Source organism: Clostridioides sp. ZZV14-6150 (genome assembly GCF_020657875.1).
Taxonomy (GTDB): Bacteria; Bacillota; Clostridia; order Peptostreptococcales; family Peptostreptococcaceae; genus Clostridioides.
On sequence record NZ_JAGWDA010000004.1, the window covers coordinates 1 to 55,513 of the forward strand.

Annotated in this window: 80 protein-coding genes and 2 CRISPR repeat arrays (1 of these 82 cut by a window edge); of the genes, 12 read left to right on the plus strand and 68 right to left on the minus strand. The window is 28.3% G+C overall.

All coding sequences use genetic code 11. The features are described 5' to 3' along the window. The 6 genes from KGF41_RS05985 to KGF41_RS06010 all read right to left on the minus strand — a co-directional run. Positions 1-1,436, minus strand: a 1,436-nt coding sequence (locus KGF41_RS05985; protein WP_227856457.1) for a glucosaminidase domain-containing protein, incomplete at its 3' end; no start/stop codon positions are given. Further along, positions 1,429-2,118, minus strand: a complete 690-nt coding sequence (locus KGF41_RS05990; protein WP_227856458.1) for a LysM peptidoglycan-binding domain-containing protein — start codon at positions 2,116-2,118, stop codon at positions 1,429-1,431. The genes KGF41_RS05985 and KGF41_RS05990, both read right to left, overlap by 8 nt. 16 nt (positions 2,119-2,134) lie before the next feature. After that, positions 2,135-4,423, minus strand: a complete 2,289-nt coding sequence (locus KGF41_RS05995; RefSeq protein WP_227856459.1) for a tape measure protein — start codon at positions 4,421-4,423, stop codon at positions 2,135-2,137. Between the two features lie 70 nt (positions 4,424-4,493). Further along, positions 4,494-5,267: an SHOCT domain-containing protein gene (locus tag KGF41_RS06000; protein WP_227856460.1), complete on the minus strand. Its 774-nt coding sequence runs from the start codon at positions 5,265-5,267 to the stop codon at positions 4,494-4,496. A 789-nt stretch (positions 5,268-6,056) separates the two neighbouring features. Next, positions 6,057-6,233: a hypothetical protein gene (locus tag KGF41_RS06005; RefSeq protein ID WP_227856461.1), complete on the minus strand. Its 177-nt coding sequence runs from the start codon at positions 6,231-6,233 to the stop codon at positions 6,057-6,059. 32 nt (positions 6,234-6,265) lie between these two features. After that, the gene (locus tag KGF41_RS06010) at positions 6,266-7,045 is read right to left on the minus strand and encodes an ORF6N domain-containing protein (RefSeq protein WP_227856462.1); all 780 of its coding nucleotides are present in this window, start codon (positions 7,043-7,045) and stop codon (positions 6,266-6,268) included. Positions 7,046-7,288: 243 nt separating this feature from the next. On the opposite strand from KGF41_RS06010, the gene KGF41_RS06015 reads away from it, so the two are divergent. Then, positions 7,289-7,492 (plus strand): helix-turn-helix domain-containing protein, encoded by a 204-nt coding sequence (locus tag KGF41_RS06015; protein WP_227856463.1) that lies wholly within the window; start codon positions 7,289-7,291, stop codon positions 7,490-7,492. Positions 7,493-7,600: 108 nt separating this feature from the next. Next, a CRISPR array of direct repeats spans positions 7,601-8,873; the repeat unit is 29 nt; unit sequence CTTTACATACCACATAGTTAATATAAAAC. A gap of 241 nt (positions 8,874-9,114) precedes the next feature. On the opposite strand, the gene KGF41_RS06020 is transcribed toward KGF41_RS06015, so the two are convergent. From KGF41_RS06020 to KGF41_RS06265, 51 genes are all read right to left on the minus strand, one after another. Further along, positions 9,115-9,291, minus strand: a complete 177-nt coding sequence (locus KGF41_RS06020) for a hypothetical protein (protein ID WP_227856464.1) — start codon at positions 9,289-9,291, stop codon at positions 9,115-9,117. A 59-nt stretch (positions 9,292-9,350) separates the two neighbouring features. Further along, positions 9,351-10,157 carry a BRO family protein gene (locus tag KGF41_RS06025; protein WP_227856465.1) on the minus strand — a complete coding sequence of 269 codons (807 nt, stop codon included), beginning with the start codon at positions 10,155-10,157 and terminating at the stop codon, positions 9,351-9,353. Positions 10,158-10,283: 126 nt separating this feature from the next. Then, positions 10,284-10,460, minus strand: coding sequence for a ribbon-helix-helix protein, CopG family (locus KGF41_RS06030; RefSeq protein WP_021360954.1), 177 nt, complete (start codon positions 10,458-10,460; stop codon positions 10,284-10,286). Between the two features lie 172 nt (positions 10,461-10,632). Further along, a complete protein-coding gene (locus tag KGF41_RS06035) occupies positions 10,633-11,157 on the minus strand; it encodes a hypothetical protein (protein ID WP_227856466.1) in 525 nt (174 codons plus the stop codon). A 131-nt stretch (positions 11,158-11,288) separates the two neighbouring features. Next, complete coding sequence (locus KGF41_RS06040; protein WP_413840599.1) at positions 11,289-12,137, minus strand: SHOCT domain-containing protein; 849 nt, start codon at positions 12,135-12,137, stop codon at positions 11,289-11,291. A gap of 173 nt (positions 12,138-12,310) precedes the next feature. Beyond that, positions 12,311-12,463 (minus strand): type I toxin-antitoxin system toxin, encoded by a 153-nt coding sequence (locus KGF41_RS06045; protein ID WP_227856468.1) that lies wholly within the window; start codon positions 12,461-12,463, stop codon positions 12,311-12,313. A gap of 265 nt (positions 12,464-12,728) precedes the next feature. Continuing rightward, positions 12,729-13,052 (minus strand): DUF6054 family protein, encoded by a 324-nt coding sequence (locus KGF41_RS06050; RefSeq protein WP_227856469.1) that lies wholly within the window; start codon positions 13,050-13,052, stop codon positions 12,729-12,731. A 35-nt stretch (positions 13,053-13,087) separates the two neighbouring features. Continuing rightward, the gene (locus KGF41_RS06055) at positions 13,088-13,342 is read right to left on the minus strand and encodes a hypothetical protein (RefSeq protein WP_227828542.1); all 255 of its coding nucleotides are present in this window, start codon (positions 13,340-13,342) and stop codon (positions 13,088-13,090) included. A 354-nt stretch (positions 13,343-13,696) separates the two neighbouring features. Further along, on the minus strand, positions 13,697-14,137 hold the full coding sequence (locus KGF41_RS06060; RefSeq protein WP_227856470.1) for a phage tail assembly chaperone: 441 nt from the start codon (positions 14,135-14,137) through the stop codon (positions 13,697-13,699). Between the two features lie 67 nt (positions 14,138-14,204). Beyond that, positions 14,205-14,663, minus strand: a complete 459-nt coding sequence (locus KGF41_RS06065) for a phage tail tube protein (protein ID WP_021418476.1) — start codon at positions 14,661-14,663, stop codon at positions 14,205-14,207. 31 nt (positions 14,664-14,694) lie between these two features. Beyond that, positions 14,695-16,005: a phage tail sheath family protein gene (locus tag KGF41_RS06070; protein WP_227856471.1), complete on the minus strand. Its 1,311-nt coding sequence runs from the start codon at positions 16,003-16,005 to the stop codon at positions 14,695-14,697. Between the two features lies 1 nt (position 16,006). Then, the gene (locus KGF41_RS06075; RefSeq protein ID WP_413840595.1) at positions 16,007-16,192 is read right to left on the minus strand and encodes a hypothetical protein; all 186 of its coding nucleotides are present in this window, start codon (positions 16,190-16,192) and stop codon (positions 16,007-16,009) included. Then, the gene (locus KGF41_RS06080) at positions 16,176-16,613 is read right to left on the minus strand and encodes a DUF6838 family protein (protein WP_227856473.1); all 438 of its coding nucleotides are present in this window, start codon (positions 16,611-16,613) and stop codon (positions 16,176-16,178) included. The genes KGF41_RS06075 and KGF41_RS06080 overlap by 17 nt, the downstream gene beginning before the upstream one ends. Then, positions 16,606-17,031, minus strand: a complete 426-nt coding sequence (locus tag KGF41_RS06085; protein ID WP_227856474.1) for an HK97 gp10 family phage protein — start codon at positions 17,029-17,031, stop codon at positions 16,606-16,608. Before KGF41_RS06085 ends, KGF41_RS06080 begins: the two co-directional genes overlap by 8 nt. Further along, a complete protein-coding gene (locus tag KGF41_RS06090) occupies positions 17,031-17,393 on the minus strand; it encodes a hypothetical protein (protein ID WP_227856475.1) in 363 nt (120 codons plus the stop codon). Before KGF41_RS06090 ends, KGF41_RS06085 begins: the two co-directional genes overlap by 1 nt. Then, the gene (locus KGF41_RS06095; protein WP_227856476.1) at positions 17,387-17,788 is read right to left on the minus strand and encodes a hypothetical protein; all 402 of its coding nucleotides are present in this window, start codon (positions 17,786-17,788) and stop codon (positions 17,387-17,389) included. The genes KGF41_RS06090 and KGF41_RS06095 overlap by 7 nt, the downstream gene beginning before the upstream one ends. A 9-nt stretch (positions 17,789-17,797) precedes the next feature. Then, complete coding sequence (locus tag KGF41_RS06100) at positions 17,798-18,031, minus strand: hypothetical protein (protein WP_227856477.1); 234 nt, start codon at positions 18,029-18,031, stop codon at positions 17,798-17,800. Further along, positions 18,031-18,468 carry a hypothetical protein gene (locus tag KGF41_RS06105; RefSeq protein WP_227856478.1) on the minus strand — a complete coding sequence of 146 codons (438 nt, stop codon included), beginning with the start codon at positions 18,466-18,468 and terminating at the stop codon, positions 18,031-18,033. Before KGF41_RS06105 ends, KGF41_RS06100 begins: the two co-directional genes overlap by 1 nt. 62 nt (positions 18,469-18,530) lie before the next feature. After that, positions 18,531-18,929 carry a hypothetical protein gene (locus tag KGF41_RS06110; RefSeq protein WP_227856479.1) on the minus strand — a complete coding sequence of 133 codons (399 nt, stop codon included), beginning with the start codon at positions 18,927-18,929 and terminating at the stop codon, positions 18,531-18,533. 11 nt (positions 18,930-18,940) lie between these two features. Continuing rightward, positions 18,941-19,504, minus strand: coding sequence for a phage scaffolding protein (locus KGF41_RS06115; RefSeq protein ID WP_227856480.1), 564 nt, complete (start codon positions 19,502-19,504; stop codon positions 18,941-18,943). A 44-nt stretch (positions 19,505-19,548) separates the two neighbouring features. Next, on the minus strand, positions 19,549-19,698 hold the full coding sequence (locus tag KGF41_RS06120; protein ID WP_227856481.1) for a hypothetical protein: 150 nt from the start codon (positions 19,696-19,698) through the stop codon (positions 19,549-19,551). Positions 19,699-19,823: 125 nt separating this feature from the next. After that, entirely contained in the window at positions 19,824-20,096 is a 273-nt protein-coding gene (locus tag KGF41_RS06125) for a hypothetical protein (RefSeq protein WP_227856482.1), read from the minus strand. An 18-nt stretch (positions 20,097-20,114) separates the two neighbouring features. Further along, entirely contained in the window at positions 20,115-20,666 is a 552-nt protein-coding gene (locus KGF41_RS06130) for a hypothetical protein (protein WP_227856483.1), read from the minus strand. Next, the gene (locus tag KGF41_RS06135; RefSeq protein WP_074092487.1) at positions 20,667-20,909 is read right to left on the minus strand and encodes a hypothetical protein; all 243 of its coding nucleotides are present in this window, start codon (positions 20,907-20,909) and stop codon (positions 20,667-20,669) included. It abuts the gene before it with no gap. Between the two features lie 51 nt (positions 20,910-20,960). After that, the gene (locus KGF41_RS06140; RefSeq protein ID WP_227856484.1) at positions 20,961-22,001 is read right to left on the minus strand and encodes a minor capsid protein; all 1,041 of its coding nucleotides are present in this window, start codon (positions 21,999-22,001) and stop codon (positions 20,961-20,963) included. Next, on the minus strand, positions 21,994-23,445 hold the full coding sequence (locus KGF41_RS06145) for a phage portal protein (protein ID WP_227856485.1): 1,452 nt from the start codon (positions 23,443-23,445) through the stop codon (positions 21,994-21,996). Before KGF41_RS06145 ends, KGF41_RS06140 begins: the two co-directional genes overlap by 8 nt. A gap of 4 nt (positions 23,446-23,449) precedes the next feature. Continuing rightward, positions 23,450-24,691 (minus strand): PBSX family phage terminase large subunit, encoded by a 1,242-nt coding sequence (locus KGF41_RS06150; RefSeq protein ID WP_227856486.1) that lies wholly within the window; start codon positions 24,689-24,691, stop codon positions 23,450-23,452. Next, a complete protein-coding gene (locus tag KGF41_RS06155; protein WP_077705799.1) occupies positions 24,681-25,106 on the minus strand; it encodes a transposase in 426 nt (141 codons plus the stop codon). The genes KGF41_RS06150 and KGF41_RS06155 overlap by 11 nt, the downstream gene beginning before the upstream one ends. A gap of 57 nt (positions 25,107-25,163) precedes the next feature. Then, positions 25,164-25,844, minus strand: coding sequence for a hypothetical protein (locus KGF41_RS06160; protein WP_227856487.1), 681 nt, complete (start codon positions 25,842-25,844; stop codon positions 25,164-25,166). A gap of 134 nt (positions 25,845-25,978) precedes the next feature. Then, on the minus strand, positions 25,979-26,521 hold the full coding sequence (locus tag KGF41_RS06165; RefSeq protein ID WP_227856488.1) for a hypothetical protein: 543 nt from the start codon (positions 26,519-26,521) through the stop codon (positions 25,979-25,981). A 75-nt stretch (positions 26,522-26,596) separates the two neighbouring features. Then, positions 26,597-26,794 (minus strand): hypothetical protein, encoded by a 198-nt coding sequence (locus KGF41_RS06170; RefSeq protein ID WP_227856489.1) that lies wholly within the window; start codon positions 26,792-26,794, stop codon positions 26,597-26,599. A gap of 557 nt (positions 26,795-27,351) precedes the next feature. After that, on the minus strand, positions 27,352-27,834 hold the full coding sequence (locus KGF41_RS06175; protein ID WP_227856490.1) for a hypothetical protein: 483 nt from the start codon (positions 27,832-27,834) through the stop codon (positions 27,352-27,354). A 103-nt stretch (positions 27,835-27,937) separates the two neighbouring features. Next, positions 27,938-28,663, minus strand: a complete 726-nt coding sequence (locus KGF41_RS06180; RefSeq protein WP_227850548.1) for an antA/AntB antirepressor family protein — start codon at positions 28,661-28,663, stop codon at positions 27,938-27,940. Between the two features lie 14 nt (positions 28,664-28,677). Further along, the gene (locus tag KGF41_RS06185) at positions 28,678-29,085 is read right to left on the minus strand and encodes a RusA family crossover junction endodeoxyribonuclease (RefSeq protein WP_227856491.1); all 408 of its coding nucleotides are present in this window, start codon (positions 29,083-29,085) and stop codon (positions 28,678-28,680) included. 15 nt (positions 29,086-29,100) lie between these two features. Further along, positions 29,101-29,466, minus strand: coding sequence for a hypothetical protein (locus tag KGF41_RS06190; RefSeq protein WP_227823369.1), 366 nt, complete (start codon positions 29,464-29,466; stop codon positions 29,101-29,103). A gap of 13 nt (positions 29,467-29,479) precedes the next feature. Beyond that, complete coding sequence (locus KGF41_RS06195) at positions 29,480-29,695, minus strand: DUF3850 domain-containing protein (RefSeq protein ID WP_227856492.1); 216 nt, start codon at positions 29,693-29,695, stop codon at positions 29,480-29,482. A 10-nt stretch (positions 29,696-29,705) separates the two neighbouring features. After that, complete coding sequence (locus KGF41_RS06200) at positions 29,706-29,882, minus strand: hypothetical protein (RefSeq protein WP_227856493.1); 177 nt, start codon at positions 29,880-29,882, stop codon at positions 29,706-29,708. Between the two features lie 50 nt (positions 29,883-29,932). Continuing rightward, on the minus strand, positions 29,933-30,652 hold the full coding sequence (locus tag KGF41_RS06205; RefSeq protein ID WP_227856494.1) for a phosphoadenosine phosphosulfate reductase family protein: 720 nt from the start codon (positions 30,650-30,652) through the stop codon (positions 29,933-29,935). Between the two features lie 4 nt (positions 30,653-30,656). After that, positions 30,657-30,896 (minus strand): hypothetical protein, encoded by a 240-nt coding sequence (locus tag KGF41_RS06210; RefSeq protein WP_077745243.1) that lies wholly within the window; start codon positions 30,894-30,896, stop codon positions 30,657-30,659. 109 nt (positions 30,897-31,005) lie between these two features. Next, on the minus strand, positions 31,006-31,344 hold the full coding sequence (locus tag KGF41_RS06215) for a hypothetical protein (protein ID WP_077745241.1): 339 nt from the start codon (positions 31,342-31,344) through the stop codon (positions 31,006-31,008). 63 nt (positions 31,345-31,407) lie between these two features. Then, positions 31,408-31,566, minus strand: coding sequence for a hypothetical protein (locus tag KGF41_RS06220; RefSeq protein ID WP_156075169.1), 159 nt, complete (start codon positions 31,564-31,566; stop codon positions 31,408-31,410). Positions 31,567-31,668: 102 nt separating this feature from the next. After that, positions 31,669-31,803: a hypothetical protein gene (locus KGF41_RS20860; RefSeq protein ID WP_021362347.1), complete on the minus strand. Its 135-nt coding sequence runs from the start codon at positions 31,801-31,803 to the stop codon at positions 31,669-31,671. Beyond that, a complete protein-coding gene (locus tag KGF41_RS06225) occupies positions 31,803-32,168 on the minus strand; it encodes a hypothetical protein (RefSeq protein ID WP_227856495.1) in 366 nt (121 codons plus the stop codon). Before KGF41_RS06225 ends, KGF41_RS20860 begins: the two co-directional genes overlap by 1 nt. Before the next feature lie 13 nt (positions 32,169-32,181). After that, positions 32,182-32,439 carry a hypothetical protein gene (locus KGF41_RS06230; RefSeq protein ID WP_227856496.1) on the minus strand — a complete coding sequence of 86 codons (258 nt, stop codon included), beginning with the start codon at positions 32,437-32,439 and terminating at the stop codon, positions 32,182-32,184. A gap of 75 nt (positions 32,440-32,514) precedes the next feature. Beyond that, a complete protein-coding gene (locus KGF41_RS06235; protein ID WP_227856497.1) occupies positions 32,515-33,399 on the minus strand; it encodes a hypothetical protein in 885 nt (294 codons plus the stop codon). 11 nt (positions 33,400-33,410) lie between these two features. Continuing rightward, positions 33,411-34,025: an ERF family protein gene (locus KGF41_RS06240; protein ID WP_227856498.1), complete on the minus strand. Its 615-nt coding sequence runs from the start codon at positions 34,023-34,025 to the stop codon at positions 33,411-33,413. Further along, a complete protein-coding gene (locus KGF41_RS06245; protein ID WP_227856499.1) occupies positions 34,012-34,293 on the minus strand; it encodes a hypothetical protein in 282 nt (93 codons plus the stop codon). Before KGF41_RS06245 ends, KGF41_RS06240 begins: the two co-directional genes overlap by 14 nt. Before the next feature lie 77 nt (positions 34,294-34,370). After that, positions 34,371-34,616 carry a hypothetical protein gene (locus KGF41_RS06250; protein WP_227856500.1) on the minus strand — a complete coding sequence of 82 codons (246 nt, stop codon included), beginning with the start codon at positions 34,614-34,616 and terminating at the stop codon, positions 34,371-34,373. Continuing rightward, positions 34,606-34,788 (minus strand): hypothetical protein, encoded by a 183-nt coding sequence (locus KGF41_RS06255; RefSeq protein WP_227856501.1) that lies wholly within the window; start codon positions 34,786-34,788, stop codon positions 34,606-34,608. The genes KGF41_RS06250 and KGF41_RS06255 overlap by 11 nt, the downstream gene beginning before the upstream one ends. A 132-nt stretch (positions 34,789-34,920) precedes the next feature. Continuing rightward, positions 34,921-35,250: a helix-turn-helix domain-containing protein gene (locus KGF41_RS06260; RefSeq protein ID WP_227856502.1), complete on the minus strand. Its 330-nt coding sequence runs from the start codon at positions 35,248-35,250 to the stop codon at positions 34,921-34,923. A gap of 16 nt (positions 35,251-35,266) precedes the next feature. After that, positions 35,267-35,464 (minus strand): helix-turn-helix domain-containing protein, encoded by a 198-nt coding sequence (locus KGF41_RS06265; protein ID WP_021418331.1) that lies wholly within the window; start codon positions 35,462-35,464, stop codon positions 35,267-35,269. Positions 35,465-35,540: 76 nt separating this feature from the next. Between KGF41_RS06265 and KGF41_RS06270 the strand changes: the two genes are divergently transcribed. Next, positions 35,541-35,780 carry a hypothetical protein gene (locus KGF41_RS06270; RefSeq protein WP_227856503.1) on the plus strand — a complete coding sequence of 80 codons (240 nt, stop codon included), beginning with the start codon at positions 35,541-35,543 and terminating at the stop codon, positions 35,778-35,780. Here the strand turns inward: KGF41_RS06270 and KGF41_RS06275 are convergent. The 4 genes from KGF41_RS06275 to KGF41_RS06290 are packed head-to-tail and all read right to left on the minus strand — an operon-like array spanning position 35,737 to position 37,523. Beyond that, entirely contained in the window at positions 35,737-35,994 is a 258-nt protein-coding gene (locus KGF41_RS06275; protein WP_227856504.1) for a hypothetical protein, read from the minus strand. The two genes, KGF41_RS06270 and KGF41_RS06275, sit on opposite strands and share 44 nt — an antisense overlap. A 57-nt stretch (positions 35,995-36,051) precedes the next feature. Then, on the minus strand, positions 36,052-36,804 hold the full coding sequence (locus KGF41_RS06280; protein WP_227856505.1) for a Rha family transcriptional regulator: 753 nt from the start codon (positions 36,802-36,804) through the stop codon (positions 36,052-36,054). A 3-nt stretch (positions 36,805-36,807) separates the two neighbouring features. Beyond that, on the minus strand, positions 36,808-37,266 hold the full coding sequence (locus KGF41_RS06285; protein ID WP_227856506.1) for a helix-turn-helix domain-containing protein: 459 nt from the start codon (positions 37,264-37,266) through the stop codon (positions 36,808-36,810). A 53-nt stretch (positions 37,267-37,319) separates the two neighbouring features. Then, on the minus strand, positions 37,320-37,523 hold the full coding sequence (locus tag KGF41_RS06290; protein WP_074134959.1) for a helix-turn-helix transcriptional regulator: 204 nt from the start codon (positions 37,521-37,523) through the stop codon (positions 37,320-37,322). Between the two features lie 142 nt (positions 37,524-37,665). Between KGF41_RS06290 and KGF41_RS06295 the strand changes: the two genes are divergently transcribed. Then, positions 37,666-37,995, plus strand: a complete 330-nt coding sequence (locus tag KGF41_RS06295; protein ID WP_227856507.1) for a helix-turn-helix domain-containing protein — start codon at positions 37,666-37,668, stop codon at positions 37,993-37,995. 138 nt (positions 37,996-38,133) lie between these two features. After that, positions 38,134-38,493, plus strand: a complete 360-nt coding sequence (locus tag KGF41_RS06300) for a hypothetical protein (protein ID WP_095902819.1) — start codon at positions 38,134-38,136, stop codon at positions 38,491-38,493. 40 nt (positions 38,494-38,533) lie between these two features. On the opposite strand, the gene KGF41_RS06305 is transcribed toward KGF41_RS06300, so the two are convergent. Beyond that, the gene (locus KGF41_RS06305; protein WP_158223367.1) at positions 38,534-38,674 is read right to left on the minus strand and encodes a hypothetical protein; all 141 of its coding nucleotides are present in this window, start codon (positions 38,672-38,674) and stop codon (positions 38,534-38,536) included. A gap of 451 nt (positions 38,675-39,125) precedes the next feature. After that, positions 39,126-39,884: direct repeats of the CRISPR family, unit length 29 nt; unit sequence CTTTACATACCACATAGTTAATATAAAAC. A 293-nt stretch (positions 39,885-40,177) separates the two neighbouring features. Between KGF41_RS06305 and KGF41_RS06310 the strand changes: the two genes are divergently transcribed. Next, a complete protein-coding gene (locus KGF41_RS06310; protein ID WP_227856508.1) occupies positions 40,178-40,387 on the plus strand; it encodes a hypothetical protein in 210 nt (69 codons plus the stop codon). Positions 40,388-41,072: 685 nt separating this feature from the next. Here the strand turns inward: KGF41_RS06310 and KGF41_RS06315 are convergent. Further along, positions 41,073-42,446: a cell wall-binding repeat-containing protein gene (locus KGF41_RS06315; protein ID WP_227856509.1), complete on the minus strand. Its 1,374-nt coding sequence runs from the start codon at positions 42,444-42,446 to the stop codon at positions 41,073-41,075. A 262-nt stretch (positions 42,447-42,708) separates the two neighbouring features. Here KGF41_RS06315 and KGF41_RS06320 point away from each other — a divergent pair, with 262 nt between their 5' ends. Next, positions 42,709-43,827, plus strand: coding sequence for a tyrosine-type recombinase/integrase (locus tag KGF41_RS06320; RefSeq protein ID WP_227856510.1), 1,119 nt, complete (start codon positions 42,709-42,711; stop codon positions 43,825-43,827). Between the two features lie 257 nt (positions 43,828-44,084). Further along, a complete protein-coding gene (locus KGF41_RS06325) occupies positions 44,085-45,440 on the plus strand; it encodes an MATE family efflux transporter (RefSeq protein WP_227856511.1) in 1,356 nt (451 codons plus the stop codon). A 111-nt stretch (positions 45,441-45,551) separates the two neighbouring features. Here the strand turns inward: KGF41_RS06325 and KGF41_RS06330 are convergent, their stop codons facing one another. Together KGF41_RS06330 and KGF41_RS06335 are read right to left on the minus strand one after the other, a co-directional pair. Continuing rightward, positions 45,552-46,202, minus strand: a complete 651-nt coding sequence (locus KGF41_RS06330) for a diphthine--ammonia ligase (protein ID WP_227827287.1) — start codon at positions 46,200-46,202, stop codon at positions 45,552-45,554. A 90-nt stretch (positions 46,203-46,292) separates the two neighbouring features. Next, on the minus strand, positions 46,293-46,721 hold the full coding sequence (locus KGF41_RS06335; protein WP_227827286.1) for a DMT family transporter: 429 nt from the start codon (positions 46,719-46,721) through the stop codon (positions 46,293-46,295). A 152-nt stretch (positions 46,722-46,873) separates the two neighbouring features. Between KGF41_RS06335 and KGF41_RS06340 the strand changes: the two genes are divergently transcribed. Together KGF41_RS06340 and KGF41_RS06345 are read left to right on the plus strand one after the other, a co-directional pair. Continuing rightward, on the plus strand, positions 46,874-47,422 hold the full coding sequence (locus KGF41_RS06340; protein ID WP_227856512.1) for a DUF308 domain-containing protein: 549 nt from the start codon (positions 46,874-46,876) through the stop codon (positions 47,420-47,422). 118 nt (positions 47,423-47,540) lie between these two features. Beyond that, complete coding sequence (locus KGF41_RS06345) at positions 47,541-48,482, plus strand: TIGR01212 family radical SAM protein (protein ID WP_227827284.1); 942 nt, start codon at positions 47,541-47,543, stop codon at positions 48,480-48,482. A 188-nt stretch (positions 48,483-48,670) separates the two neighbouring features. Here KGF41_RS06345 and KGF41_RS06350 read toward each other — a convergent pair whose 3' ends face one another. After that, the gene (locus KGF41_RS06350; RefSeq protein ID WP_227850174.1) at positions 48,671-49,615 is read right to left on the minus strand and encodes a DMT family transporter; all 945 of its coding nucleotides are present in this window, start codon (positions 49,613-49,615) and stop codon (positions 48,671-48,673) included. A gap of 325 nt (positions 49,616-49,940) precedes the next feature. Between KGF41_RS06350 and KGF41_RS06355 the strand changes: the two genes are divergently transcribed. Together KGF41_RS06355 and KGF41_RS06360 are read left to right on the plus strand one after the other, a co-directional pair. Beyond that, on the plus strand, positions 49,941-51,362 hold the full coding sequence (locus KGF41_RS06355; RefSeq protein WP_227850173.1) for a sigma-54 interaction domain-containing protein: 1,422 nt from the start codon (positions 49,941-49,943) through the stop codon (positions 51,360-51,362). 199 nt (positions 51,363-51,561) lie between these two features. Next, entirely contained in the window at positions 51,562-52,146 is a 585-nt protein-coding gene (locus KGF41_RS06360) for a zinc dependent phospholipase C family protein (protein ID WP_227827281.1), read from the plus strand. Positions 52,147-52,338: 192 nt separating this feature from the next. Here KGF41_RS06360 and KGF41_RS06365 read toward each other — a convergent pair whose 3' ends face one another. Both KGF41_RS06365 and KGF41_RS06370 read right to left on the minus strand, forming a co-directional pair. Further along, on the minus strand, positions 52,339-53,118 hold the full coding sequence (locus KGF41_RS06365) for an HAD family hydrolase (RefSeq protein ID WP_227827280.1): 780 nt from the start codon (positions 53,116-53,118) through the stop codon (positions 52,339-52,341). A gap of 69 nt (positions 53,119-53,187) precedes the next feature. Further along, entirely contained in the window at positions 53,188-54,444 is a 1,257-nt protein-coding gene (locus tag KGF41_RS06370) for a competence/damage-inducible protein A (RefSeq protein WP_227827279.1), read from the minus strand. Between the two features lie 259 nt (positions 54,445-54,703). Here KGF41_RS06370 and KGF41_RS06375 point away from each other — a divergent pair, with 259 nt between their 5' ends. Next, positions 54,704-55,513 carry the 5' portion of a D-alanine--D-alanine ligase gene (locus KGF41_RS06375; RefSeq protein ID WP_227827278.1) on the plus strand. The gene runs 90 nt beyond the window's last position, so only the first 810 of its 900 coding nucleotides appear in the window; its start codon is at positions 54,704-54,706; its stop codon lies off the right edge, out of view.

Here is a 55,513-nt window from a genome sequence, read left to right on the forward strand (position 1 = left end):
AACTTGCCTACTCCTGGTACCCAATCTTTATTAAGAGGACTATCATAAAGTGGAGCATACTTATCTCTAATACGCTCTAATGTTTTTCTTCCAATATGGATATAGTTTCTTGACAAATTACTTATACCTCTTTTTATCCCTTCATCTACAGAATTAAAAGACATCCCTTTCATACCAAAGAAATTATTTTTATTTTTGCAAAGTGAGGAACTACCATTACCAGTTTCATGTATAGAAATAGCAGCCATTAAAGCTGCATTTACTTTGTAAGCATTAGAATATTTAATAAATATACTTCCTGTATTTGATAATTTTCCTTTAAATACTTTATTCAATTTATTTATCATATCATGGTCTTCTTTGCTTGTAGTACTTTGTGCAGGACCATTTTTCTTTTCATCTTTATTATTTGTATTTCCACTTGAATAGGAACTTGAAGAATATGAAGCAAATTCGTCTCCATCCACCAAAGTTAGGTCCATAAAATGACTGTTATTTTCAAATGTATGTTTTACTTTCTCAACTAACATATAATTTTGAACCTCAATATCTCCTAAATCTAAAAAAACAGGTATTAAACAACCTGCTCTAACTCTAATGTCACCAAGCACATTTTTTAAACTTAATGACTTAGTTTTCTTATTATATAATTTTAGAAGTATATCACACTTTTGTTTTATCTCTGCTTCACTCATGTTTTTATCTACTGTATCAAACATTTGAAGTATTCCCCAACTTCTTATATGGGCTGAATCTTGAGCAATATAGACATCTCTTTTTCCTGACTCCTCGTTGTCTCTGACAAGTTTAATTTTTGTATAAGTATCACTATCAATAGAAGAATTATAGTCAAAATCTTCTATTACATCATTATTCATAACAGTATCTAATTTCATTGATGCAACATTCTTTAATGTTATTCTTCCAAAATCATCATACAAAGTATACATTTCCTTTTTCTCTCTTAGAGTATCATCTAGTGCTGTTAGTATCATGTCAAATAAAGTTTTATTTTCTTCAACTCTCGATATTTTATATTTTGTATCTTCTATAACATTGTATTTTAATTTAAAATCTTTAGCTAGCATCTTTACAAGTTCACTTGCAGTATGGTCCTCAAGAACATAAGTATCTTTATTTTTAAAAAATCTTAATTGGTCATATGCAACAATTTTAATGTGATTTTCTTTATCTCTCTTTTTCTGAAATATATATCCATAGAAGATACCTATTCCTTTATAATACAGCCTTACAGAATTTCCTTCGCAAAATTGCAGTATATCATCCATAACTATTGTAAATTCTAATTTACTTGGCGCTCCTCGTCTTTCTATCTCCCATGTAATTCCATCAATAACAGCAGGTTCGTAAAAATCTTCCCAATGTGCAATAACTAATCTTATATCCCTATCATTTGCTAATACTAAATCAGACAAGCCTCAACACCTGCCCTTTGTAAATAGTATACTTAGATAGATTTTTACCTTTATTAGCCTTATCCATCATAGTTTTATTTAACTCATACACTTTCTTATACAGTGAACCATTTCCTAACTGCTTCTGACAAATTGACCAAAGACTATCTCCTGCCTTGACTGTATATGTTTTAGCGTTTGGTGAATTGACTGAATCAACACGTTTTGGTTCTATTTTTACGCTTGATCTACCAGTCTCATTTTTGGGAGTTGCAGGAACTAATTTTTTAGTTGAGTAATCTCTATATTGCTTTAATTTTATTGCAACTTTTGTATCTGAGCCATTCTCTGCATCTTCTACTATGTTATATTCTTCTAATGATACTTTCATATTAGTGTTAAATAGTACTTTCCCACCCATTTCTCTTGAAACAATAAATTGGAATGGCTTACAATCTGTTTTTAGTAGTTCTAATTTACTTAAAAAGAATTGAACATCTTTAAAAGCTCCACGATAGAATGGTAATTTATTATGTGTAAATTCTGCTTCAAAACTTATTTCAGATAATCCTTCCTTTTTTAATATATTTACTTCTCCAGTATTTATTAAGTCTACAGTTTTATTTTTATTTGTAACTTTAATCTCTAACTTTGGTGGAGGTATTGGTAGTTGCACTCCATCTAAATAAAAGTCATAAGCCATTTTCTCATTCTCCTTTCTAAACTATTCCTTCTGCCGATACAACCATAGCGTCGTTTAATTTTTCTGTTAGTACATTAACTATACCATCCACATCTGCATCTTTACTTATGTTGTTTGTGTTGTTCATGTCTATTTTTATGTTGACTCCTGTAAAACGATTGATTGTTTCTTGCTCTGCAATGTCTCTAAGATATTTAAGGTCTTCTTGACTTTTATCCATTGTTTTTGCCATTTTCGCAGTATTTCCCGCAGTATCCTTTGCACCTTTTGCTGCATCTCCAAGCGGAGAATTAAGCCCTGCCGAACCGAATCCGTCACCAAGACCGTATTTTTTATCCCATAAGTCGTCAAGACCTAATTTTTTCTTTGCATCTTCTGCTATTTTACTAATATCGAATTTATCTTTTATATTAGTTTCTAGCTTATCGCCCCATTTATAGCCTGCATCCCAAGCTTTACCATAGTTAAATCGGTCAAAATGTAAAGATGAAGGGTCAATCCTTTCTACTTTTATTTTAGCTTCCCCTGCTATCTTATCTGTCCATCCTTGTAATTTGTCTTGCCATCCACTTACTGCGTTTGCTAAATTAGAACCGAAGATTGTATCTATTGCAGACGCTATGCTTCTTAAAATACCTAATACAACATCTGCCATCCCTGAAAATAATCTAATTATAGAGCCTATTGGGTCATTAAATACATTTGCTAGAAATTCTGCAAAAGTAGCAAATGTATTCCAAATTAAGGCTACAATATCTATAAGCATGTTACCTGTTGCAACAAAAATATTTCCTATGAAAGCTGCTGCAACTGATATTGCTCCTGCTACTGCTCCAACAGCACTTATACTAGTCCCTGCGAAATGATTAAAAACTGCTATTGACACAAATAAGGCTACAACTAAAGCGATTATACCTGCAACTATCCAAAAAATTGGGCATGCCAAAATAGCGGAATTTAGACCCCATTGAGCAACTGTAGCCATTTGGGTTTCTGTTAATTCTGCATGTACTGCTAAAGCATGTATCGCAGAAGCAATTGCTAAGGCATTTTTTGATACTTTGCATAAAGTTTCCCAAAGCCATATACTTCCTAATGCAATCAAATAAGTACCTAAAATCCCTACAACCCCTGCTATAATTGGTCCCATTATACTCCAGTTCTGTGCAAATACGTTAGCAACACCTAGTGCTTGTGTTATTATCCACCCTAGCCCTTGCGTAATTAAGCTAACTCCGACAATCATCATATTAAAAAATCCACTAAATGATGGACTACTTAATAAATCAATAAATCCATTAAAAACACTATATCCAACATTTCCAAGAACATATATAGCATCAGTTACATTTGCAATAAAGGTTCGGAATCCTCCACTTGATACTGTATCCTCAATCTTTTTTTGTATAGCTCCAAAAAACATTACTGCGTTATTCTTAATTGATGTAAAGATTTGACCTAGCGTAAAAGGCATTTTTTCAAACTGAGCATTTGTCTCAGCTGATGCAGCAAGCAATGAATTTTTTACAATGTCAGCTGTAAGCATTCCCTCACTTGCCATGCCTCTAATCTTTCCTATATCCACGTCTAAATAGTCAGCAATTGACTTAATTATATTAGGTGCTGACTCAAACACAGCATTTAATTCTTCCCCACGCAAAACTCCACTTCCTAATCCTTGAGTCAGCTGCAATAATGCTGAATTCATTTCTTGTGTGCTTGCACCTGCAATTACAAATTTTTTATTCAGTTGCTCTGCGAAACTTACGATTTCTCTAGTACTACTAAATGCACTCCCTGCATTCATACCAATTCGCGATACTATTTGTGCTGTGTCTAAGTAAGATGCACGAGACCTTTCAGCAGATTGGAAAATCATCTTATTTAATCCTCCATCAGATAATTGTCCATCATTTATCATCGCAAGACGTGCATTAGTACTTGTCATTTGGTCGCTTAAACTTCCTAATCCTCCTATCGTCTTTAAGCTCAAATAAGCTCCAGCAATCTTTTTAACATTTCCTAGCAATCTATCTGTATTACTTGCTCCCTTGTTAATATCTTCGTTAAATCTTCTTTGTTGCTCATCAGCTTTTCCTATATTTTGTTCTATTCTTGTTAAAATACTTTCAATATTATTTAAGCTCTGCTGAGATGTCTGTATCCCACCTGTGTTAAGCGGATTATGCAATCTTTGCTGTAGTCTATCGAAACTGTTAATCGTGGTGTTGATAGCATTAGTCATATTACGAAATGCAGGTGTCATCCCATCGAAAATTCTAATGGATGTTTGTATTGTAGCCATATTTTCACTCTCCTTTCATAAATTTCCATATAAAAAAACACTCACTAATTTTTAGTAAGTGCTTTCTATATTATAAATTTAGTAATTCTTTCTTCTTAGTATTAAATTCTTCATCTGTTATTGCTCCTAAATCTAATAATTGTTTGTATTTTAGTATTTCATCAGCTGTAGAACCACACATAGACTCTTTTTTATCTTCTGCATCCTCATAATTTGTTATTATAGATAAAGTTGATAAAATTTCTTGTGCATAATTATAAGATTCTTTATATAAACTTGAGTCTGTAGAGGTTTTAGAATTAATCAAGTATATATATTTTATAGAATTCTTTATATTATTAATTGTAATTTTTATTTTTAAACTATTTACATAAGTTTTTATTTTTTTCTTTCCTAATATACTTCCAGCTATAGCTCCTGTTTCGCCAAATAAAAGACCTCCTCCAATAGCACCACCTATTTCACTTTTAATTATAGATTCATCATCTTCTAAAAGTTCAAATGAAATAATATCCCTAAAGTCATATACTCTCTTATTCTTATTTAAATTGCTTATTTTATCAGACATAATTAATTGTTTTTTATTTTCATCTACTAATAAATAAATTCCTACTTTTTTACTTGCATTAAAAGATTCAAATTGTTTTTTATTTTCGAGTGTTAATCTTATTGATTTTTTTATTTCCTCAGAAGATATTTTTTTAATTACATCTGTTGGTTCAACTATAGAAAATGTATCTTTATATTTTTTTAAACATTCAGAACATATTACACCATCAGATATTTTTTGTTTACCTTTTTCTCCACATATACAGCAACTTTCATTTCCACTAAATAATCCCATAATATCCCCCTTTATTATAATGAATTTATAGCAATATTATACTATATAAGTAAAATTTTTACATTATAATCACATCCTTTCAATTAAAAAACACCTACTATTCAAGTAAGTGTTTTTTATTATTTTTAATTTTAAATCCACATAGTTAATATAAAATGGAAAGCATTCATAGATGGAGCAAACATAGCAATACGCTTTACATACCACATTGTTAATATAAAATTATTTGTGTAGTTGGAATAGCAAATGTTTTTAGAACCTTTACATACCACTTAGTTAATATAAAATTTTCTTTTCTTCTACTGTAGTCGCATTAATTCCAGCCTTTACATACCACATAGTTAATATAAAACCTGCAACTGGAGTAATTGTGGGAGCTTTCTATTTTCTATTTACATACCACATAGTTAATATAAAACCTATGATGTATTCGCAGCAGCTTGGAATATTGTAAATTTACATACCAGATAGTTAATATAAAACGTTCTGAAGCATCAGAATTGCTAGCAATATGTGTCAATTTACATACCACATAGTTAATATAAAACCCAAAATAAACTTAGCATTTTCAATACTTACACATATACAACTCTCTTAAATTTGCAGTGAGCGGCTAATAGTGCAATTGATAACACTTATCGTATACTCTCAATACCTTGTGTTCCAATTGTTAAACCATACTTAAACATAAAAATCAAACACTGCAAAACTTTTATCTCTATTATACCATTTTATACCAAATAAAGCACTTGAAACAGTGAAATATCCAAGTGCTTTATCTATATTATTTTACTTATTTTCTCTCTCTTCTTGCTCTCTAAGTATTTCTCTCAATATCTCTACATATTCTTGAAATTTTTCTTCACTATTCTGTTTTAGTTCATATAACGCATTAGCAAACTTCACAAAGTATTCTACATCTTCATCAGTTTTTAAATTATATTCATTAAGTAAACTTTCACGCATTGTATTAATCCCCCTCAAAACTAAACTAAAATCTAATTATTTTTATACAATATATAGTAGTTTTTCTTGTCTCCTTTGATTGAGATAGGATTATTATTTTCTTTCAACCACACTTTGACCTTTTCTGTAACCTTATTAGAATATTTGGTTACAGTACCAGTCCAAGAGCCATTAGTTTCTAGTACTGTTTTCATTTCATCTTCTTTAATATCAAGTTTTCTTATAATTTGTTTAACTGCCATAAAAGCAGGTTTATTAGACATTGTGTAAAGTCCTAATTTTTTTGCAATCTGCTTTGTATCATAAAAATGTTCCTTTTCTTCAATTTCAAGCGGAATATCAACTCCTGCTTTTTTAAAAAATGTCTTAGCAACAAGAAATTGCATACTTTTATCAATTTTCAAATCTTCAAAGATTGGAGTTATTAATTTAATTGACTCATTTACTGCTTCTAATGTTTTTATTTCTTCTTTAACTCTAAAATAACTATTTACTAATTGTCTTTGTACTTTCCATGCTAAGTCATCTGTAAAAGATTTTACTAACATCAAATAGCCTGTTTCAGTTATTAAAGTTAATCCACGATTAGGAATTTCTAAAGTACGATTTCCGTACTTTTCAAAATCACTTGCTTTTACAAAAAAGAAGTCTTCATTCTCTATAAAATGTTTTCTATTCTCTGAGAAATTTCTCTTTGCTGTACCTTCTGTTCTTTCATGTACTTTGTCAATTTCTTTAAATGTCACAACTCTTTGATTATTAAACTCCTTAACTTGCAACTCTTGATTGTTAATTAATACTAAATTGTTCATAAAAACACACTCCTTAATTGATTTTTTTTAAGGAATGGCATATACTATAATTAATGCATATGTAGTATATGTCAATAAGAGTTACTCAAACTTGGTAGGGGCGAGTGGCTCTTATTTTTTATTCCTTAAGTATATTATATCGTACACACTATATAATGTCAACATTATATAATTATATTATTTGCATATTATATATTGCAAACATTATATAATCAATGTATAATATATTTAAGAGGTGAAAAAATGTATTTTAATATTGATAAATTGCTTGAATCAAGAGGCAAAACTAGATATTGGTTAGCTAAAGAAGTAGGTATAGCTTATCCTAACATGATGAAATTAGCTAACAATGAAACAAGTTCTATAAAATTAGATTTATTCGAAAAGCTTTGTCTTGTTCTTGAATGTACACCTAACGAACTTGTTACTTTATCTAGCAAAGAATAACAAAAGCACCTACTATTTAAGTAAGTGCTTCTTTGTTTATTTAGTTTTTCTCCACATTGTTAATATAAAACAACAGACAATGACTTAGAACTAGCAAAGAATGTTTTAATTTACATACCACTTAGTTAATATAAAACATTCTTCATCCAATCTTATAGTTATTCTACTGCCTTTATTTACATTCCATATAGTTAATCTAAAACCTAACAATCTTGTAACTTTCTTTACAGACCAATCACAATTTACATTCCATATAGTTAATCTAAAACTTCACCTGTATTATGCAATTTTCTAAAGTCCTTCTCTCTTTACATACCACATAGTTAATATAAAATACGTTCCTTTGCATGTTATAATGGTGGATCTGGATACTTTACATACCACATAGTTAATATAAAACTGCATTAGGGAAAATAATGTCTTGGGGTATTAGTGTACTTTACATACCACATAGTTAATATAAAACATTATTTTTTTAAACTACTCTTAAAACTACTCTTATATTTACATACCACATAGTTAATATAAAACTAACATAGTAGTTGTTGTAATAGTAATTTTACTAATATTTACATACCACATAGTTAATATAAAACCAAATTCGTTTAAAAGAGGCAAGACAGCTTCACCAAATTTACATACCACATAGTTAATATAAAACACTTTTTAATAAGTTTTTTCGTAATGGATTTTTTTAATTTACATACCACTTAGTTAATATAAAACGACATCAAGATAATCCGCAATGCTTTTGATGATGTTCTTTACATACCACATAGTTAATATAAAACCATCTTACTTAGATACTGCACAAATAGTGAGTCGTATATTTACATACCACTTAGTTAATATAAAACTCGGTCACACATTAATAAGAGACTTAGACGTAGATACTTTACATACCACATAGTTAATATAAAACAACTCAAGAGATAGGTTTTGACAGATGGGGTTCTATCTTTACATACCACATAGTTAATATAAAACTCATTTTAGTTCCTCCTCTAAATGTTTCCCTTAAACTTTACATACCACATAGTTAATATAAAACTAGTCATGACTTCTTTATAATTTAATTATGTAAAAATTCTTTACATACCACATAGTTAATATAAAACAAGTATCTAAGTCTAAAGGTCTGTCGAATCTTTTATCCTTTACATACCACATAGTTAATATAAAACTGAGTTATATTTTTATGGAGATATTGTTTCTGAGTCTCTTTACATACCACATAGTTAATATAAAACCTGTTAAAGGGGGTCGTGAAACACGAGACTATTGATGTCTTTACATACCACATAGTTAATATAAAACAAAGTAGTATATGTAATTGTTTTAGATAGATTAGACTTTACATACCACATAGTTAATATAAAACCCTCAAAATAAATTGAGTATTTCCAACACTTACACATATATAACTTTCTTAAATTTGCAGTGAGCGACCAATAGTGCAATTGATAACACTTATCAAACCTTCTCAATGCCTTGTATTCCAATTGTTAAACTATACTTGAGTAGAAAAATCGAACACTGCAAAACTCTTACCTATATTATATCATTTTTTACTACATAAAGCACTTGAAACAGTGAAATATTCAAGTGCTTTATATGTCTATTTAATCATTATTTTTCTCTAATTTTTTCTCATAAAGTTTATTTATTATATTAGTTAATTCTTGAAACTTTTCTTTATTATTCTTTTGTAGTTCATATAGTAAATTAGCAAACTTTATAAACTTTTCTCTCTCTTTATCATCCTTTATATTATATTCATTAAGTAAATCTTCAATCATTGTATTAATCCCCCTCAAAACTAAAATAAACTAAACTAAATTATTTAATACAATAGAATTTACTCAATTTTATAAACTACATGATAATTCTTCTTTTCACCTTGTATCTTAGCAGGTCTATTATTTTCATCTATCCATTTACTAACCTTATCTATTACACTCTTTGTATATTTATTTACAGTACCAGTCCAAGAACCATTAGTTTCCCAAACTCCCTTAACTTCACCATCTTCTAAATCAATCTTTTTAATAATCTCACAAACAGCCATTTGAGCTGGTTTATTACTCTTAGAATATATTTTCAGTTTAGATGCTATTTGTTTTGTGTCAAAGAAATGTTCTTTTTCTTCAATCTCCAAAGGTAACTCTATTCCTGCTTTTTTATAGATGGTCTTTGCTGTAAGTAACTTTGCCTTTTCATCTATTCCAGCATTATCAAGAAAAGGTGTTAGTATTTCTATAGTCTTGTTAACTGTATCTAGACTTTCTATTTCATTTGCCTTGTCACGTAGTTCTTGAGGGTTGGCATTATTAGTTATGTATGCACCATGTTGTCGAATAGCTGGTAAAACTTCTTTTGTAACCCAATTCTTAAAATTTTTAGCTGTCTCTAACTTGCTCCCAAATATCAGAGAATAAAGTCCACTTTCATTGGTTATTTTCATATTTCTATTTTGGCTGCCGTCGTGAATCACGACCTCAGCTATATCATCATTATCAATGTGAGTTTTTAAAGCTTCTCTTGTATTAGAATATCCCAAAGCTTCTGCTATATCTTTACCAACAAACCAAATTTCATTATCAATATCAACTGTTCTTATCTCTCCAAAATCTTCACTTTTAAATATTTGTAAATCATTCATCATACATACTCCTCCTAAAATTAATTTGAAGGAAGTTTTTCTATATGATAGAATATTTCATATAGAAGTACTAACTTCTTTGTGGGAAATAGAGTGTTCAAACTTGGTCGGGCGAACACTCTATTTTTGTTATTTTTTTAGGTCATCATATATTTTGTCTATACCTTTTCTTATTATTTCAGAACGATTACTATCTAATAAATTCACACATTCATCTAACTTATCAATAGTATCTTTATCAGCTCTTACTCTAATCATAGTATCTTTTACACTTTCTGTTGGACGACCCATCTTTTTTTGTGGCATCTATTTCACCTCACTTTTGTTGCTACAATTATATTATAATTTATGTAGCAACAAAAGTCAATTACTTATCCCAATTTTTTCTAACTATTTTACCCAACCGACCAAATTTGAGCAAAACAAAAGCACCTACATGTTTGTAAGTGCCTTATGTATAGTTAATCTAATCCTAGAACTAACTTTTAGCTTCAAATTCTAAATCATCAATTAAATTTACATCATTTTTTATATTATTCCAATCATCTAAAAATACATTATAAGTGAGTGTTACATCGACAATAAAGCTTATTCTTACTGAATGGATATCATTCATATCTTTTATATTGTTTACAAATTCTTTAGTAAAGTTTCTACACTCATTTTCATCATTAAACCTAGAATTTTCCACTTGAATGCTAACTATATACCCCTCACCTTTTGTTGGGGTTAATATGTTAACATAATATGTTGTTTTATCTTTTAAGTCTTCTGGTATAATAGAGTCTACTTTTACCTGCATCTCTTGTTTATAAATATCTTCTTTTTCTTTTTCACTAATTATATTTTCTTTTGTAATATTTCCTTCATATACTTCATTTCTATTTTTTGAATCTCGTATAGCTTGATGAATCATCATTGATACGGTAAATACAATAAGGTATATTAAAAATATTACTAAAATTTTCTTGAACAAACTTAATTTTTTAAATTTTCCCCACATAATATACTCTCCCTTATTAAATTCTTTACTCAAATATAATTCTATCTAAAAATAAGAATTTCGTCTATTAATTTGAAATATTTTGAGCAAAACAAAAGCACCTACTTATTTGTAAGTGCTTACTATATTATCTATTCTAATAATTCCTTTTTCTTTTTATTATATTCTTCCTGTGTAATTGCTCCTAAGTCTAGCAACTCTTTTAATTTCTTTATTCTATCTAATGGGTCAATTCCACTATTTCCAATATAATTATTATCATTATTTTTTTCTTGTTCTACTTTCTCTTGTTCCCGCTTCTCTTCTTCTTCGGTTTTAAGTTCAGATTCCTTGAATTCTAAATTTTCAACATTATCTACATTATTTTGTATATATCTAAAATAATCAATATAAACATAATTATATATACCACCATCATCTTTTGAATGAAATTTAAAGTACGCCTTACTTATTTTAATTTTTTTAAGAGCATTAGCAATTTCTTTTACAAACTTTTTACATTCTTCAGAATTACTAAATTTTTCATTTTGCACAGTTAAATCAAAATACATACTATATCTTTTAAATTTTCCTACTTTTAATTCATATTTCTTCCCCTTGTATTCTTGAGGTACTAAAGCCTCTAGCTTAACTTTTAAGTCCTTTTCTGATATTTCCATTCCATGTTTTTCAATATATCTTTCTTTGTCTACTTCTTCTTGTATTCTTCTTCTTTCCATTTCTTTTTCTCTTTCTACAGCTTCTCTTTGTGCCTTAACAGTCTCAACTTTATTATCTGCTATCAAGGATTTATCTTCCCAAGTTGCACAAAGATAAATTGAATAAGTGAAAAAAAGAACTGACACAAAACCCATAACTATTTTCTTTTCTATAAAAGAATATATAATCAACAAAAAAGCTATCATAACTAAAATATATTGCATAGAAGAAATAGCTATTATAAGTAATGCTATTGTTATTATTGGTACTAATATCCACATTGTAAAATTCCCCCGCAAATTACTCATCTCACTCAATATTATAGCATAATTTGGTAAAACAAAAGCACCTACTTATTTGTAAGTACTTTGCATATTTTTTCTAATTTGTGGTATAATGAAAGCAAGAAGAACTACAATCTATTTGCGGTAGAGTGAAGTTCTATAACTGAAAGTTATTTTTTACGATGATATTTAAAATTTATATCAATCTTTAAGTCACTCTTTGCGGTAGAGTGGCTTTTTACTTTTTTGACTAACTTGCTAATCAAATAAACTATGTAACTAGCTGTTAAACTAGCTAACACATTAAATAAAAAATTATCCATGTATATTCACCTCCCTTCTTAGCGTTGGGAGGATAATTTTTTGATACATGAACTCCACTCTATAAATTGTAGATTACATCTTCTTGCTAAAATTATTATAACATATAATTCTTACATATTTTTCCTATATATTACTTTTTATTTTATATTTTTTCAATAAAAAGCACCTACTGTAAAAATAAGTGCTTTCTATGTTTATTTAGTTTTATTAATTAATAGGTTGATACAAATTCCATACCAACCTAAGAATATCTACATAAAACAATTAAATAATATAATCAATAAGTATTTTTTTTACTCTTTTAATCAAATTATTACCTGTTCCCCAATCAATCTGAAATATCCCAATTGCACTACCAGTTGAGGTGATTTTAACAAGTGTTTTTCCTGTAGTATTTTCACAAATCACTACCAAACCTGCATCACTATTACTTCTTGCATAATATTTTTCAAATATTGTAACTATTATAGACTTATCATTTTCCAAGTTATAAATATCAACAGAAACTAAATCTGCATCAAAATTTTCTTTTATAATCTTTTGAGCTTCTAGTGGTGTCATCTTTACACTAAATACATCTCTTGCCATATCATTCATCACATCCTAAATAAAAATGTACTCTTTTAGTATTTTCTAGCACTTTTATCAAACAGTATTCCTATTCCTCCTAATAAAGCCAATATAGAACCAAAATTTCTATATTGTGAAATAGATTGTTCTAAATATATATTATATTGGTTGGTATCCATCGTTCCACCATTTTGTTGCATAATACGTTCTACACTAAATTGCCCAAGACCTATACAGCAAAATAACACTATTATTCCAATTACAAAAGCAAATATACATATTGTAAGTTTAAGATTCTTATTTTCCATAAATACACCTCTCATAATTTAGATTTATTTGTTGTTTTTACTTGGTTATATATTATCTACATTATACTATACAAAATGTATATCCATCTATTTCCAAAATTGTAACATTTTCATATTTTAGTAATGTGACTATTAAAAGTTATTCTTTAGTTTTTAAAATCTATCTTCTTCTACCTCTCTTTTTCTCTCTTTCAGCCTCTTTCATTGCTTCCTCTTCATCTTCTATCTTAACAAGTATTGAGGCGGCTGCTAATGCTCTCTCATTAACTTCTAAATTCAAGTATTCGCTAGGTCTCCATTTTAGTTTTTGGATACAATAATGAGTAATGCTCGCATCAAAGTCTCCGCCTCTGATTAGTTTTTTGCTTCTTCTACTTTATCTTCGAATGAAGTATCAAATCCATTAACCTCATTCACTTTTACAGTGTAATTTACATATTCTCCTGCTGTAAGCATTGTTTTTAATAACTGAGCTTCTCCCATTACTCCATAACTATTTTGTAACTCTGCATCCTTTAAGTCAGGAAATACTGTTGATGCTACACATAATTCAGCTACATAACTGTTGTAGTCAATTTCACTAGTGTATTGACCAGTATGTTTCCCATTATTTCCAATTACTTTCACCCTTTTAGTACAATTTCTTCTTAATGCTTCATCTTCCTCAGAAGATAAAACTCTTAATTCCCATTCTACTGGTTTTCCATTTTCATCTACGAATCTATCACTTGCTACATACATTACATTCTCATTTTTTATTGCATTTTGACTTAAAAAAGCACTTAAATTACTCATTTCTTAATTCTCCTTTTATTTTAATTTTTACATAAAAACACACATCTATAATTTATAAATGTGTGTTTTATTCCATTCCCAATAATATTTTAAATTCTTCTGGCATTTCAAAATCATCAAATGTAAAATCTATATCTTCCTCTAAATATTCACTATCTGCATCAAATGTAGCCAATATGCCACCATCCATATTACATTCTTTTAATATAATTGTTTGTCTCCCAACACTTGATGTAGGGTCTTCATTAGTAATTTGCATATCAAAATATACATCTTCTCCAGTCTCCTTATATCTAAGCATAAGTTTTCTAAAGATAGAAGTATTATAATGAATAGTTGCACTTCCTGTTCCTTTCCAACCTGTAGTCTTATTCCCCTTTCCTGTTCTACCTAAGATTGGTATTTCACTTTTAGTTTTCTCAAACTTAGCTTCTACTTTTATACATTGCATCAGATGGTATCTCTTGCCTTCTATTGTTACAAAACATTCTGCTAAGGATGCACTTATTGCATCTTTTGAATTCATAGTAATATTACTCACTTTTTTACTCTCCTCTCTAACTAACAGAAACAGTCATATAAAGCTTGCTCATAGCATTAATAACCTTAACGGCATCACTCACTATAACAGTTTTCTTATCGTTTCCAAGTTCCACCAAAACATCATCAGTTTTAAAATCTTCTATTGCTCTAATGCTTTCTAGTTCTTTATGGTGTTTAACAACATCATTCCAAAACGAGATACGACCAGCTTTATCGTTTGGCACCTTACCTAAGTACTTTTCATTAAATAAAGTTGCAATATCATTAGCAATTTGGTCAAGTACTCTAATAGATTGATTACTTGAAAAATCATCATTCTTTTCATCTGTAAATGATACAAAAGTATTTATATCCTCTAATACATGAACTTCATCACCAACTTTATGGAATATAAACTTACCAGTTTTTAAAGCTTCTTCAAGTTGTATTTGAGTATAGTTAACATCAACATCAAACTCACCATCATACTTTTTATTAGTATTAGATTTATTTATGTCACATCCAGCTATAGCTCCAGTCGACCAATAAACTAAACTAGATTCTAATAATCCAATATCTTTAATCTTATTCTCAATAGATACTACACCCTCATAATCTGCATCACTTTTCTTATATAATACAGTTTGAAACTTTGCTCCTACCTTATCTCTCATTCTCTTTGTAAATTCTACAAACAAACTTTTAATCTCTGCTGTTGTACCCAAACATCCTAAAGCATTAAATGAGTAACTTTCTATTTTATCAAGAAAAGTTTGATACTCTGCTCCTGTCACAGCTTCGCCATTAGTTCCACCAGTAAATACAAGCCCTGCACTTGCTTCTAATGTTGCATCTTTCTTCCAACTAATATAATCATTATCTACTAAATCTGTAATAACTTTTGCTATTTGAATATCTACCTTCTTATTATCCAAAAGTGTTACAACATCAAATTTAGTATTATCATCAATATTTGTTGTAACTACTATCTTTAAATCATTTCCTCTTATACCACTATATTTAGCTATAGCAATAGTACAACTAGCTTTCACACCTTTATTTAATTTATAGAAATATCCTAGTCTTATATTTTTAAATAAGTCTCTCAAACCTTTTAACTTTTCATGTGTATAATCATATCCAAAGAACTTTGTTGAATACTTCTCAAAATCATCACTAGTCACTTGAAATACTTCTTCATCAATACCCCAATCTAATTCCAAAGGCATCGCTACAATACCTCTATCACTAAGAGAACTGGTTGCCCTCTTAGCTGAGATAAAATTTATATAGCTACCTGGCAATATTTTATTCTGTGTTACAAATGTTCCTCCACCTAAAGCCATATTAACTCACTCCTTTCATGAATTTATTTATTATTTCCTCTACTTCTGAGAAAGAATATAACTCATTTTCTTTTAAAATTGCATTTAACAAGTCTTTTCTATTTACATACTTCTTAGAATTAACTATCTGCTCCTTAGTAAATTTGTATCCATCTTCTTTACTTAATGTTTTACTCAAGTTTATCACCTCTCTTTAGCCCACCAAATAATTCAACACCATTCATTTTTTCTGTATTATTACTTTTCATAGTAAAATAGTTATAATCAACGAAAAAATGAAGTACATTATCTATAATCTCAAAGTTCATATTTGTACCCCTAACTAAATCTCCATCAATTTCTATATACTCTAATTCCTCCAGTAACATTTCAGCTATCTCATTTATTTCAAAACTCTTATCTTTTGAACGAGGAAAATAATGTACATCAAAAGAATTCTTTTTTAGCGTCCTACCATTTGGGTATGGTGTCTTACTTGGATTTAGAGGGCAAATAAAAAAACAAGGTTCATTTATACCTTGTTCCACATCTTCACTGTAAATTGTATATTTTTCTCCAAATGTCCCATCTAATTTTACTGATATTCCATCAATTATATTATTAAGCATCAAATACCTTCTTTAATAAATTTATTAGTTTCTTTTCTATTATTACATCCACTTGACCTCTTAATTCTTGTACTGAAATAGTCATCATATATCTACCTTTAACCCACCCCTTATGATTCCTAGTTCTATGTCCGAATTCAATAAAACTGGCATATTTTATGGGGTTAATAACTTCTATAATGTAAGTATCTCCAGCTTTAATAACTGGAAGTGACCTAGCATAAGCTACTCCATTCCAACCTTGTCGTAATACTCCTGTATCTACTGGTGTACGTTTTATAGCTTTTCCTATAAGTCTAGCAGCTAACTCTTTTGCACAATCTCTGCAAAACTTATCGAGTTGACTTTCTTCCAACCTTTGTAGATTTCTTTGCAACTTCTTTAGTTCTTTAAAATCAACACTTCCACCTTTACCCATTATGCTCTCTCTTTAAACAGCTCTAATATTATTTCCTGATGATTTGGATATATAGCTGATTCTCCGCTTCTTACATACTCTCTTGTTATATTATTTTGAGTAGTTATAATAAGTTTTGAACCTGCTTTAACTTCTATGCTTGGCGATATAAAGAGTTTAATAGTTTGCTCTAGTTTAGCTACTTTTCCATCTGTAGCTGATGTAATATTTTTATATGCTAACTTGCAAGGTTGATTTTCTAATACAATCACTTCTTTATTGTTAGTTCGTTTTGTCACAGGGTCTTTGACTGGCTGATACTCTACTATAGTACATTTATCTCTATATAACAGTTCTATTGCTTTTCTAGTCTTTCTTACCATCTTAAACACCTGAATGTTAATATTTTATTCTTACCATAAGTAGTAAGGTAGGTTATAAGACTATCAAAACGTTGCTCGGGAGTTTGTGAGCCACTCCCTATAGCAAAATCTACCTTTGTATCACCTTCTGATATGGACTTTTCTACAGCTTCAAAATTAAGACTTTCTATATCTAATTGACCTATATTTTTTTTAGTAAATAAGAACTCTCCAACTATCATATCAACTTCAATTTCTTTCAGTTCAATTGGTATAGTTTTTATATTACAATCCAGTTTAATAATATTCTCTATCTTTTCTCTTATAAAACCTATTAACCACTTATCCCCATCTTTTAATATATATCCAAAACTTTTAAGTCTTTTTTCTATATCATCAATTATATTATTTTCCATAATTTTCACCTACTTTTTAGTAAGCTTATTTTTCTCTTTAAGCTGCTTATTTTCTTCTTCTAAAGACTCAACTTTTGACCTTAAAATATTATTTTCAGCTATTAAATCTTTTACATTTAATGACTTGCCATACTTTATTGCCTTACCATTTTCATCTATCAAATCATATCCCATCTCTAAGAAATCATCTATTTTACACTCTTCTATAGTTAATATTCTATTTAATTTCCTTACTTGTGCCATTATGCTCCAGCTCCTTCAACAACAAATTGTATTGCATCAGCTTTTTTATTTAATATAAATACGTCCTCAAAGCTTTCTTCAAAATAGAAGTATTTTCCCTCTGTAACTGCTGTTGGTTCGTCTAGTTTAGAGAACTGATAAGAAACAGGTGTAATTATTGCACTTGGATGAACTAAACACATAAATATTTGTTTAGCTCCTGCTCCTACTTTCCATCCAGTTGTAAAATCATATGCAGTTTTCATTAGATTAGATGGTACTTTAATTATTTTAACTGTGTCAATATCAGTTGTTTGACGATTAAGAGAAGTTCCACCATCCTTTATGTTTACTGTTCTTTGTATCTCTTTTGCATTTTTGATAAGTGTATTTACTACTGGAGTAACATACAATATTCTTCCGTTTTCGGGTACTCTAGCTTCTGTCATTTTTTCCATTAACTTATCAAATACTTCTAATACGTTTGCTGTTGTAAGAACAGTTGTATCTGCTGTGTTACCTAATGCGGTCCAATAGCATATATTTTAGATATACAGTAAGCATCCATCTCTGGAAACTTTTGTTCCTCATTATATACTTTTGTTATATTGCCTATTGAAGCCACATAATTAGTTTGGTTTATATCAGCTGGATGAACTAATGTTGACCATTTCCTTTGATTAGTTAATACCTTAGGTTCCCAAGCATTATCATAGTTTCTTTGAGCTACTGCTATTGTATCTCTGTTTGAATCTACCCTTCCAGTTGTAGATATAGTTGGTATTTCTATTGTTTTAGAACCAGTCCATCTATATCTTCCATTATTTTCTGTAGCATATAAATCCCCGAAGTTTAAGGTATAAGGATATGCTTGTGCTAAAACATTTGAATATTCTTTTGCATAATTTAGTGCTGCCATTTTATTTCCTCCTATTTATTATTATTTTCATGAGGTCTTACCCCAGTAAAATTAAAACCAAAATCATTTATCTTAGGCTCTTGCCCTGGTGTTATAGTATCTATTTTAGGTTCTTCACCTTCTAGTGTTGCATTAAACAAATAATCTTTATCCTGTTTCAAAGGGTTTATTTGCTCTTCAAAAGCTTTTTGTCTATCTTTACTATTTCTTAGTGCTTCCATATCTAAATGGGCTTTTAATGCTATTTCATCTCTACATTTAACAGATTTAAAAGCATCACCTAACCAGTAATTAAAGTCTTTTTCTTCAATTTCTTTTTTGTGAGTTTCTTCTAAAGTTTTCTTATCCGTTTCATAAGTTGTTTTTAGACTCTCTACATCTTCTTTTGTCATACCTCCTTCAAACTTTTTAATAGTTTCATTAGCTGTATTAAGCTGTGTTTCAAGATTTGTATAATCTTCTTGAGTAACTGTAGTCTCTTTTATTTTCTTTTCTATAGACTTTTGAAGAGAAGCTACATCAATTTTGTTATCCTCGATTTTTATTCCTTCTAGTAATTCTTTTAACCAATCCATATTTTAAATATCTCCTTTCATTTTTACAAAATAAAAAGCCCTATCTAGGACTTACAACCAATATTATTATTCTCATTACAATTATTTATTGATATAGCTTCTATTTGCGATAAATCTATTACTGTTGTTCCATCTTCATCTAAATATCCTTTCAAGTTCCTACAATCTGAGTCAGTTTCAATAAAATCTTGCATTAACTTATCAGTAACATCTTCGTCTGCTATTCCAGATACACAGTTTCCACTCTTAAACCAAATTATATACTCTTAATAAAATAAGCCTCCTTAAATTTTTATTTAATAAAAAATCTTTGAACAAATTATTCATAAATAATACAGCTTATTAGTGAAGCTATAAGGTATATTGCTTTTCCTATCAAATACCCACTTATAACCCCTACTAAGTTATAAACTAATCTAACACAGGTAAAAGTATTATTATCTACCATGTTAGCTATTCCTAAAACATGAGCCATGATTATGTTGATACCTATAAAAACACCTAAAGCTATACCAATAACTGTAATAATAAATGCTATAATATTTCTAACACTTATTTTACTTGGCTTCATAATATATCTCTTTTTAAACATATTTCCATCCCCCAAAACTTATTCAATACTTTCTCTTAGACGTTCTGCTACCTGTTTTACAATCTTATCTATATCAGCTTTACAAACACATTTATTCATTTTTTCTGTTAGTTTATCGATTTTGTCATCTACTTTTTCTAAAGTTTCTATAAAAAACTCTAATTCCTTTGCGGCATTTTTAATATTTTCTTGAAAGTTTGTTGAATCTAAAGTCATCTCTGTTGATAATTTATTTCTTTGTCTATGTCCTTCTTCTACATTTTCAGTATAACTAGTTGACTTTTCACTAGTTGCAGTATATTCAACTTTTTGATATGTCATTTCAAATATATCTGCTTTACATGGGTATATTTCTCCTTTTACACCTTGTATAATGTAATCCCCTATGTTAACTTGATATATTAGCCCTTCAAGAGTTCTTATGAACAATTTAGTATGTGCCTTATTAACAGAGTGTTCAACCCAAGCATTGCCACGTTCAATCTCTTTTCGTATCCATACTATTGGTTCTACATCTATGTCAAATCTAAAAGCTTCCACTTCAACTGCTTTCTTTACAAATCTAGCCATTTATTCATCCTCCAAACTTTCTATTATATCCTTGTTTGTTGCAAATAAAGAAACTACTATAAATATTAAACCAAGAATAAAGTTTAACAATGGAAACAAAGCTATAAAAATAAGTTTATAGTTTTTCCAAGCCTTATATTTTTTTAAAGCTTCGATTACTTCTTTAACATTTCCAAGCCTTAACATATACAAATAAAATCCTGTACAAAACACAATTATTGATAAAATATATAATTTAAGCATTTCAAATCACCCTCTCAGTAAAATTTTTACATAATAAAATCACCTACCAACTTAGTAAGTGTTTCTAACATACTCCTTATACCATTCATTATATTTCATACTAGATGGTACATAATAAATCTCACCATCTTCTTCTCTTGCAGCCCTATAACTTTCTTCACCATCAAAATATGGCACTACTACACATCTACATCTAGGATGAAATGGTGGAGCTGTAATTCCTATCTCATAATATTTCATTTCAATTACTTTACCATCAAGTGGGCTACATCTTTTCTCACAAACCCTGCTATCTAATGCACTTACTATTTCATATTTCTCAACTCCTAGACTATTAAAACAATCCCTTTGACTTGCTGAACTAAAAAAAGCAAGCTCAGATTTGACTAATAATTTAGCTTCTTCTTTACTTGTATTAAAGTTTTTATTAGTTTTATTTGTTAAGTCTCCAGGAGATACTCCATTGATTAATGTTTGTTTTATACCTTTATCAAGTTCACTTATCAACCTTGGTCTATGCTTATTCCATATCCTATTACCAAATGTTATTCCATCAGTAGTCCAAGGATTGCTAACTTTTTTATTAATCTTATTTAGGCTAATCATGGCTATCGCCAACCCAATACCAATACCTTTTTGAGCTTCAAAAGCAGTATGATAGTAACTATCTTTATAGGTATTTGTTATAAGTGTATTTACATCCTCATATTCTTTTGAGTATAATACCTCAACTTGATGCCTTATCTTTAATTTTAATGCTTCTAGTCTACTTATACGAACTCTTTTGACTGCACTTTCTAGTTCTTTCATCCACTTTTGACTAATTACATTTTCTTCTCCATATTTTATATATTCTTCTAATAATAATTTAAGTTCAGCTAATTCCTTTGGATTTAATAACTTTTCAGCTTCTTGCATGCTTATTTTATTATCCTTAGCAAATTTTATATACCAATTATTTATTTCTCTAAGAATATTATAAAGTACTATATCATATTGCTTTTCTAATTCCTTGTTAAAGGTATCACCTTTATTATGAACATCTTCTTCTAACCGATTAAATGTCTTTATCCAATAATCCATTTTATTCATCTAAAGGTTCACCTTCTTCAGTTTTCTTTTTAGTCGGAAAAGTATCTTCATATTCTTTCATACTTTCTTCTTTCTGTTTTTTAAGCCTATCAAGTTCGTCATTAACATCCTCGACCCAAGGATGGTTAGAAACAATAGTTTCATCTGATATAATTCCAGTTGATTTAGCTGCCATATCTATCTTTTCAGCTTCATTTATTATCATAGAGTGATTAAAAGTAATTTGAACTGTTTTATAATCATAGCTCTTACTACCACTTATCTTTAAATACTCACACACAAACCATAAAAGCTCTCTAATTGCTTTTTTAAACTTCTTTTCAGTCTTAGAGCATTTTAAATCAAGTAGTGAATATAAAAATTTAAGTGCTACACCCGATTTGTCACCTGTGTTTTGAGATTCTGGATTAACTCCTTGACCAAAGATAATTATATTCTTTTCTAATCTATCAAGAAGCTCCTTTTTAGCTTCAACTGGTATATTTATCTCTAGTTTATCAACTCCACCATTGGCTCCTACCTTGATAGAATGATAATATCTTATGTTATTTGTAAACTCTACTAAATCAGTATTGTTGTATTCTTTTAGAACATAGATAGCTTGTTGAATCTCATCTAGGTTATCTGCAAGAGTAGAAATGTTATTATCATATATATCAATTAAAGACTTGTAAAAAGTTAAATCAGAAACACTTTTCTCATTGTTTTTAAATGGTATAAATGGAACTTTACCCCACCCTTGTTCTTTGTTATTTACTCTAAAATGACCCTCTTGTATCTCTGTTAATTTTCCATATTCATCATATAAAAATTCTTGAACAAAACTATTTCCTCTTTCAATGAAGTAAGTCACATCATTTTCTGTGTAGTACTCAACTCTTTTTATCTTATTTCCATCCACATCTTCAATATAATAAAACCTAATAAATGCAACTAATTCCTTGTGTCTTTTACTGTCCCAAATAGGAATAGCTTCTTCAGCTGATATTATCACATATTTAAACTCACCTTTTCTATCAATATATGGATGTAGCCATTCAATGCCTTTGTTACTAGCATTAAGATAGAGTTCTGTTATTGTATCGTCAAATTCTTCTCCTAATAATTCATTTAAAAGCTTAGTGAGATTATCATCATCTGCATTAAATACTATGGGATTTCCAACACTATAGCCCACCTTTTGGTCAACTAAAAGCTTATGATAATTATTAACTGCTTTATTATTAACCTTAGTAAAATCATCAACCTTAGCTCCATCTAAAATATAATATCTTCTTTTATTTTTTATGTTAGTATTACCATAATAGTATTCTTCTCCTTGTTTGTATTTCTCTGGTCTATGCTTTAAGATGTAGTGTTCTATGACTTTTATTAGGTTAAAGGTACTCTCTTTTTTTAACTGAGCTTTTATTAAATCTGTTTCACTTATATAAATATTTAACACCTCCTTACTTTAAGAAGCTTATTCCTCCATACTCCATGTCATTCTCTAAGCTATATCTTAGTGCATCTATTAAATGATTGTCTTTATCTACTGCAATAGGTAAGATATTTCCATTCTTATCCTCTTTATATTTATACTTATTTATTTCATTTTTGAAATTTTGACATCTTGGATGTATTATAATTTCAAGTCCTTGTAAAAACTTAATTCCATACTCAATAGAACCAGCTCCTTTTCTTGCTGAAACTGCATTAACTCTTAAGTCGATAAATTCAGCTATATCTTTTGGACTTGCATTATCACAGATAACTAAATCTCTATTCGCTTTTTTACTAACTAAAGGTGTAGCTTCTCTATTTAATAATCCGACTGCTTCTATTTCATCACATATATATAATTTTCTTCTCATCCTATCATAGTGTGATTTTACATATGCAAATGGGTCATCAGCAAATCCCCAGTCAATTCCATGCCTAAAGTTATCAAATGTACTTTCAATATCTGAGAAATCTTCAACTCTCCAATTCTTAAATATGACAGCACCAAGTACACCCCAATTCCCAAGAGTGTAGACTTCATAGTAATATTTATCACTTTCATTTTCTAAAGCTTTTATATCATCTTCTGCCAAGAATTTATTATCTTTATATGTAGTTTTTAGAATACTTACATTATCTTTTTCTACATACTGTTTATCATCTTCCCATATATCAAAATACTCTATATATAACCAATGGTCTTTAAGTATTGGATTGAAGCTTAGTGTTAGCCTCTTTACCACTTTGGATTTACCTCTAAGTCTCTTATCAAGCTGTTTAACTGCCTTATAATCTGTCTCTGTTGCTTCTTCTACCCATATATCAGTTATTACACCATCTATTGGGGTTATTGATTTAACTTTTTCAACATCATCTAAGCCACAAAATAATATCTGTTTATTATTTAGCTTACAAGTTATTATCATGTCGGTTTTATTTACTTGAAAATACTCATTTAACTTAAAATTACTAATAGCCTTTGTTATCTCATTTAAACAAGACCTCTTTAGAGTGCTTTGAACATTTCTAACAATTAAATAATTCCTATTCCCCTTAAATACATCTAATACTGTTCTTTGAGCTAAAGAAAAAGATTTACCCGAGGATGAACCACCAAAGTAAATCTGATACCTATTGTTATTATTAAGTTGATGCTTCAAATATATTGGATTAAATACATCTGGATTAATTTCTAAATTAATCGCCATATTCCTCATCGCCTACCTTTATTGTAATATCTCCTAGATTACCACTATGTTCAATATCTCTTTTATCCCTCCATTCAGCTGGTTTTCTATTTTTCAACCAGAATATCTGCGCTGTAGTGTCTGGTACTACTTGTTTAGTTACTCTTTTAGTTTCTTGACCTTCTTCATATGTTATCTCATCATATTCATAACCTAATGCTCTTTTTAATAAGGCATTTTCAACCTGCCTATCAATTACTTCTTTTCCCTTTTTTAAGGCATTACAAATATTACTATATTTCTTTTTCCAGTCATATAGTGTTTTGACATTTATTCCAATATTAAATGCTATCTGTTCATCTGTAAGCCCATCTCTTGCCCATCCTTCAATCTTAATTAGTCCTTCTTCTGTTATCCAGTATTCATATTTTGCCACATCACCACCTCGTTTTTGTTTATTTTAGAAATAAAAAAGAACTCTGGTTAGAGTTCTTTAGTTAATAAAGTATTTTTTCTTATTATTTTCATATTCTTTTATCTTTTTATTTATAATTTTTTCTATATCATTTGTTACTATTGTATAGTCATTACTAAGTTTATTCTTTATAAAATATTGCACAAAATAGGTAATAGCTAATATAACCGCAAGCCCAAATAAAGTTTTAAAATCTTCCGATTTTAAAAATACATTTATATTTAATGGCATATCTATAATAACAATTAAAAGATATAATGGTAGAAAAACAAGTAATATACCTACTAAAAGAAGATAGAATATAAACAGTACAAATATTGTTGAATTAAACATTTGATTGAAAGCTTTCGAAACTGTATTTCTAAAGCTTGTATAATTATTCCAATAATCAAATATTAAAACTTTATGTAATACTTCTCTTTTTTTATCTAAATCATCATTATGTTTTTCTTTTAATATATAAAAAACGTAACTAGGAATATAATATTCTCCTTGAATATACTTTTCTTCTACAAAATTTATAGTATCTATTGTTCTATCCTTATTATATTTTTTTACATATGAAAGTAAAAAATTATCAAAATAATCATCAAAAGATTTATCAAGTTTTACTTTATCCCTATTAAAATATGCTACTATAACCCCTATAACAACTGAAACAACTCCTAGAATTTTAATTATATTATCTATATTTTCCATATATATCCCCTCCAAAGTATAAAATTCAACTTCAAAGGTCAATATCCTGCAACAATCATTCGACAATCATAAATATATATTATATCTTTAATAAATTTATCAATACATACTCTATTAAAAATACACAAATTATATTAATATAATTTTGGAGGGCACCCTTTATTTTTTACAACACTTCGTACATACCACTCCCACTCTCTGATAAGCTGTTTCCATTCTTCTGAATCCAGATATTCTTTAACTGGTTTATTTAAATCAAATTCTGGTAAATATGTAGCTGTTGCTCCTCTTTCTAAAATTCCATCTGCAATGACACCTTCTTCTCTTAGAACTAATATTGGTAATCCTATTTGAAAAGCCATTGCTGGTTCTATATGACAATAAGGGCTTGTAATCCATCTATCAGATAAATCTATAGATTCTTTATTTATATCGCTATTTGGTTTACTAGAACCTTTTTCTATATGACTACGTCTAAATGCAACAGTAAGCAATCCATTAGATTCTAACATCAGTCTTCTAATAGCAACTAATGGTGTTGTCATATCATAATCTGTAACACCAAGCGTTCTAGGTTCAAACCCGATACCTTCTAAATATGTTTTAATTTCTTTAATAAAATCAACTTGATTTTGTGTAAATGGTTGGGGATAACTTAAAAAAATTGAATGCTTCATTTTGCACCTCCACATTTTAGTTTTTATTTTCATTCTCTTACATAGTATCATAATATATAATAAAGTGCCTAGAAATTAATCTAAGCCTTTACTTTCCATATTGACTACATAACTTGCTCCAAGCACAGCTCCTCTTATTAATAAATCTTCATCAACAACACTTTCATTCATATGTTTTTTAATGTGTTCAACTGCATATTCCAAAAATTCATCATCTGCATCTATATTAAATTCATCTAATTCTTTTATTATCTTTCCTCTTAAATCATTCATATTATCATACTCCTGTAAAAAAATAAAAGACTAGGCTTACCCAAACTTAGTCTTTTTAGTGGGGGATACATATTATTAAGGGAGCAAGTTCTAAGAATCGAACTTAGATTAAACCATTACTTGCATGGTGAGTGAGGTTACCAAGCCCCACTCGGTTTTTAGACTTCTGAATTAAGATACAAAATTGTATGAGATTTTAATCTCAATTCAAATACTTAATATAGTGTATCAATAGATTTTGAACATAGTTAGAATTGAACTAACAGCGTCCTCACGCCCTGCCTAGTCTGTTCACATAAAAGACTTTCTGTCGCTGACATCTAAGCCTTTTATAATAATAGAGCGTGCAATTTTGGCATCCTTTTTTATCTATAACATATTCGCAAATATATTATTACTTTCTCTATTATTGGATAGTGGCTAGGGCAATCCCTTAACCCTAGCCAAATATTAAGTTTTGAGAGGGAAATCTTTATTTCCACAATACTATTATCTCACGTTTTTGCCAATAAAAAGTCTCAAGATAGTCTCCAAAAAGTCTCAAAATAGTCTCATTTTTAAGCTTTCCATGAAAAAATGGGTAATTCAAATTCCTTTATTTTGGGATACAACATATCCATAATCTTACAAACTATCCTTTTTCTTATTCTGAAACAATGACTTCTATCTATGTGCATAGCATTAGACATATAATCCATGTTGATTTTCTCATTGTTCATATACATTTCATTGAAGAACTCTGTTTCAAAGCTATTTAGACTTGTTAATGCACATTCTATAGTTTCTTTTTCAATCTCTAATGTTTTCTTATCTTCTTTTAATCTATTTAAATCTTCTTCTCTTTTAATAACTTCATTTTCAACACTTGAACTTATATTATAAGTTTCTCCTGTTTTTTCTTCATAACCAAGAGCTTTGCATCCACAAAATTCGTTTTCTAATTTTTTAATATATATATCTTTTATTCTTATTTGACTCTCTAATTTTTTATAGTTATATAACCTACCTTCAACCTCTTGAAATAGTGTCTTTTTATTCATACTTCCACACTCCTATCAATTATTTGTGTTATAATATTATTGATGATGATAATTCTATATTTTTGACAAGTGGAGTGTGAAAGCACTCCTTTTTTCTTTTTACTTAACAGAAATTATCTTTTTCAAAGAAACTAATTTGATTTGTTTTTCTTTCAGATTTTATAATTCTAATTGATTCATCTATTAAATTTAATGAATTAAGTAATACATCTTTTGGTATATCCTCCCATTTGTCAGCACCTAATACCAATAAAGTTCTTTTCTTAACCAGTTCAAATTCTTCATTAACTTTTGATATACCTAATCTTTCTTTTATATAAGAAGATATATCATATTTAGTTTTAGAGGTTGGTCTATAATATTCTGAACACTCTTTTTTAAGTTGCTCCATTTGGATATTATGTTTAACTTCCATTTTAAGTAATGATTCATTCACAATAGTATTAATTTGACTAAGTTGTGAATTTGATAAGGTTCTATTGAGTAACTTTTCTAATCTTATAAAATATCTTCTTATTTCTCTTCCTTTATTATTGTTTTGCACCATAGCAAGTTCTTTTGCTACATCAAGCTTCAATACATATTCTTTTGAAGGTCTCCCACCAGTTGAGTTTTTCATATTTTTGTGAAAAACTGAATAATCCTCATTTTCCTTAAATCCATATTGTTTAATTCTATCTTCAATCCAGTCTATAAACTGTCTCTTAACTTCTAAGTTATTATGTAGTTCTCTAGCAAAAACTATTTTCTCTCCTTTATCAGTTTCATAAACTGTAACTAAATCATCTGCTACAACTCTTAAATTTTCATTTGTCATAATCTCATTCATATTTATATTCCTCCTTAAATAATATCCTCTAGCATAACTTCCACTCTAGGTCTGTCACTGTAATATTTACTAGCTACAACCTCAACAATCTGTGTATCATCTTTATAAGCTATCTCATTGAGTGAATCAGCTATAATCTTAACAATATTGTCTATATCGGGTTTCTTGCTAGGTCTTAACACATTATTTCTTTTCTGCTCCTTAACCTTTTTACTATTACTTTTAGCTATAGAATAATAGCATTTTAAAGTCATTTTTATATAACCTTCAAAGTAATGTTTAACTTTAGATTGATATAGCCATTTTATTAGGTCCTCATAATTCTTAGTCTTATTAGGTGTATAGGTCCTTTTAGTTATAGAGTTCATTCTTGGTCTTTCTTTGCCAACTGGTTCTCCACCTATTGTAAAATTAATCTTCATTATTGCCCCCTGACTTTATAACTCAACTTTCTCTACAGAATCCAAATCAATAACTTCGTATTTCACATAACCATAATTATCTTCAATATATTGTTCGAGAAGTGTATCATCTTCTGGATTATTGGGTCTATTAATGTCTTGAACTATATCAATCTGTATACTGTCATGTTCATCAAAACATATTACATAACTATTCTTTTTTTCATTTGACCATCTTTCTATTTCACTTAATAACTCCTCTATGCTCAGATTTTGATTTCTATTTTTATAAAACTTGCATTTTTTTGCTCTATCATAGACCTCTTTTCCTTTTTTATTACATCTTCCAATTTCCATACCTCTGTAACGTTTAAAATGAAAGCAATCCTTACATATATCCATTTTTATTCCTCCCCTACTTTATTCCCAACTCAACATACCCATTTCCTAATTTAATAAAATACTCAATCTCCTTATTTTCCTCAATTCCTGTAAACTTTTTATCCTTAAATGACTGCAATATGACTGTATCTCCTGCCTTGAAATTTGCTGTATATTCTACTTCAATTTGTTTTTTATTCTTAATTACATCTTTAAAAGTACTAGAAGATATTTGCAATTCATGTATCATATAATCACCCTCAAAGTTTATATTTTATTTCTTCTACTTGTATTTCTTCATCATCTGTATGCCATTCTGATATATAATCTATTGAAGAAATATCAAGAGCTAACTTTTTAGCTTCTTCTTTATTTTCAGCACTTATATGAACCCCTAAATGACCTGTAATTGGTATATCCACAATATATTTTTTCATAATTACCACTCCTTTTTATAATTCGATAACATTATCTGGTAAATCCATTTCTAAATCACTCCTTTATTAAAGAAATTTATTTGTCTTTCATTTTCTATATCTTCATTTCTAAATCGCTTTTCTAAGTCATGTACTGTAGTTCCATCAGCTTTGAAAGGTACTGGACTATCTTCATCTAGTTTAAGCATACCCCCCCACAAATCAGGATAATATTTCCTTAAAGTTCTGAGGCTATCTAAGCTTTGTTTAGGGCATAAATAGCAGCCAGTTCGCTTAAATCTATGATGAATCTCATAGTAAAAACCTTTTTCTTCTAAATACTTTAAGCAATCTTTTTCAGTCATTTTCTCATTGTAAAGTGGTGCTATAAAGTTTTTTTCTAGTCTTTTATATCTATTAGGTTCATCATAAGCAATCCCAATGTACCTCTTATGCTCTCCTAATTTATTAAAATATTTATTAGCAGGAGCAATCTTTAATCTACTATTACACCATGCTCCTAGAGTATATGGAAAACCCCATATTTGCCCTTTACGCTTACCTTGTTGATTAACAGTATAAAAGTATTCCTCAAAGGTTTTTTCTGCTTTAATTCTTGTTATTTTAAAGTTTATTCTTTTCTCAAAATCATCTATTATGTTATAAATTTCTTTAAATTCTAGTCCTGTGTCTATGAAAACAATCTCATTTAATGGAAGCTTTTTTTCTAATATTAGAAGGAGCATTGCAGCAGAATCTTTTCCTCCACTAAAACTTGCAATATGCTTCATAAAATCACTCCTTGCATTTTCTAAATGATTCAACCACCATTTCAGTCTCTCCACAAGTATCTTCTGTAAAATCTATTTGTCTCCCATTAAATTCTTTTATATAATCTGCTATATCATATATTCTTTGGCATTTATGTTCTATACAATCGCAAACATCTTTTATATTTGTTTGTTTTGGTATTTCAACTATAACCTCATGTTCCAAAGTCACTTTTTCCTCAAATTTAATTTTATATTTTTTCATTTTAAATACTCCTTTATTTCATTTTTGAGAGTCACAAAACACTTCAACAATAATTTATATTAAAAGACATTTTGCAACTCTCTAAACTGTTTTAATTAGATATTTTTACTTATATTTCTTCTACCTCAATATCAAGCCACTTTTCACAGCCAATCAGACAACCAACCGGATAGTGACAATCATTCTTATTTTCATAAATACAACAGCTACACTCTGCATCACATTTAAACAAAAGTTCCATTAAACTTTCCTTATCTCTAGTTACCTTTTCAAAATTAGTTATTTTCTTTTCTACTTTCTCTCCAGCGAATTTTTCATAACAAGCCGGACACATATGTTTATCCATGCTAATCATTTCATTAACATTCTTTCTATATAGCTCAATACATTCTAAATTATTTTCTTCAAATATACTCTTGCAAAAATCACATTGTATAATCTTACTCATTATTCTTCTACCTCCATTTCAAGTCACTTTCTGCATCCATCCAAACTTTTTATCATTTCAAAGTTAGTCATTTTTAGTACCATCTTCATTTCTCAATAATTCATGAGCTTTTTCTTCATCATAACTGCAAATATTTCTACCATCACAATAATGACAAAGTAATCTAGTATTTTTAGTAACATTAGGAAACATTTTTTTGCAAATCTCCAATCTATCATCCATTCTTAAACACCTCTTTTATTATCACAATTTTCACACTCTTTTAGATTCAATCTATATTCATAAACTCTACCAGCTATAAAACTTCCTATTACTAATATCATACTAGCTAAGATATTCACTTTTAATCATCTCCTCATATTCTTCTCTAGCCTTATCTATAGCAATAAATATATCCTCTCCATTGTCATATAGTTCTTTTGCTCTCTTAATTGTGTATTCAGTCCTTGAAACTTCCATTATTCCTCCTCAATATATTCAGCTTTCCATCCACTTCTGCTTGGAGTTTTTCTTTTTAATATGTGACTAACTGCGGGTTGTTTTAACCCTAAAAAACAAGCAGTACTATCAATAGATTCAAACTCTTTCACTTCTCCAGTTTTAACATTTATTAACCTTATTGGCTTATTATTACGAGGTCTTTTACACCTACTTTTCACACCAAATTCAGATAACATGCTGTCAATTCTCGGTATTACTTTTTTACCTTTTCTTTCAATTCCAACTAAGCAACAATATAATGCTAAATAGTTCCTACATGTAGGGTCATCCTCTATAATATTTGTTCCTAAAGAACCACTAAAATATTTTTCAACCTTTAACATTTCAGCCCCCTCCTTATTCAACTGGCATTTCAAACACTTTTTCTTTGTGGTATCTAACCCCATCTTTATTTATAATGTCAAACTTAGTTCCTGCAATGATAGCATCCTGTATTCTGTTTAATACTTCAATAGCTCTTTCTTCTGATTTATACCTACCTATTTCTCTAGCATTTGATTCCCCTTCAAACACTGCATATACATACCTACAATCTATTTCAACTCTATTAACTCTCATTAAATCTAATTTATTTTGACTTCTAATTATTATCATTTCTACTCCTCCAATTTATTTAATTTATTTTAACTTCTAGGAAGTTAATAGTTATATTAACCTCCTAGCAACTCATTAACCGAATTTCTCTTTCTGACTCTTTTTAACAATTGCGTCAAACTCATCAGTAGTGTATTGAGTAAATGTTTCATCAAAATTTCTAAATTTATTCTTATCCTTTTTACTCGGTATAGGTTTATAATTCTTTTCTAATGCTGTAATCAAATATCCTGTAATACTTTTTACTCCATCTGTATTTTTAACTAACCTCAATTTTTCCTCTAAATAGTCAATCCCCTTATTTGTATGTATGAATACATCAATAATTTTTTCAATGTCTTTAGATTCTAAATCAAAGTATTGTTTTATTTTATCCACAACCACCGAATCATCCTTATTGTTGTTGTTATTCTTATTGTTATTCTTATTGTTATTCTTATTGTTATTCTTATTGTTATTCTTATTGTTATTGTCCCCGTATCGTGTTACGACTCGTTCACGTATCGTCGACGTATCGTAAAAACCTCCATTTTTAGCCATTTCGTAATAATCCTCAAATATTTTTCTTATATCTGCTTTTTCTATTGATGGAATCACGTATTTTATTAACTCAATATCTTTAACTTCTTTGAGTTCTTTATTAAGTAAATCTATAATTGGTTTACCACCTTTAGTTAAGTTATATTTGCCCCAATTCTTTATAGCAATTTCTCTAGTATCAGGATTATATTTAATACACTTATGGTGATTTATAAATCTATCCATTAATGCTCTTATACTTTCTTCTGAATATCCCATCCAAAATGCTAGCTGTTTTTTAGTTACTTGATAAACTCCTATTTGAGTTGTCTGAGGATTACTAAGAAGAAGTATGAAGAAGAATTTATCTTCGGGTGTCCATTCTTCTTGTACCTTTGGGTCAGTCCAAAAGCTTGTATATATCTGTCTAAAAACTGCCACTCTATCACCTCCTATGCACCCTTAAAAGCTTGTTTCTCATAAGCTGTACAAACCTTGTCATATTCATCTTTATTTAAATCTTTGATATCTTTTCCTAATTGTTTAAAAACTTGCTCCTTTAATTTTTCTTTATTAACATTAGCACTATTAGCTATTGCATATAATCTACTCAGTTGTTTATCAGTTAATATTCTACTACCTTGTTGAATAGTGTTATTATAATTATTTTTAACTTCATTTTTGCCACTAGTTGCGTCAAATGTATCATTTTCTGTAATGTTTAATAGTTGAATATACAAATATCTAGTTTGATATGTTTCAATACCTCCTAGTGCTTGTAATTCATTAGAACCTTTTAACTGTAAATCCCTCATGGGAGAAGTGAATACAATCTGTTCTGTGGGGTTTTCTCCATTAATTAGTGTTAGTGTTGCATAATCATTTGTAAAGGTCACTACAGGGCATAATTTAACTTCTTCAAGTAGTTCAGTTGCTTGTGGTAAGAAGTCTGCTAACTCAAAATACTTGAAGTTAGCAAACTTATTCTCTCCGCTTTTCTTCAGATTTAGCTTACTGAATTTGACTCTTACATCCATCAACTTAATGTAAATATTATTCGCTTCCAACAAGTTCACCCTCCATTTCTCTTACATTCCTTTTTAAAACTGACATAAAACCATCTATATAATCTCCATACATATTTTCTGATTTGTGCTTTTCTAAATGCTCTTTGAATTGTTCCAAAGTCCACCCCTCTTTATGTTTTTCTATACAAGATTCTAATGCTGATATTTGTCCAAACTTTTCATCCCAATCCATTTCATCAGCTATCATAAAATTTAATAAAAATAATCTATCTTCTAAATCCTTAATTATCTCATTTCTAGTTTTCATTTCTTCCCCCTTGTGCTATAATATAGCTAATTAAATTTTAGTATGTTTTTGAATTGAGCCATTGCCGTGGCTCTTTTCTACATTATTTGAACTGCTAAGGGTCTATCTGTTTCAAATTCTTCTCTCATTAGCAGTTCTTCTGCTTCTTCTGTATCTCTTTCTATCCTTTTGTACTCTGCATATGCTTCATGCTTAATTCTGTCTTGTTCATCTGTTGCAAGACTTCTATTTGCCCATGCTCTTTGTACTATATCTAAATATATTAAGTATTGTACTTTTCTGTATTTTTCTATATCTTTGATTAATTCTTGTCTACTTTTCATTTTCCAATCCCCCTATTGATTCAATTTCTGAATTTAACATAAGCAAAATATCCTCATATGCTCCTAGTTCTTTTTCATCTGCTATACACTTATATCCAATTGATTTTTCAAATTCTATCCTCTCACTTAGAGCCTGTATTTTATATTCTAAAAATCTTTTAGTTACTTCCATGTTCAATCCCCCTTAAAGTTCAAGTCCTCTTTGCTTACATTCTTCCATATAAGTTACACACTCTATATAAAATTTTGGTGTAGGTACTTTTTTATGTTTTTTACAAAATCTTAGAAACCATCTTAGAGTCAATTAAATCACCCCCTTTCTCTTTTTCAATACAGCTCTATCTTTCATTGCATTTTTCATTACATATTCTTCGAAAGAAATTAAATCTATCCTATACGAACTCCCCAAAGGAATTACAGTATAATGGTTTTGTGCCATTGCTTCCCTTATCATGTTTCTCGCAGTTGCATCTGAAACTTTTAAGTACTCCCGAAATTCTTTTACTGTAACTAAATCCATTCTCTTTATTCCTTCTCTATCTAAAAACATCTTGATGATGTCTGTTGTATCGTCTCTTCGCATTAATTCTTGCACTAAGTCTTTTGTATCTATGAACTGTAATGCTACACTCATTTTTATCTCACCCTTTCTATCTTCCAACTAGTTCATCTAATGTAACGTCTAAATAGTCAGCTATTTTTATTAGAGTGTTTATGGTTGGATTTTTCTTTTCATTTCTTATAATTTTGTATAATCCACTTTCATCTATTCCTAATTCCTTTGCCAATTTATAAGGTTTTATATTTCTTTTTCTTAGTATTTGGCTTATATTATCGCCTATTAACACTTAATCACCTCAGTTCTACATGGTATAATATAAATATGGAATAAGTTCCAAGTTCTTCAAAGAGGATGGTGAAGTTATGCTGAATACTGCAACTTTTGAAAAAGACATACTTAGAAAATCATATAAGAACTATGTTGAAACTAATTCTTTAACATCTATCTATACATTTAAAACAGAACCAGAAATTCAAGGAGCTGTAAGAAATGCTATAAAATCTTTATGTGATGATGGCTACATAGAAACTTCTAAAATGGGACTTGGTATGGTTTATGTTACTTTAACACCCTATGGATTATCTTCTTTAGAAGATAACTAATTTCTAATGAAGTTGTTCGTACTAAAAAAATAATCTTTTTGGGTATATTGAGACTAGTACGAATAACTTCTATTCCTTTTGGTATTCCATTTTCTGCAAAACACACATTTTGTATATCACCTAGAAAATTAACATCAAATGTAATTACATAAGTTGACTTATCATCTTTAAAAATTATATTTTTGCCTCTATATTCAGTTTTGAATATCTTCATATATATCACTTCCTTTTCAAAATATTCTGTATTTAGTTTTCAAAGTACTTTTAATCTTTAGCCTAATAAAGTTATTTGACATTCTTTTTCTTTTACCAATCCATCCTTTATAAGTAATAATCTAAATGCTTCTCTTCCTTTTGGATTTATTAATGTTTGAGTATCTGAATGTCCATGTGGTGTTGTAAATTCTTTCAGTTCAAAATACTGCATCTTATTAGAATAAGGTTTTATTTTCCCTTTTAAATCTCTGTAACAATATTTCTTCTCTATTAACCATAAAACAAATGTTTTTTCTTTGACTCCAAGTTCTTTTGCTGTGTCTCTTATATTAGTTAGTAAGTTTCTTTCTACTAAAGCATCAAAATAATCTGCTTTTGGTTTCATTGTCTGATTTTCTAATTGTAATTGTTCTTTTTCTTCAACTTCTATTAATAATTGTTGTAATGCTTCTTTATATGTAGTTGGTAATTTAGGTTGCTGTTCTTTTAACTCTTGCTCCATTTCTTCAAACTTAGTTACATAAATTGCCGTAAATATAATACCTTTTTCCCCTGTCATTTTATTAGCTACCATGTCACAACCTTTTTTAGTTAATAAGTAACAAGGATATTTCTGATTATTTTCATTCTTGTAAGTGCTTTCAATAAAAAAATCATCAGTGTGCAATTTTGCACTCTGCTTTAATGCACTTATATAACCCCTTATACTTCTTAATAATTGGTTATGGTCTTTTTCTATTAATTCAGCTACTTCTCTACTCTCAACTAAGAATTGATTATTTTGGTTGATTATTGTTAGGTCATTCATACTTTATACCTTCTTTGATATTTTTGTATTTCTTGAAAGTTTTAATTTTAAAATAGCTTCATATATACTTTCTAACTTTTCCATAACATCATTCCAAACTTCTTCCTCATCTTCATCTATTACATCATCTTCAACTATGTCTATGAAATCATCTTCCTTTTTTAGATAATCTTTGATTTCTTTATGTAATTTCAAAGTTATACTTGAAAGACTTTTCATTTCCAACTTAGGCAAAAATATTACTCCTGCTTTTGTAGTTCTTCTAACATGTTCATAACCTAACATGTTGTTATTGTATATAGAAATCATTTTAACTACTATTGCATTTGGTGGTATTCTTTTATCGTTCTCATATGCTCTTAAACTCTCTACTGATATATCTAGTAGTTCTGATGCTTTTTCTTGTGTAAGACCAGTATTTTCTCTGCTTAACTGATATATATTTTGGTATTGATATGACATTTAATTTTCACCTTCTTTTCTGTATAATAAAATATAAGTTATCAATTAGACGTTTAGTCCATTTTATTATTAAAAAAAAGGTCATCTATACTCTCATTTGGAAATGCTTTTTTAAATTTGCAAAGAAAATTATAGCTTGGATTTCTTCTTTCATTCTCTATCTTTGCATAATATGTAGCTTGCATTTCAAGTAATTTAGACATTTCATTTCTAGTTTTATTGTTTTTTAATCTAAATTTTAATAGATTAGTTTTCATTTTACCAACTCCTTTTAGACGTTTTGTCTAATTGATTAATTTAATTGTACTAGACATTTTGTCCAATGCCAATATTTTTTATCCATTTCGTCTTTTTTTTATTTTTTTTGGACATTATGTGCTAAACTTTTTTTTAAGTGAGGTGATTGAATTGGATTTTGGAGATAGAATAAAACAATTAAGAGAAAATATGAATTTGAGCAGAGAAGAACTTTCAAATAAAATAAATATAAGCTATTCAGCGTTATCAAAATATGAAACTAATAATAGGTTTCCTGATAAAGTGACACTAAATAAAATAGCCGATTTTTTTGATGTATCTACAGATTATTTATTAGGTAGAAACAAAAATATTTCAAATGAAGAAGATGAAGAAGTAAAAGAATTAGTTGATATCATATATAAATTAGATAAGGAAGATAGAGATGCAGTATTAAAGATACTTGATTCTCTAATAAGTAAACATAAATAGCAAAAAACATTGATATAACTAATCAATGTTTTTTGCTATTTTATATGAAAAATAAGAAGGAAAATAGAAATAACTGTAGAAATAAATATATTAAAAGAGTATTTTAGATAGATATGGATAAAGAGGGGGGATAAAATTATGAAACCAAAACGTTCTAAACTGCTATTAATTTCTGCAATTATAGGTACATTATACTCTATTTATGTTGTTACCTACTTTGCTGGTGTTGGTGGAGAAGGTGATGCTGCTACAGCAATAGGTGGAGCTATAGCTACTGCATTAGTAATGCCACATATGATTCTAGTAGTATTAGCAACTATTTTTAATTGGCTTGGCTACTTTGGAAACAAAAGAGGGTTTGCTTTAACTGGTGCTATACTTTATACAGTAGCTGGTGTAGTATTCCCATTATATTTAATGTTTGTTATTCCATCTTTAGTTTTAAGCTTTGTTGGATTTGCTAAGTTAAAACAAATAATAGCATTAAATAATGCATAAGATAAAAATACATTGGCATAAAGTCAATGTATTTTTATTTTTAATAAATATATACACCTTCATCCCTTATATTTTTTTCATAAATTTCTTTAATCATTTTTGCAAAGAGTTCATAATCTTCTTCATCCTTTATTTTCAACTCAATTAAAGATAAGATGAGTTTGTCTTTTTCATTTTCCATATTACTATCCCCCTGTTACAAGAACTTACGTTCTTATTTTTAGTTAAAAACTCCCAATAAATTTTAATAAAACTTATGTAATTATACCCTTTCATTTCTAGAAATGTTTTTAGATTATTCAGAATTGTCTTTGATAATTATCTTACCTTTATAATAATACTTTTATTTTTCAAATGCAATAAAAAACTCGTAATTGTAATAAAAAACTCAGATTTTGTAGACAGTTGGATATTTCTTACAATTTAATATATTATTAATCAAGTTTTTAATTATATTTTTTTATTAAATCATCTTTTTATAATGATTTTTATAATATATTATAATTTTAAATTTGCAATAAAAAAGTTACAATAAATAGAAATCTTCTTCTACTCATTGTAACTTCTTAAATTCACCACTTAGTTAATATAAAACCGAAATTAAGTTGTGACTTTCTAGCAAATAAATTTACATTTACATACCACATAGTTAATATAAAACTTGGTGACCACCACCAATTTAAACATCCTACTAAAAACTTTACATACCACATAGTTAATATAAAACCTTGAACATAATCAAGTATGTTTTCTGCATCCAAACACTTTACATACCACATAGTTAATATAAAACTAGCACTAAACATGGTACTTGCTTTAAATTAAGTATTTCTTTACATACCACATAGTTAATATAAAATCCTCCTCCAAATTATTTTTATCTAATGATTTGATAAACTTTACATACCACATAGTTAATATAAAACTTATATTAGTATAAATATTTTTAAAATTTTTAAAATTCTTTACATACCACATAGTTAATATAAAACTCTGATGTTCCTAAATCTTCTAGTTCTATATCTGCTGCTTTACATACCACATAGTTAATATAAAACTCTATTGTCGCACCACATCTTCTGTTGTACTTCATTACTTTACATACCACATAGTTAATATAAAACTAATTAAACTAGATTACTTTATCTTTTTTTAATTTCTCTTTACATACCACATAGTTAATATAAAACCTTTGAATTAAATGATATAGATAATGAAAATATTCTAAACTTTACATACCACATAGTTAATATAAAACCCAGACTCATCTAGACCAATTACCATTTCTGCTATAACCTTTACATACCACATAGTTAATATAAAACAAAGATATAGAGGATGTATTTAGACTTTTAAATTTTTCTTTACATACCACATAGTTAATATAAAACCCCAAAATAAACTAAGTATTTTCAATACTTACATATATACAACTCTCTCAAATTTGCAGTGAACCATGAGTAGTGCAATTGATAACACTTATCATATGTTCTCAATGCCTTATATTTCAACTGTTAAGCCACACTTTATCAAAAATACCGCGCACTGCAAAACTATTTATATTTTTATTATATCATAACATATAATTGATATTTTTAGTTAATTTCTGACTGTATTTTTACATTTAATTATGTTTAAATGCTATAATAAAGTTAAATAAAATTAATTTGAAAGGAATTATATTATGAAAGAATATGAAGCAGAGTTAAATATAAGTATTTCAATTCCATTTTTTACAGTCATATCTTATTTAGTTATAGTTTCTATAGTAATGTTATGTCTATCAGCATTGAATAATTTCTCTAATATATCATCAGTACCTGTTAGTGCTTTGGGCTCAACGGTTGGATTTATTATATTTAATCTTATTATTAGTATATTTAAAGGTAAGTAAATGAAAAGATTTTGATATTTACATACTATATAGTTAATATAAAACCGTCTATAAAATTTTAGACAATTTACTTGAAACTGAAATACCACAATACTTCTATATTTTTACTATATCATAAAAATATTATTTTTGAATATCTGTACCAATTTGTGGTATAATAAAAGCAAGGAGATAAAATTTACTTTGTAAAAGGTGAATTTCTCCAATTGATTAGAATTTAAAAGTTATTTCTTTAAATCACCCTTATTGGCGTTTGGGTGATTTTTTATTTTGTCATATATGAAAGCTGATACAATACCAGCTACTATACTCAATAAAAAGTTAATTAACATATAAATTCACCTCCTTCCTATATTGGAATTTGGCGTTTATATGAAAAAATCACCCTTCGCTTTTCAATTTTATTTTCCTTGCTAGAGATATTATAACACATAATTATTACATATTTTACCTATTTATTACTTTTTACATTATAATAATATTCTTTTAATCAAAAAAACACCTACTATTAAAGTAAATGTTTTTAAGTATTTTTAATTTTAAAATCCATATAGTTAATATGAAACTAAATATAATAACTCAACACATGAGCAATATCGAGACATTTACATACCACTTAGTTAATATAAAACGAAAATAAAAAAATTAAACTTATAAAACCCTTATTAATTTACATACCCACTAGTTATTTATATTCAAAAAAATCTTCTCCATCTGGATTATAAAATAATATTCTACTTGCCAAACCTTGTTCATATTTATAGTTTTCTTTATCACCTACATAAGAAAATGTTAATGTCATACTTCTTGACGGGTCTAAGGAAATTATATCTAAATAAATAGTACATTTTTCTCCTGGTTTTAATACACTAAAACTATTAAAATCCATTTTTATTTTAGCATATTGCCCCATATATAATGTTGAATTAGCTTCTCCATAAACTTTTAATTTTGTTATATCTAAATTTTGTGTACTTGTATTTTCTATATTTATAGGAACTGTTGGGTCTTTATATTTTTCAGTATAATATTCAAGGTTATCATCATAACATTCAAGATAACTTCCTTTGTCTTGCCAAATTATGTGCTTTGAATCAAAATCAACCTTTAATCCACATATTATATTTTTATTTGAAGATGGAAGACTAATATTATTAATGGTATTTTCACACTCTAGAATAATTTTATCACTTAGATTTCCTATCCCTGTTACTTTTGCAGCATTTTTAAGTATATCTTTATTACTTCCAATATCAACTAACACAATTGGAGTATTTTTAGCCATTGTAGAGCCAACAAGTGCATACACTAAATCTGTTCCACTTGCTATATAAAATTCTTTTGCTCCATTATAGAACTTATTTACTATCTTCTTATTAGTATCATATCTATCTACTCCACCCAATCGAATTGAATTGGTATCATTTACTAAACTATCACTCATTGATGAAGTTCCACCTATTGCATAACTTTCTATTCCAGTTGTATTAAATGGAACACTCTTTCCATCAGTTAATACTATAGGTGCTTTATCTCTAACAGCTACAGATGCAATACTCATAGCATCTGGTTCACCTTTGAAAGCATTAGTTAATATTACCTTATTTACTTTATTAATAGAATTTATTTCTTTTGCTACATTATAACTTGTCTTAATCCTATCGCTACCTTGAAGTCTTTTAGTCTCTATTCCTTTATCTTTTAGAAAAGTTTCTGTTGCTTTATCAATAGAACTTTCTCCACCTATTATGTATACCTTTTTAGCTTTTTCTACTCTTTTAAGAGTTGCATTAGGTATATTATTTTTCTTAGTTAAAAGAATTGGTGCATTTGTTGCTCCTGCAAGCCCACTCGCACTTAATCCATCAGCCATTGTACTATCTGCATTTATAAGTATTGCAGTAGTATAACTTTGTTTGTCAGCTATGATACCAGCAGTTTCGTATTTATCTGCTCCTTGAATCTTATCAATTTTATCAAGTGCATTAGCTGATATAGGAAAACCAGCAATAAACATTGACATGGCTAACCCTAGTGATAATAATTTCTTTAATTTCACAATATCTCCCCCTTTTATATATGAAATACCATACATCTTAATAATTCTACATTTAATTTTCTTTTCCTTCTTTCACAATATTTATCTTTCTGTTAATTTAAGAGTATACAAATACGTGTTATAATGTAACTGTAAAGAATTAATAATATGAAAAAGAAGCTCTAAGACTGTGCCTGTATGGTATTGTATGAAATAAGATAATGACATAATTAGAGCAGTCCAACTGTTCTTTTATATAAAAACTTATAAAGGGAGTGTACATATGAACATCAAATCAGCTTTTATAAGAAAAAGGGGAGAAAAATTTCATGTATATGTGGAATATGTGGAAGAAACAACTGGCAAAATAAAGCAGAAAAGTTATGGAAGTTACGAAAAGAAAAAGGATGCTGAAAAACATTTAATTGAAATAAAATCGACTATAAACAATAATAAATTTGTTGCTCCAAGTGATGTAACACTTGTAGAAAGATGTTACAGATATATAAAAGATAGAGAATGTAGTTTTTCTCCTAATACTGTTAGAAATAGAAAAAACATGATTAAAAATCAAATTGAAGTTTTCTTTAAAGATATGAAATTAATAGATATAACTCCTTCTATTTTACAGTCTTATATAAATAGCATATACAATGAGCACATGTTAAATTCAGCAAAAAACCAAGTCGGTTTTATAAAATCAGTATTGAAAGAATCTTATAGATTAAAAGAAATATCAGAAAATATTTGTGATTTTGTTACAACCCCAATCAAAAAAAATAATTCAACTTCTAATTTTTATACAAAACAGGAAGCTCAATTATTATTAGAAAAATCAAAAAATACTCCTATAGGGATACCAATTTTTTTGATGCTAACTCTTGGATTACGTTTTGGTGAAGCTGCATCACTTAGATGGTCAGATGTAGACCTTGATAAAAAAATCATACATGTAAATCAAACATTAGTTTATCTAGACAATAAAATAACCTTCAAAGACCCTAAAACCCCTAAATCAAAAAGAAAATTATTTGCTCCTGATGAACTTATAAGTTTACTTAAAGAGGAAAAATTAAAACAAAATAAGTTAAAATTACAGGGTATATTGAAAAATGAATTCGATTTGATATGCTTAAATAAAAGATTCAACCCGTGGGTTCAACCAACTTTTGTAGCTCCTTTTAAAAAACTATTAAGAGATAATAATCTTAGAGATATAAAAGTACATGAATTAAGACATACAAATGCAACTTTGATGTTACTTTCAGGTACTAACATAAAAGCTATTTCTGAAAGATTAGGACATGCAGATATAAAAATAACTATGAATAGATATTCTCACTTATTAGATGAAATGGACAAAGAAGCATCTGAAAATATAAGCAAAATACTATTCAAATAATGGTCAGTTTTATGTCAGTTGAATGTCAGTTAAAGTACTTTTTTTCCTATTTGTCAGTTAAATGTCAGTAATATATATAATAGGATATACTTATCAAGCCCTTAAAATCACTACAATTTAATAAAATTTATAATTATTTACTATTTGCTGTTGACATTGGTACTATACCATAGTTTATCATCTATATTAGTAATAAATAAAATTATTAATTAATAGTTTCATAATTTTTATAATAGCTTTACAAGGAGTGATAATAAATGGATACAAAAATATCTATAGACGAAAACATAAGTTTGGGCAAAAGGTTTTTTAAATACTTAGCTCCATCTGTAGTTGCAATGTGGGTTTTCTCATTGTATACAATGGTTGATGGAATATTTGTAAGTAAAGGAGTTGGAGAATTAGCCTTAGCTGCTGTTAATATATCTATGCCTTTTATTAATTTTATATTTGCAGTTTCTTTGTTATTTTCAACTGGTGCCTCTACTATAATTGCAATTTATCTGGGCAAAAAAGATATCAAATCTGCAAATGAAGTTTTTTCATTTAACTTAGTATCAATAATTATACTATCATTAATTATATTGGCAGTAACCTTTTTTAACTTAGATAGATTGGCACTATTTTTAGGTGCCACAGAATCTACAATTGGTATGGTTAAAGACTACCTAGGAATAATAATATTTTTTAATGGTTTCTTTATAGTTTCCTATTCTTTAGAAGTTATAATAAAAACTGATGGATTCCCAATATTGGCTACTGTTGGTGTTATAATATCAGCCCTTACAAACATCATACTAGATTATTTATTTGTAATAGAGTTTGGATGGGGCGTAAAGGGTGCTGGTATTGCGACTGGTTTGTCTCAAGTTTTTTCTACTGTTTTTTTCTTAATACACTTTTTGAGAAAAAACTCAACTTTGAATTTTTCTAAATTTAAGGTTAGTTTTAAGACACTTAGAAAAATTCTCTTTATAGGTTTCCCTGACTCAACTACTGAATTAAGTTGTGGTATAGTTGTTTTACTTTTTAACTTGAGCCTTACTAAATATATAGGAGAAAATGCTCTTATTTATTATAGTGTTATAAACTATATAAACACATTGGTTCTTATGACTATGATGGGTATAACTCAGGGTATGCAACCACTTACTAGTTTTTATTATGGTGCAGGCAACATCGATAATGTAAAGAAATTATTGAAGATGGGAGTAAAAGCTACAATAATAGCTTCAATAGCTGTATTTGCAATCTGTATGACTTTTTCAAAATCAATAGTTTCTCTGTTTATTCACCCAGAAGAGACTCTATTATTCAATGAAGGAGTTCGTGTATTTAAAATATTCTCTATATCATTCTTATTAGTTGGATTTAATGTAATAATTTCAGGATTCTTTGTTTCAGTAGAAAAACCATCAATTTCTACAGTTATATCTCTTGGTAGAGGACTTGTAATTGTCTCTCTAAGTTTAATTGTAATGATACTAATGTTTGGTGGTCAAGGAATATGGATGACTACTATTGTTTCTGAATTTATATGTCTTATTGCATCAATGATTTTCCTAAAGAAGAATTTTTCTACACTAGATTCTAGTCTAAAAAAAATAGCTTAAACAAAAGTAGAAATAATAATGTATAAAATAAAGAATACCTATTATACAATCTTGCAAACATCGATACTTTGCATACATTAAGATTGTATAATAGGTATTTTATTTATGTACTTATTTTATTTCTAAATAGCCATAACCATCTTTTATTACATTTCCTTTTACTTCATATTCTACAGGAGTTCTAAATACTGGTCCATCTACTACAAATGTATGATACTCTCCATGCTCTCCACATGGGTCTGAGCCTGTTTCTTTTATCTTTTTCACAAGTTCTCTAGTTAATTTTTTTCCTAAAAATTCCTCTCCTAAATACTTTAAGTTTACTTTTGTTATGACGCTACAAAATCCACTATCTATAAATTCATATACCAATTCCTCTCTGCTTTCTTGCCACAATGGTAGTTCTACCTTCATCCCAACTGCATCACATCTGTCAGAGTCCCATTTTTTGTGACTTTCTATATCTATATCTCCATATGCACATATTGTTGCTCCCATGTTTTTAGCTTTTATTAAAGCTCTCTCAAAACTCTCTTCATACCCTTCTACTCCACATTCAGCAACTAACAGAGGTAGTCCGATACTATCACTTACTTGTTTAAGCATCTTATGCTCTAAGTTATGAGTCCATGATTTTCCATGTTCTTCACTTATAGTTGTCAAGAGTGCCACAGGCTTATATCCTTTTTCCAACATTCTATTTAATGCTAATATACTATCTTTACCACCACTAAATGACATTACAAATTTTTCATCAGCCATTCCTAACACCTCTTTCTTTTAACTTTACTTACTATCCTAATTATACCAAATTTTTAAGTTATATAGCAAATTATATGGTATTTTAAATCATTAGTTTACTATAAAGAATGTACCTAAAATTAAAAGTATAACCCCTATGTATTTGTATAAATGCATTGTTTCTTGTCCCAAAATCACGCTATCAATAAAAAAGCCGATTAGAACCTGAGATACAAGTGTTAATATAAGTGTATTTGATACCCCTAAGTTTGGAATTGCTTTTACTGTAAAATATATTATTAGCCCTCCAAATACTCCTCCTAACAATAACTTATAATTAAAATCATTTAAAGATACTAAACATTTTAAATCCCCAGCAACTATTATGCTTGCTAAAAAAAATATTGCTCCTACAGTCAAACTTATAAATGTGGCAACCAATGCTGTTGTACTCTTACCTAGTTCTCCATTTATAAAAGCTTCAAGAGCAGTAGACCCACCTGCCAATAATGCAAATATTATTGCCCATAATTTTGTCATGGACAAACCTCCTCCTATATAATTCTATTAATAAGAGTTTATGATACAATCTATTAATTAATTACTAAGTAGAGTTTTATTTTTATACTATGTGGCTTTATTTGAATATAAATTTCTGTTATAATTGTTCTATTGATTTTGGAGGTGATTTTATGTATACAAATTTTAATATCAATTTTGATAACTTTAATAAAAAAGAAAATGCTACTAAATTTATGATAATGGGAGTGTTACTTGTTATATTGGGATTCTTGTGCATTACGTTTAAGACTCTAGGTATAAAATTAATCTCTTGGACTTTTGGTGTTGCACTTTTATTCTTTGCATATTTAAATCTTAAAAACATCAATGAGTTAAAAAGATATGCTGCTAAAGAAGAAATTAAACCGTCTACCAATGTTCAATGGATTCTAATAGTTACATGTATACTACTTTTTGTATTTCCTCAAAAAATACAGAGTATTTTCTCATTACTTTTGGGATTTTATTTAATTTTTAATCAGCTTGTAGTATTTGTAAATAGTAAAAATAATCCATATTCTAAGTTTACAACTTGGAATATAGTTAAAACTTTATTTGGTATATGCCTTATATTGTCACCACTATTTTTATCTAGATTTATAGTCTCAATAATGTCATTTTTCATAATATTATTTGGACTTGCTCTATTTTTTTCTGGAAACAAATCTAGAAAATATTAATTATTTTATTGCTTTATTTTACCTTACTTAAAATAGAATTTGTTTAAGTCACCTATTTGTGGTAATATGTTTTTTGTACAAATTTAATGTACAATTTTATTAGAAATAGGTGATTACTTTGGATAAATTTAAATATGCTTTTGATAATAAAAGATATCATACTTGGAATTACTACCTTAGAAATACATTTGGAGAAAAAGTCTTTAAAGTATCAATAAATGCAGGATTTACTTGCCCAAATATTGACGGAAGTATTGGCTATGGTGGTTGTACTTATTGCAGTAAAGAAGGTTCAGGCGACTTTGCTGGAAATCCTAAGGATAATCTTATTAATCAATTTTATAATATAAGAGAAATGATGTTAAAAAAATGGCCTCATGCTAAATATATTGGCTATTTTCAAGCTTATACAAATACTTATGCACCTCTTGAGATTTTAAAAGAGAAATATGAAACTATACTATCTCTTGATGATGTTATAGGTCTTTCAATCTCAACAAGGCCTGACTGTTTGCCAGATGATGTAGTCGATTATCTATCCGAACTTAATGAAAGAACTAATCTATGGGTTGAACTTGGACTTCAGACAATTCATGATTCTACATCTAAAATTATAAATAGAGGACATGATTATAAAGCATTTGTTGAAGGTGTTGAAAAATTAAAGGCTAAAAATATAAAAGTAGTTGTACACATTATAAATGGTCTACCTGGTGAAGATTATAATATGATGATGGAAACTGCTAAGGCAGTCGGCAAAATGAATGTAGATGGTATAAAAATACATCTATTACATGTTATAAAAGATACTCCGATGGAGAAAATGCTTCAAAATGGGATGTTAACTCTTATGAGCCAAGATGAATACATTAATCTTGTTTGTGACCAACTAGAAATATTACCTGAAACTATGATAATTCATAGACTTACTGGTGATGGTAAAAGAGATGAACTTGTTGGACCTTTATGGAGTTTAAAAAAATGGGAGATTTTAAATCAAATTGATGATACATTAAAATCTCGAAAGTCCTATCAGGGATGTAAATTTATTCAAGATTAAATAATGATTAACATATTAAATAGTGATTAAAGATAACATAATAACTATAGATATATTTATAGAAAATATAAATATATCTATAGTTATTTTATTCTATAGTTATTTTATTGTTCACAAATCAAATTTCATATTAAAAATTACAATAAAAAATACTCCTATACAAATGTACAAGGGCAAAATATATAGTCTTAAATACTTTCTGTTTTTTCAGTTTGTTTTAATTTATTAGACTTATAAAACATTTTTATTCCATCATAAGAAAGATTAAGTGCTATTACAGCTGATATCAACATTAGCATCACTCCAAACAGCTTTCCTATAGAAAAATTTTCTCCTAACATAGTGCCTCCAATTATAACAGAACCAACTAATTCTACTGATGCTACAACACCTGCAACAGATAGCTCTACACCTTTAGATATACCTGCTGCATAAAAAATATATGCAAGTGCTGCTGGAACAACTCCTAACATCAACATACAAGATAAAATATTTAAATCTTTAGCATAATTTAATATTTCCCATGGTCTAGCAGAAGGAATCATAAATATCGCTCCAAATAAAAAGCTGTAAACTAATATTGTTGAACTTGAAAATTCCTTTAAAGCATTCTTACTAATAGTTGGCATAAGTGCATACGCTATTGCAGATAATATTCCAAGTAATAAGCCCATAGTACTTAAGTTTTGAAAATTCAAACTTCCACCAGTTACTGCCATAATAGCACCAATAAAGCAAAAAATCAGCGAAAATATTTTACTTTTAGTAATACTCTCTTTATAAAAAAATTTTGAAAATACAGCTAAAAACAATGGCGATGTATACAATAAAACTGCTGATACAGATACACCTACAGTATCAATAGCTTTAAAGTAACATAAATTAAACATAGCTTGACATATAATTCCTATTATTACTGAATAAATAATTCCTTTTTTGTTTATTTTTAAAATATGTGGTGTTCTTATAGCTGAATAAACACCTAAAACTATAAATCCAAAAAATAATCTTGTAAATGCTACTTGTTCTGATGTCAGCCCATTTCCCATCAAAAACTTTCCAAACAACCCAAGTGTAGCCCATAAGATTCCTGCTGTTGCTATAAATACATACCCTTTACTTTTTTCTCCCATCTTAAATACCCCTCTACTATTATTTAGTCAATACACATCATTTTTATCAAGCAAAAAACATGCCACTTTTATTTTATTTATATCGACACTAAAAACTTAGAATTTGCAACAATATTACTAGTTTTTCAACTTTTCTATAGTAATTTCAAGTATATTTTAAGTTGATTTAGACTCGTTTTAACTGTAAAATAAGTTATATATAACTTATTTAAAGTTAAAATAGACTGAAATTTATGTATTATATAAAGATTATACTTTTAATTATATTTAATAAATTAAACCTATTTTAATATATCATTAAAAATTTAGGGGGGAAATAGGGAAAATGAATTTAGATTTAGAGTTTTATAAAAAAATATTAGAGGCTTCTCATGATGAAATATGTGCATCTGATGATAAAGGTATAATAATATATTGTAATAAGGCATTTGAAGAAAATTATGGTCTAAAAAAAGAGGATATTTTAGGGAAAAACGTTTCTTTCTTAGAAGAATCTGGATATTCAACAAAAAGCCCCATACCAGTGGTATTGAGAACAAAGTCTAAATTTTCACTTGAACAAGATACTCAAACAGGAAAAAAACTTATTATAACTGCAAGCCCTGTATTTGATGAAAACGGCGAGCTAGAATTCACTGTTGAAAATTGTAGAGATATAACTGAACTTAATAATATAAAAAATAAACTTGAAGACACAAAAAAACAAGTGAAAAAATACAAATCTGAGGTGGAAACACTATATAGAACAGCTCTTAGGATTGAAGACACAGTAATTATGGATGGTGTAGTCATGAGACCTATTATGAATACAGTCAACCATGTTTCTAAAACTGATGTAAGTGTACTATTATTAGGAGAATCTGGAACAGGAAAGAGTTCACTTGCTAGATATATACATCACAACAGCAACAGGGCAAGCGGTCCATTTATAACTATAAACTGTGCAACCATATCTCCACAACTACTTGAATCTGAACTTTTTGGATATACTTCAGGTGCTTTTACAGGTGCAAGTACCAAAGGTAAAGTTGGTCTTGTAGAATTGGCTAATGGAGGAACTCTTTTTTTAGACGAAATAGGTGATATACCACAAAATCTACAGGCAAAATTTTTACAATTGATACAAGATAGGACTTTTACTCCTGTTGGAAGTTTAAAAAATAAAAAAGTTGACATAAGAATTATATCTGCTACAAATGCTGACTTAATTTCTAAAGTAAAAGAAAAAAAATTTAGAGAAGATTTATATTATAGATTAAATGTTATAGAAATAAAACTCCCTCCACTTAGAGAAAGAAAAGATAATTTAGTAGAGATTATAAAATATTATTTTAATAGATATTCAAGTGACTTTAATCTAAACAAGACAATTTCAAAAGAAGCTATAAATATTATTGCAAACTACAGATTTCCAGGTAATATAAGAGAGTTACAGAATATAATTCAAAAAATCTTACTTACTTGTAGAGATAATCATATAACAACAGACGATTTACCAAATATACTCACTAAAAATGTAAATACTGTCAATAGTGGAAATAATTTTCCAACATATACAACTGACGTAGATAATTCTCTACCTATTGATTATAAAAACAAAAACTTTAACACTTTAATTATGGAGTATGAAAAAAATGTAATTTTAGATGCTTATGAAAAATTGGGCAGTTCTTATAAAGTAGCTAGACTCCTTGAAATTTCCCAATCTAAAGCTAATAGACTGATTAGAAAGTATACTAATACTTAATTTTAAATTTGATAAATAAAAACTTAACATTATTTACATATTGTAAATTTCGCCAATTACTGGTATTATGAATATGGTTGAAATTATTTAAATAAATGTGATTGACTTAATTTCATATATTTACCATTAAACTTTTATCATAAATATCATATCATAATAATATATTTAATAAGTCTAATAAACTATACGAGGTGTAAATATGTTAATGAATACCCATTTTATTATGGCAAAATCGATACTTAATAATATAGATGAAAATAAAACATTCTTTATAAGCGAAAAAAATTTTATATATGGTAATATAAAACCAGATGCTTTTTCTAAATACAAATTAAAAAAACATTATATGGATGAATCATTTAATATGGTTGCTTCTAAAATAAAATATCTGTGCAGTCTTACTATAGACAGCGTTTCTAAATATTTTTCAGTAAGTAGACTTAGTCAAGAGCTTGGTGTTATCTGCCACTTTTTATGCGATTTTTTCTGCTTAGCTCATAGTGAACGCTGGGAATTTAAGCATAGTTTGAACAAACATGTCACTTATGAAAGAGAACTTGGAGCATTTGCAAAGGATGTTGATTTATCTAAAATTAAAGGTAGTACTATAAATAACGGATTTGAAAAATTTTTTGTTAAACTTTACAATGAATACAAAAATAAAAGCGACTATATGAATGATTTAAAATTTTCAGCATATACTTGCAATAGTGTTATAAATTATATATTAGATTCTATTTTAGCTAATACAATAAAATCATACCATATAGCAAATTGTGGTTAACTTAAGAATTTTAAACTGACAATTAATACAATCAAAATGACTGCTCTACAGAATATAAAATCTAGTTTTATAATTCTCTTGAACAGTCATTTTTTATACTGAATAGGTAATACCTTATAAAATTTATTACTTAGTAAATCAACATACAAAAATAACTTACTAGTTTTTTATTACTTAACATCAATCTTATATCTAATTATTTATTTTTATTATAGCATCTATAGCACTTTTTACACTATCTACTACATAATTTGCACTTTGTTTTACTTCTTCTCTTGCCTTTGACATTACAAAACTGTATTTAAAACCTTCTAACATACAAATATCATTTGGAGAATCTCCAATAGTAGCAACTTCATCTGGATTTACATTCAGAGTTTTTATTACATGTTCTATACTACCTCTTTTTGATACACTTTTAGGAACTATGTTTAAAGTATAAGTACTAGAAAAATATATTTCCAACACTTCCCTAAACTCACGTTTTAAATATAACTCTATTCTAGACAACTCTTCTAAATTTTCAGAGCATATACCAATATTACCTATAAGATTATCAAAACTATCTCTTTTCTCAAAATCAGGGTCCACTATAAAATCACTAGAATAATGTCTAAAAGCTGTCGTATCACTATCTACAATTACATCTCCTTTATATTTAAAATACAATTGTGCATCAGTTGATTCAAATCTATCAATAACTTTTTTTACTAATTTATCATCTATAGTTTGCTTAAAAATCACATTATAATCTTTATCATGTATAAATGCGCCATTTTCACATATATAATAGCCATTCATATCTAAGCTCCCTTCAATAATATCACGAGCTTGTTTAAAAACCCTACCTGTAGCAACATTAAACTGTACTCCGCTTTTTTCTATTTCCTCAATTGCTGCTATGTCCTCTTTTGTTATAGCTCCATTTTCATATAAAGTTCCATCTAAATCACAAAATATATGTTTTATCATAAATTAAAAGCCTCCAAAAATGATTTTATATTATATCAATACTTTAAATATACCCAATATCATAATAATTTAAAGTTTTTCTAATTGTATTCTCAGTTCATTAAGTAAATCTCTAGTAGCTCTTAATCTTATCTTTCTTCTATCTCCATTAAATATATTTTTCTTCACTATTGTTTTTCCATTTATATATATTGCAGTATAAACAAGTCCTACAGGCTTTTCCTCGGTCCCTCCACCAGGTCCAGCTACTCCAGTTGTAGATATGCCTATATTAGCTCCAAACCCTTTAGCAATGCCCTCAGCCATTTCTATTGCTGTTTGCTCACTTACTGCTCCAAAGTCTTCTAAAGTTTCTTTTTTTACTCCCAATCTTTTCATTTTGGATTCATTAGAATATGTTACACATCCTTCAAGAAATACAGAAGATATTCCTGGATAGTTTATAAGAGATGAAGATACCAAACCTCCAGTACAAGATTCAGCCACTGCTATTGTTAAGTTTTTTTCTACAAGAAGCTTAGAAACAGCATCCTCTAATGCAGACTCTCCTTCAGATACTGAAATATCTCCTTCAGTATATACATATTTCCCTACTCTATCCTTTATCTTTTCTTCTACTGGTTTTATCAATTCAAAAGCTAGTTCTTCATTTTCAGCTTTTGCAGTTATTCTTATTGTAACTTCTAATTCCTTTGCATACAAAGCAACTGTTGGATTAGTTTGCTCATCAATTATATCTAAAATTTCCAATTCTAGATTTGACTCACCTATTCCATACAATCTTAAAGTTTTTGATACTAGCATTTCCTTTGTAAATTGTTGTAGGTAAGGTTTGACACTCTCATTAAACATTGCCTTCATTTCTCTTGGAGGTCCAGGTAGTACTATTATACTTTTATCATCTTTCTTTAAAATTGCTCCTGGTGCTGTTCCATTATTATTTTTTAATACTATAGCATCCTTTGGAAAATATACCTGTTTCATATTATTTTCAGCCATTTTCTTTCCTGTTTTAACAAAGAATGATTCTAAGACTTCTAATGATGGTTTATGTAATTCTAATTCTTGTCCAAAATACTCTGCTGCAGTTTCTTTTGTCATATCATCACCAGTTGGTCCAAGACCTCCTGTAGTAATTACTAAATCACTTCTTTTTAAGCTTTCATCAAAACATTCTAAGAGTCTCTGCTTATTGTCTCCAACTGTACTTTGATGATATACTTCTATTCCCAATGCTGCAAGTTCTTTAGCTAAAAATTGAGAATTCGTATTTACTATATCTCCCAACAATATCTCTGTTCCTACACTTATTATTTCTGCTTTCAAATTTTATCACTCCTTGATTTATAGCCATTAAGACTAGTCTTAAGTTCATACCACTAATTTTAGCAAAAATAAGAACATAAATAAAGTTAAAAAATCATTCAACTCTATCTGTAAGTTAGATTATCACTCTAAAACCACACATAATATAAACTTAGCATATAGTGGTACTTTCATCATCAACCATTAATTCATATAATTAAGTAAGTAAATTAAAAAATTTAATTTAAAAATAATAAAATTTAAAATAGGAGTGTATAATATGAAAATAGCAGTTATAATGGGTGGAATATCATCAGAGAGAGAAGTTTCTTTAAATTCAGGAAAAGAAATATATAATAACCTTGATAAAAGTAAATACGATGTTGTAAAGGTAATAATAGATGATAAAAGAGATATATTTACAAAAATACCAGAAGATACAGATTTTGCAGTACTAGCACTACATGGAAAATTTGGTGAAGATGGATGCATTCAATCAGTACTTGAGACTATGGATATACCATATTCTGGATGTGGACCTCTTTGTAGTGGAATGTGTATGGACAAAAATATCACTAAAAAAATGCTTAGAGATTCAGACCTTCCTACTGCTCCATGGGCTTTAGTAAAATCAGTTGATGAAATAAATTATGATGAGATAGATAAAATAGGATATCCAGTATTTATAAAACCAAATTCAGGAGGTTCAAGTGTTGCTACATTCTTTATTCATTCCAAAAATGAAGTTGAAGAAGCAGTTCGTAAAGGTTTAGAGGTTGATGAGTTTGTAATGATTGAAAAATATATACCAGGTGGAGAATATACTTCATTTATATTAAATGGCGAAGTATTTCCTACTATATCTATAAAATCAGACTCAGGATTCTTTGATTATGAAGCTAAGTACTCACTTGAAAAAGGAGCAAAAGAAGAAGTTGTTTATTTAGATGATGAACTCCAAAAAAGAGTAAATGAGATTTCTGAGACTTGTTGGAAAATTTTTAATTGCAAAGCATATGTAAGAGTTGATATGATTATAAGTGAAGGTATTCCTTATGTTCTTGAGCTAAATACTCTTCCTGGCATGACT

Bases quoted from the DNA above. Each gene is read 5' to 3' on its own strand.
- KGF41_RS06255 (WP_227856501.1), bottom strand. From the start codon at position 34,788: ATGGAAGTAACTAAAAGATTTTTAGAATATAAAATACAGGCTCTAAGT.
- KGF41_RS06245 (WP_227856499.1), bottom strand. From the start codon at position 34,293: ATGAAAACTAGAAATGAGATAATTAAGGATTTAGAAGATAGATTATTT.
- KGF41_RS06090 (WP_227856475.1), bottom strand. From the start codon at position 17,393: ATGGTAAGAAAGACTAGAAAAGCAATAGAACTGTTATATAGAGATAAA.
- KGF41_RS06050 (WP_227856469.1), bottom strand. From the start codon at position 13,052: ATGGCAAGAGATGTATTTAGTGTAAAGATGACACCACTAGAAGCTCAA.
- KGF41_RS06080 (WP_227856473.1), bottom strand. From the start codon at position 16,613: ATGCTTAATAATATAATTGATGGAATATCAGTAAAATTAGATGGGACA.
- KGF41_RS06100 (WP_227856477.1), bottom strand. From the start codon at position 18,031: ATGGCACAAGTAAGGAAATTAAATAGAATATTAACTATAGAAGAGTGT.
- KGF41_RS06180 (WP_227850548.1), bottom strand. From the start codon at position 28,663: ATGAATGAGATTATGACAAATGAAAATTTAAGAGTTGTAGCAGATGAT.
- KGF41_RS06140 (WP_227856484.1), bottom strand. From the start codon at position 22,001: ATGAATAAAATGGATTATTGGATAAAGACATTTAATCGGTTAGAAGAA.
- KGF41_RS06045 (WP_227856468.1), bottom strand. From the start codon at position 12,463: ATGGATAATTTTTTATTTAATGTGTTAGCTAGTTTAACAGCTAGTTAC.
- KGF41_RS06185 (WP_227856491.1), bottom strand. From the start codon at position 29,085: ATGAAGATTAATTTTACAATAGGTGGAGAACCAGTTGGCAAAGAAAGA.
- KGF41_RS06260 (WP_227856502.1), bottom strand. From the start codon at position 35,250: ATGAGTGTAGCATTACAGTTCATAGATACAAAAGACTTAGTGCAAGAA.
- KGF41_RS06130 (WP_227856483.1), bottom strand. From the start codon at position 20,666: ATGGCTAGATTTGTAAAGAAAGCAGTTGAAGTGGAAGCTTTTAGATTT.
- KGF41_RS06210 (WP_077745243.1), bottom strand. From the start codon at position 30,896: ATGAAAAAATATAAAATTAAATTTGAGGAAAAAGTGACTTTGGAACAT.
- KGF41_RS06360 (WP_227827281.1), top strand. From the start codon at position 51,562: ATGTTAATGAATACCCATTTTATTATGGCAAAATCGATACTTAATAAT.
- KGF41_RS06015 (WP_227856463.1), top strand. From the start codon at position 7,289: ATGTATTTTAATATTGATAAATTGCTTGAATCAAGAGGCAAAACTAGA.
- KGF41_RS06280 (WP_227856505.1), bottom strand. From the start codon at position 36,804: ATGAATGACCTAACAATAATCAACCAAAATAATCAATTCTTAGTTGAG.
- KGF41_RS06010 (WP_227856462.1), bottom strand. From the start codon at position 7,045: ATGAACAATTTAGTATTAATTAACAATCAAGAGTTGCAAGTTAAGGAG.
- KGF41_RS06055 (WP_227828542.1), bottom strand. From the start codon at position 13,342: ATGGAAAATAAGAATCTTAAACTTACAATATGTATATTTGCTTTTGTA.
- KGF41_RS06120 (WP_227856481.1), bottom strand. From the start codon at position 19,698: ATGCAAGATTTTATTGAAACTGACTCAGATTGTAGGAACTTGAAAGGA.
- KGF41_RS06160 (WP_227856487.1), bottom strand. From the start codon at position 25,844: ATGGAAAATATAGATAATATAATTAAAATTCTAGGAGTTGTTTCAGTT.
- KGF41_RS06170 (WP_227856489.1), bottom strand. From the start codon at position 26,794: ATGAATGATTTAAGAGGAAAGATAATAAAAGAATTAGATGAATTTAAT.
- KGF41_RS06095 (WP_227856476.1), bottom strand. From the start codon at position 17,788: ATGGAAAATAATATAATTGATGATATAGAAAAAAGACTTAAAAGTTTT.
- KGF41_RS06200 (WP_227856493.1), bottom strand. From the start codon at position 29,882: ATGAAAAAATATATTGTGGATATACCAATTACAGGTCATTTAGGGGTT.
- KGF41_RS05990 (WP_227856458.1), bottom strand. From the start codon at position 2,118: ATGGCTTATGACTTTTATTTAGATGGAGTGCAACTACCAATACCTCCA.
- KGF41_RS06190 (WP_227823369.1), bottom strand. From the start codon at position 29,466: ATGGATATATGTAAGGATTGCTTTCATTTTAAACGTTACAGAGGTATG.
- KGF41_RS06125 (WP_227856482.1), bottom strand. From the start codon at position 20,096: ATGTTTAAAAAGAGATATATTATGAAGCCAAGTAAAATAAGTGTTAGA.
- KGF41_RS06325 (WP_227856511.1), top strand. From the start codon at position 44,085: ATGGATACAAAAATATCTATAGACGAAAACATAAGTTTGGGCAAAAGG.
- KGF41_RS06165 (WP_227856488.1), bottom strand. From the start codon at position 26,521: ATGAAGCATTCAATTTTTTTAAGTTATCCCCAACCATTTACACAAAAT.
- KGF41_RS06300 (WP_095902819.1), top strand. From the start codon at position 38,134: ATGAAACCAAAACGTTCTAAACTGCTATTAATTTCTGCAATTATAGGT.
- KGF41_RS06350 (WP_227850174.1), bottom strand. From the start codon at position 49,615: ATGGGAGAAAAAAGTAAAGGGTATGTATTTATAGCAACAGCAGGAATC.
- KGF41_RS06340 (WP_227856512.1), top strand. From the start codon at position 46,874: ATGTATACAAATTTTAATATCAATTTTGATAACTTTAATAAAAAAGAA.
- KGF41_RS06040 (WP_413840599.1), bottom strand. From the start codon at position 12,137: ATGTGGATATTAGTACCAATAATAACAATAGCATTACTTATAATAGCT.
- KGF41_RS06355 (WP_227850173.1), top strand. From the start codon at position 49,941: ATGAATTTAGATTTAGAGTTTTATAAAAAAATATTAGAGGCTTCTCAT.
- KGF41_RS06065 (WP_021418476.1), bottom strand. From the start codon at position 14,663: ATGAATTCAAAAGATGCAATAAGTGCATCCTTAGCAGAATGTTTTGTA.
- KGF41_RS06005 (WP_227856461.1), bottom strand. From the start codon at position 6,233: ATGCGTGAAAGTTTACTTAATGAATATAATTTAAAAACTGATGAAGAT.
- KGF41_RS06275 (WP_227856504.1), bottom strand. From the start codon at position 35,994: ATGAAGATATTCAAAACTGAATATAGAGGCAAAAATATAATTTTTAAA.
- KGF41_RS06020 (WP_227856464.1), bottom strand. From the start codon at position 9,291: ATGATTGAAGATTTACTTAATGAATATAATATAAAGGATGATAAAGAG.
- KGF41_RS20860 (WP_021362347.1), bottom strand. From the start codon at position 31,803: ATGGAAGTTTCAAGGACTGAATACACAATTAAGAGAGCAAAAGAACTA.
- KGF41_RS06175 (WP_227856490.1), bottom strand. From the start codon at position 27,834: ATGAATAAAAAGACACTATTTCAAGAGGTTGAAGGTAGGTTATATAAC.
- KGF41_RS06195 (WP_227856492.1), bottom strand. From the start codon at position 29,695: ATGATACATGAATTGCAAATATCTTCTAGTACTTTTAAAGATGTAATT.
- KGF41_RS06060 (WP_227856470.1), bottom strand. From the start codon at position 14,137: ATGAGTAATTTAAGTGCTTTTTTAAGTCAAAATGCAATAAAAAATGAG.
- KGF41_RS06025 (WP_227856465.1), bottom strand. From the start codon at position 10,157: ATGATGAATGATTTACAAATATTTAAAAGTGAAGATTTTGGAGAGATA.
- KGF41_RS06250 (WP_227856500.1), bottom strand. From the start codon at position 34,616: ATGAAAAGTAGACAAGAATTAATCAAAGATATAGAAAAATACAGAAAA.
- KGF41_RS06135 (WP_074092487.1), bottom strand. From the start codon at position 20,909: ATGCTTAAATTATATATTTTATCAATAATTGTGTTTTGTACAGGATTT.
- KGF41_RS05995 (WP_227856459.1), bottom strand. From the start codon at position 4,423: ATGGCTACAATACAAACATCCATTAGAATTTTCGATGGGATGACACCT.
- KGF41_RS06330 (WP_227827287.1), bottom strand. From the start codon at position 46,202: ATGGCTGATGAAAAATTTGTAATGTCATTTAGTGGTGGTAAAGATAGT.
- KGF41_RS06285 (WP_227856506.1), bottom strand. From the start codon at position 37,266: ATGTCATATCAATACCAAAATATATATCAGTTAAGCAGAGAAAATACT.
- KGF41_RS06205 (WP_227856494.1), bottom strand. From the start codon at position 30,652: ATGAAGCATATTGCAAGTTTTAGTGGAGGAAAAGATTCTGCTGCAATG.
- KGF41_RS06270 (WP_227856503.1), top strand. From the start codon at position 35,541: ATGCTGAATACTGCAACTTTTGAAAAAGACATACTTAGAAAATCATAT.
- KGF41_RS06225 (WP_227856495.1), bottom strand. From the start codon at position 32,168: ATGTTAAAGGTTGAAAAATATTTTAGTGGTTCTTTAGGAACAAATATT.
- KGF41_RS06215 (WP_077745241.1), bottom strand. From the start codon at position 31,344: ATGAGTAAGATTATACAATGTGATTTTTGCAAGAGTATATTTGAAGAA.
- KGF41_RS06070 (WP_227856471.1), bottom strand. From the start codon at position 16,005: ATGGCTTTAGGTGGAGGAACATTTGTAACACAGAATAAAATATTGCCA.
- KGF41_RS06150 (WP_227856486.1), bottom strand. From the start codon at position 24,691: ATGGCGATTAATTTAGAAATTAATCCAGATGTATTTAATCCAATATAT.
- KGF41_RS06320 (WP_227856510.1), top strand. From the start codon at position 42,709: ATGAACATCAAATCAGCTTTTATAAGAAAAAGGGGAGAAAAATTTCAT.
- KGF41_RS06110 (WP_227856479.1), bottom strand. From the start codon at position 18,929: ATGGCAGCACTAAATTATGCAAAAGAATATTCAAATGTTTTAGCACAA.
- KGF41_RS06085 (WP_227856474.1), bottom strand. From the start codon at position 17,031: ATGGGTAAAGGTGGAAGTGTTGATTTTAAAGAACTAAAGAAGTTGCAA.
- KGF41_RS06230 (WP_227856496.1), bottom strand. From the start codon at position 32,439: ATGATAATAATTAGAAGTCAAAATAAATTAGATTTAATGAGAGTTAAT.
- KGF41_RS06030 (WP_021360954.1), bottom strand. From the start codon at position 10,460: ATGCCACAAAAAAAGATGGGTCGTCCAACAGAAAGTGTAAAAGATACT.
- KGF41_RS06115 (WP_227856480.1), bottom strand. From the start codon at position 19,504: ATGGATTGGTTAAAAGAATTACTAGAAGGAATAAAAATCGAGGATAAC.
- KGF41_RS06000 (WP_227856460.1), bottom strand. From the start codon at position 5,267: ATGGGATTATTTAGTGGAAATGAAAGTTGCTGTATATGTGGAGAAAAA.
- KGF41_RS06220 (WP_156075169.1), bottom strand. From the start codon at position 31,566: ATGGATGATAGATTGGAGATTTGCAAAAAAATGTTTCCTAATGTTACT.
- KGF41_RS06035 (WP_227856466.1), bottom strand. From the start codon at position 11,157: ATGTGGGGAAAATTTAAAAAATTAAGTTTGTTCAAGAAAATTTTAGTA.
- KGF41_RS06105 (WP_227856478.1), bottom strand. From the start codon at position 18,468: ATGGAAAAAATGACAGAAGCTAGAGTACCCGAAAACGGAAGAATATTG.
- KGF41_RS06365 (WP_227827280.1), bottom strand. From the start codon at position 53,118: ATGATAAAACATATATTTTGTGATTTAGATGGAACTTTATATGAAAAT.
- KGF41_RS06335 (WP_227827286.1), bottom strand. From the start codon at position 46,721: ATGACAAAATTATGGGCAATAATATTTGCATTATTGGCAGGTGGGTCT.
- KGF41_RS06310 (WP_227856508.1), top strand. From the start codon at position 40,178: ATGAAAGAATATGAAGCAGAGTTAAATATAAGTATTTCAATTCCATTT.
- KGF41_RS06305 (WP_158223367.1), bottom strand. From the start codon at position 38,674: ATGGAAAATGAAAAAGACAAACTCATCTTATCTTTAATTGAGTTGAAA.
- KGF41_RS06290 (WP_074134959.1), bottom strand. From the start codon at position 37,523: ATGAAAACTAATCTATTAAAATTTAGATTAAAAAACAATAAAACTAGA.